The sequence below is a fragment of the Nocardioides albus genome (genome assembly GCF_014648255.1).
GTDB lineage: Bacteria > Actinomycetota > Actinomycetes > Propionibacteriales > Nocardioidaceae > Nocardioides > Nocardioides albus.
Genome location: NZ_BMQT01000004.1, coordinates 343,011 through 400,681, shown reverse-complemented (window position 1 = coordinate 400,681; position 57,671 = coordinate 343,011). Strand labels below are relative to the sequence as shown.

Sequence of the window (57,671 nt, the reverse complement as noted above, 5' to 3'; positions counted from 1 at the left end):
AGCCGGTGGTGATCTCGGTGGGTCCGTCAGGGGTCTCGACGGAGACCGTCCACTGCTTGTCGTCGCTGCTCCAGGCGGCGCCGGTGACCTTGTGGCCGTAGCGGATCAGCTTGTCGACGCCGTAGTCCTTCGCCGTCTGGCGCAGGTAGTCACGGATCTGGTGACCGTCGGCGAGAGCCTGCGCGCTCTCCCACGGCCGCCACTTGAAGGCGAACGTGAACATGTCGGAGTCGGACCGGATGCCCGGGTAGCGGAAGAGATCCCACGTGCCGCCACTGGCATCGCGCTGCTCCAGGATGGCGAGCGTCGTGCCGGGAAGGCGCTCACGGAGCTGCGCAGCCGCTCCGATGCCGGAGACGCCGGCACCGATGATCAGTACGTCGACATGCATGTGGGCCAGGTTACCCGGGAGTACGTGTTTGCGACACCCTGTCTCGCAAACTTTTGCTAGCAGCCCGAGGGATCGTCCGAGGTGCACGTCTCGGTAACACCGACGACACCCCCCTTCCGTATGCGCGAGCGGGGTCACTACGCTGCGGTCGGCAGCCGTGGGGGCGGCACGCGTCCACGGCGACACGAGGTCTTCAACCCGTCGCCTTCGATGGCTGAGGCTGCGCACGGACCGCAGCGAGCGGTCAACGGTCTTCGAAAGGTTTACAAGTGTTGAGTTTCGTACGCACCGGCGCGATCGTCGCGGGTGTCGCCCTCGCCGGGCTCGCAGCAGCTCCGGCCTTCGCCACCGGCGACCACGGCAATTCCGGGAACCCGAAGGGCAACAACGGCACGGTCAAGATCGAGAACCTCGAGCTCGAGGACGACAACACCCCGGAGAACAACCCTCACCAGGAGTGCACGTTCAACGTCGAGTGGTTCGGCTACGACGCGGGCGACGACATCATCTCGAAGGTCACCTTCGAGCTGCACGCTCCCACCAACACGGAGAGCCACGTCCTCTCCGTGTTCGACGGGAACATGACCCCCGTGGTCGGTCACGACGAGGTCAAGCTCGAGAACGACGAGGCCTCCGGTGCCGGCAACGACAAGGACGGCAGCGAGACCTACACCCTGCGCGCGACCGGTGAGCCGAACGCGAACCAGGGTTACCACGTGAAGATCACCGTCGACACCCCGCGCAGCAAGGGCAACACCACCAAGTCCAAGGTCTTCTGGTTCGAGAACTGCGGCACCGAAGAGCCTCCGGCGTCCGAGACGCCGACCCCGTCCACGCCGCCGGTCGGCGAGGAGCCCTCCGAGGAGCCTTCCGAGACGCCGTCGGAGGAGCCGACCGACGAGCCCACCGAGGCCACCCCGGTCTCCGACGAGACCGAGCCCGCCGGCGAGGAGTCCTCCGCGGCCCCGGCCGCCGGCGACGAGGACTCCGAGGTCCCGACCAACATCGACGCCGGCCTCGCCGGTGAGAGCGACGCCGCCGTACCCGCGATGTGGCCGCTGCTGGCCATGCTCGCCGGCGCTGCCGCCGCCGGGACCGCGCTCGTCGTGGTCCTGCGTCGCCGCGCTGCCGCTCTGGTCCGCAACGACTGAGCCCCACCGCGTCACCTGGAACGGCGCGGCGTACGACCCGAAGGTCGTACGCCGCGCCGTTCCTGCGTTCTGATCAACACCCGCGGGGGCGAGGTTCCCTCGACTCAGCCTGCCAGGGTCACGACCAGGAGGAAGATGATCACGATCTCGCTGACCACCCAGGAGTTGGTGGTCATCCAGGCCCGGATGCGCGGCAGCAGCACGTCGGCACGCTTCCCCATGAGAACCAGGATCAACAGCGGAATCGCGGCGAGCAGCACCGTCACGGCGACGAACGGCGCACACTGCCACCACGGCAGGTCGTGTCTGGCCAGGTACGACCCAACCGTCATGGCCGCGAGCACGTCAGTCGGCATGAACAGGAACAGCAGAAGCCCCAGGCGGAACGCGAACCGCGGCGTGGACTCGGCCAGCGACGTCATCCATGCCGGCGGTGTGCTGGAGCCACGACGGAGGAAGACCCGGACCGCCATGGCGACCAGCAGCACCGGCAACAGGTAGTCCAGAAGACTGTTCCCGGAGTCCGGTTCCGCCGCGCGAGCCGGATCATGGACCAGCCCGGCCAGCAGGTAGAACACGCCCACGCTGAGGGCCGTGCCGAGGGCGACCCCAGCGAGGAAGGCGATCGACGCGCGGCGCGGGTCGCGGCTGGCGGCAAGGAACACCGCGCTGACGAACTGGGGCCCTGCGACCATCACGAACGCCAAGGGCAACACCGCCAACAGATTCGCCATCGACCACAGCCCCCTCGTGTGTCGCGTCAGCAGACGCGACATCACCGGCGCCTCTACCCCTCCACATCATCGTCCATCGAACGTGCCGGGGCCATCAGATCGAGGAACGGACCTCAGTCCTGGAACGCGGCACCCTTCTCGATCAGCGCGTCGACGTCGGTGACGCCCCACGCGACGAGCGCCTCCCGGGTGTGCCGGCCGGCGCTGCCGGCCGGTCCCGCCGCCAAGGTGGAGGTGGTGCGGCTGAACCGCGGAGCGGGAGCCGGCTGAGTGACACCGTGGTGGGTGACGTACGTCTGGCGGGCCTTCAGGTGGGGGTGCTCAGCAGCCTCGGAGGGGGTGAGGACGGGGGCGACGCAGGCGTCGGTGCCCTCGAAGATCTCGGCCCACTCGGCCATCGTCTTCGACGCGAAGGCCTTCTCGAAGAGCGAGCGCATCTCGTCGTAGCGCTCCATCTCGTACTGCCCCGGGCAGACCCCGTCGAGGCCGAGTCGGGTGACCATCTCGGCGAAGAACTTGCCCTCGAGCGCACCGACCGCGACCTGACGACCGTCGGAGGTGTCGTAGAGCGAGTAGAACGGCATCGCGCCGTCGAGCAGGTTGCTCATCCGCTGCTCGTGCCAACTGCCGGAGGAGAGCAACCCGGAGATCATCGTGGCGAGGTGGGCGGTGCCGTCCACGATCGCGGCGTCGACTACCTGGCCCTGGCCGGTCGTCTTGGCCTCGACGAGCGCGGCCAGGATGCCCATCACGAGATAGGTCGATCCGCCGCCGAAGTCGCCGAGCAGGTTGAGCGGGAAGTGCGGGCGGGCCCGGTCCTGACCGAGCCCGTTGAGCACACCGGTGGTGGCGATGTAGGTGAGGTCGTGGCCGGCCGACTGGGCCAGCGGCCCGTCCTGACCCCAGCCGGTCATCCGGCCGTAGACGAGGCGCGGGTTGCGCTCCAGGCACGCGTCGGGCCCGAGCCCCAGCCGGTCGGTGACCCCGGGGCGCAGTCCTTCGATGAGCACGTCCGCCGTCTCCACCAGGCGTAGGACGGTCTCGACGGCGTCCGGGTTCTTGAGGTCCAGCGCGACGCTGGGTCGGCCGCGGGTGAGCAGATCACCGGCACCGCCGCCGAGCACGTTGCCGCCCGGTCGGTCGACCCGGATCACGTCCGCGCCCATGTCCGCGAGGAGCGTGCAGGCGTGCGGGCCCGGCCCGATCCCCGCCAGCTCGACGACCTTGACCCCGCGGAGGGGACCGGTGCCCTGGCCCAACGTCACAGTGAATTTCTCCGTCGACTCAGTCATGCCGGCCATACTCGCAGGATCGAGGCTCGCAGAGTCGAGAACCCTCCGCCTGGCACCACGGATCCCGCGCCTGCGTCCGATACGCTCCGAGACACACTCGCCGGTGCACAGGAGCAGAGAAGTTGTCTCGGGAATTTCCCCCATCCCCCCAGTCCCGCCCGATCAGCTCGGTCAGCCCGTTGACCGCGAACGATCCCCGCGAGATGGGCCCGTACACGCTCACCGGCCGCCTCGGACACGGAGGCATGGGCGTCGTCTATCTGGGCGAGGACGCAGAGGGCAGGCAGGCGGCGGTGAAGGCGATCCTCCCCGAGCTCATCTCCGACCCGGGGTTCCGCGCGCGGTTCGAGCGGGAGATCGAGGCCGCGAAGAAGGTGGAGAGCCGGTTCACCGCGCGGGTTCTCGACGCCGACCCCGCCGCCGAGCAGCCCTGGATGGCGAGCGAGTACGTCGCCGACCCGCCGCTCAACAAGCTGATCAGCTCCGGCGAGCGCCTGCCCGAGATCGACGTACGCCAGCTGGTCGCCGGGGTCGCAGAGGCTCTTGCCGCGGTGCACGCAGCCGGGCTGGTCCACCGCGACATCAAGCCGGGCAACATCCTCTACGGCGCCACCGACCCGTGCGTGATCGACATGGGCATCGCCCGTTCCGTCGACGGCACCGCGCTGACCCAGACCGGCAAGGCCGTCGGCACCTACGGCTACCAGGCGCCCGAGCAGGTCCAGACCGGCACCTTCTCCAGCGCCGTCGACGTCTGGGCACTGGGCCTGGTCGCCTTCGTCGCCGCCACCGGACGCTGGCCGTTCAGCGGTGAGATCGGCTCGATGGGGCATCTCCTCACGGGCGAGTCCCCCAATCTGAGCCTCTGCCCTGACTACCTGCGCCCGCTGGTCGCCGCGTGCCTCGCCGAGACGGCGACCGCCAGGCCCTCCGCTGCTGACATCCTCGCCACCAACGGCGACTGGACCCTGCTGCCCGCCCCGATCAGCTCGACGGAGGAGACCTTCGTCGGCACCCCGTCCCCGGGGCTCGCCTCGGCCGGCGGGGCCGCTGGCGCGATCCGGTCGCCGGCCCCGACCGACACGGCCGACCTGCCCACCCAGGCGCCCACCATCGCCGAGCCTCGCCAACCGTCCGGTCGTCGCTGGAAGATCGCGGTCCTGGCCGCTGCGGCGGTGGTCCTGGTCTCAGCGGGCGTGGCCGTCGCCGCCAGCACCGACCTCCTGCCGAGCCGGGAGGACGCGCCGGAGGTCGGCGAGGTGACCCCTTCGGCCGAGCCGACCGCCGGGCAGAGCACCAACGCACCGACATCGCCGGTGGGCGGGTCCGTGGACACCGGGACGGAGCCCGAGGTCGACGAGCAGCCGGCGGAGGAGGGTGCCGAGGGCGATGGTGAGATCGTCCCCAGCGACAGCGTGCCCACCTCCGACACGACGCCTTCCGAGGCCCCGGACGAGAGTGCTCCGGCCATCGACGAGCCGACCAGCGAGCCGACCAGCCCGACGCCGACGGCCGAACCGACCGAGACGACGGCGCCTGAGCCGACCGAGACGCCTACCGCGGAGCCGACAGCGACGACGTCGCCCTGAGGAACTCTGTCGGGTCGTTCAGGGAGCGATCGTTCAGGTCGGCTGGTCATCTCGACAAGCTCGATACAACGCTCGACAAGCTCGACCACCGACTCTGGGTTGGATCGATCAAGGTGGCCCGGGCTCTGGGGATGCCGATAATCGAGCCTGGCTGAGTGTGCCGCGGGCCCGATCGGCCGAGCCTTCCCGAGCAACCGAAAGTTGAGCTGTGAGCAACACCGACGAGACCTTCAACGACTGGCAGCACCGCGAGGAGCTCGCGGAGACGATGATCCCGATCATCGGCAAGCTCTACCGCGAGAAGGATGTCACCATCCTGGTCCACAGCCGGTCGCTGGTGAGCAAGTCCGACATCTCGATCCTCAAGGCGCACCGCTTCGCGCGCCAGATCGAGGGCGAGGAGCTCTCGGTCACCGAGACCTTCCCGCTCCTCCAGGCGATCGCCAAGCTCGACCTGGGCCCGTCGAAGATCGATCTCGGTCTGCTCGCCGTCCAGTACGCCGAGGACGGCCGCGGTCTCTCCGTCGACGACTTCGTCGCCGAGAAGCTCGCAGGCGCCACGGGCGGGAACAAGCTCGAGCGCAACGGCGGCCAGGACGTCGTGCTCTACGGATTCGGCCGTATCGGTCGGCTCGTCGCCCGCCTGCTCGTCGAGAAGGCCGGCTCGCGTCACGGGCTGCGCCTGAAGGCCGTCGTCGTCCGCAAGGGCGGCGAGGACGACCTCGTCAAGCGCGCCTCGCTGCTGCGCCGCGACTCGATCCACGGCCAGTTCGCCGGCACGATCACGGTGGACGAGAAGAACGGCGTGATCATCGCCAACGGCAACCCTATCCAGTTCATCTACTCCGACGACCCGACGACGGTCGACTACACGGCGTACGGCATCAAGGACGCCATCCTCATCGACAACACCGGCAGGTGGCGTGACCAGGCCGGGCTCGAGCAGCACCTGCGCCCGGGCATCAAGAAGGTCCTGCTGACCGCACCGGGCAAGGGCGACGTCCCCAACATCGTCCACGGCGTCAACCACCAGACCCTTACCGGCGACGAGAAGGTCATCTCCTGCGCCTCGTGCACGACCAACGCGATCGTGCCGCCGCTGAAGCTGATGGAGGACCGCTTCGGCATCGTCCGCGGTCACGTCGAGACGGTGCACTCGTTCACCAACGACCAGAACCTGCTGGACAACTACCACAAGGCCGACCGTCGCGGTCGCTCCGCACCGCTCAACCTGGTGCTCACCGAGACCGGTGCGGCCTCTGCCGTCGCCAAGGCCCTTCCGGACCTGAAGGCGAAGATCACCGGCAACTCGATCCGGGTCCCCACCCCGAACGTGTCGATCGCGATCCTGTCGCTCTCGCTCAAGAGCGAGACCTCGAAGGAGGAGGTCGTCGACTATCTCCGCGAGGCGTCGCTCACCGGCGAGCTCCGTCGTCAGGTGGACTTCACCACCGCCCGCGACGCGGTGTCGTCCGACTTCATCGGCTCGCGCGCAGCCTCGATCGTCGACGGCAACGCGACCATCGTCGACGGCGACTCCGCGATCCTCTACGTCTGGTACGACAACGAGTTCGGCTACTCCTGCCAGGTCGTCCGCACCGTGCAGTCGATCTCCGGTGTCGAGTACCCGACCTTCCCTGCGCCTGCCGCCGTCTGAGCGGTCAGGAACGGAACTTCCCCTACTCTGCCCCGTCTCGTCCGGTCTCCGGATGAGACGGGGCAGCTCGGCTCCAGGCCCCGAGGACTGCGTCGACATCGGTCAAGCCCACCTGTGCCACGTCACGCAGGTGCGGAGCAGACCTGAGCCACGCGTCGTACTCGGCCTGCTTCTTCTGCTTGTCGGCATCGACCCTGAGCCAGTCGACCTCACGCAACGCACTGTTGGTCGTCGGCGCACCCCAGATCGTCACCGTCGGTCCGTGCTCGAGGGGCAGCCAGGTCTCCTTGATGGGCGCGAACCAGTCGCCCGGCGGCTCGACCTGGAACGTACGAGGCGGCGTGCTGCGGTTGGCCGCCGGCGACGCGCCTTCGTCGTAGGTGTGACCGGTGCCCTCCGCCCCGAACACCACCCAGCTGGCAATGGTCGCGACCAGGGGGAACCGGCGTCCGTCGAGGCAGCCCCATAGATCCAGCATCGTTCCGAGAAAGAACGGCACGTACCAGTTTCGTCGCGCGACCTCAGCCTGCTCGTCCCAGGTCTGCGAGAGATCGAACCTGCGGTCACGACCGAGCCGGACAATGACCGGGCGGACCGAGTCCAACGTCTGTTCGGTGCAGCGCGGCCTGGCCAGCAGCTCGGCAAGCCTGTGCTCGTCGTAGACGATCGCGCTGCCGACCTTCTGCCCGGGACCGGCGAGCCTGGCGGTCAGGACCCGGTTCGCCTCGACCTTCCCGATCATGTGGAGCTCGCAGATCCGACGTATCGCCTCGCGCGTCGTGATTCGTGAAGTGGCCCTCATACACAGGGACGTTATGGATGGACGTCACCATCGCGCGACCGTAATCAGGACCCTGTGGAAAACGCTGTGGAAATCAACTGAGTGGTCCGCCGCAGAGGCCGAGGCGCGTTCCTTTTACTAGACGATGACACCTTGTGAATCGTTCACAAGGTGTCATCGTCTAGTAAAAGGACGGACGTCGACGTAGCGCTCAGGATCGGACGCGGGCGAGAAAGGCGCGGGTGCGCTCCTCGACGGGATCCCCGAAGAGCTGCTCCGGCGGACCCTGCTCCAGGACGCGCCCACCGTCGAGGAAGCAGACCTTGGTGGCGACCTCTCGCGCGAAGGACATCTCGTGGGTAGCGAGCACCAGGGTCGTCCCAGCCTCCGCCTCGGCCCGGACGATCTCCAGCACCTCACCGACGAGCTCAGGATCCAGGGCGGCGGTGATCTCGTCGAGGAGCAACAGCCGCGGCTGCGTGCACATCGCCCGCACCAGCGCGACCCGCTGCTGCTGACCTCCGGAGAGAGCATCCGGGTGGGCGTCGGCCTTGTCGGCGAGGCCGAACCGGGCCAGCAGCTGACGGGCTCGATCTGCCGCCTCGTCCGGGCGCACACCGTGCACCCGCACCTGCGCCAGCGTGCAGTTGTCGAGCACCGACAGATGCGGGAAGAGGTTGTAGGCCTGGAAGACCATCCCGATCTCGCGACGAACCGAGCGCGGGTCCACGAGCGGGTCGGAGATCTCCCGGCCGTCGAAGGTGATGATCCCGTCGTCGATCGTCTCGAGCAGGTTCAGGCAGCGCAGCAAGGTCGACTTCCCGGACCCCGACGCACCGATCAGGCAGACGACGTCGTGCTCGGCCACGGACAGGTCCAGGTCGTCGAGCACGATCCGGTCCCGATAGGCCTTCCGCAGCCCCTTGGCCTCCAGCAGCCCCGGCCCCGTCATCGCCCCATTCATCGCCCCATTCATCGGCCCATTCATCGGCCCTGCTCCTTCTCGATCTGTCGCCGCATCAGCCAGTCGGTGAGCCGGGTGAGTGGGACCGCGACGATGAGGAAGTACGTGGCGGCGACCAGCAGCGGCGTGCCGTTGAAGTTGTAGCCCTGGTAGTCCTGGGCCGCCCGTAGCGCCTCGAAGACACCCACAGCCGAGATCAGGGCGGTGTCCTTCTGCAACGAGACGAGGTCGTTCATCAGCGGCGGCACGACGCGGCGTACGGCCTGCGGGAGCACGACGAAGCGCATCGTCTGGGTGTGGGTCAGCGCCAGCGCCTCGGCCGAGGCGACCTGGGTCGGATGGATGGACAGGATGCCGGCCCGGAACACCTCGGCGACGTAGGCCCCGTAGCAGAGCACCAACGCGAACGTGGTCAGCCAGAACAGCGAGCTGGTCACCCCGGACAGGCCCAGCGCCGGGATGCCGATGCCGCAGATGACCACGACCAGGATCGACGGCACCCCGCGGAACAGGTCGGTGTAGCCGGTCGCCAGGAGCCGCAGCGGCGCCAGCCACGGCGACGTCGTCTGCCGGGCGATGGCGACGAGGGCGCCGAGGATGAGTACGCACGGTTCGGCGATCAGGAAGATCCGGATGTTGATCCAGAACCCCTCAGCGATCGCCGCGAACGAGTCGCGTGCGTGGGACCAGCTCAGGAAGTAGTCCCGAACCCGGTCCCACCCAGGCGAGGAGACGACCAGCAGCGCCAGCCCGACCGTCACGACGACCGTCACCATCGTGGCGATGACGATCTGCCGCAGCTTCAGCCGACGGCGTACGGCCTGTCTCTCGAGCTCCCGCGCACTCGGTGGTCGAGCCTGTCGAGACCCCTCCACCGAAGGACCCGCCCCCGTCACTTCAGGCTGCGTCATTTCAGGACGGGCACGGAGACGACGTCAGAGAGCCACTCCTGCTCGAGCTCGGCAAGCGTCCCGTCCTTCTCGAGCGCGGTCAGCGCCTCGTCGAGGCACGGAGCCAGGCCGCTGTCCTTCTCGGTCAGCAGGCCGAACTCCTCCGGCATCGAACTGCTCTCGAACTGACCGGTGATCGTGCTGCCCTCGATCTCGGCCGCGGTGATGTAGAACGCGGTCGGGAGGTCGAAGACGAGCGCGTCGACCTGACCGTTGAGCAGCGCCTGCTTGGCCTGGTCGCTGGTGTCGAAGACCAGCGGATCCGTGCTCGGCTGCACGTCCTCGCGGATCGCGGTGAGCGAGGTGGTCGCCGTCTGCGCCCCGAGCTTGAGGTCCTTCAGATCCGCCAGCGAGGTCGCCTTGGCCGCGTCCTTCTCCATCGTCACGACCGCCTGCGAAGCCGTGTAGTAGCCCTGCGAGAGGTCGACGACGTTCGCGCGCTCGGGGGTGATGGAGATCTGGTTGATGTCGAAGTCGAACTTCTTCTCGCCGGGCGTGTAGGAGGTGTTGAAGGCCTGCTTGACCCAGACGACGTCGTCCTTCGCGAACCCGAGCCGGTCGGCGACGGCGTAGGCGACCGCCGACTCGAAGCCCTTGCCGTTGCTGGGATCGTTCTCGGAGAACCACGGCTCGTACGCAGGCGAGTCGGTGCCGATGGTGAGCTTGCCGTCCTGCTTCAGCGGCAGGTCCGCGGTCTCGCACGAGGCCGGCGCGCCACCGTCGGCGCCGGTGTCGCTCTCGCCTCCACATGCGGTCAACCCGGCAGCCAGGGCGAGCGGGACGACGAGGAGGGCGGATAGACGAGTGCGCATGTGCGGATAGTAATGGGACGGGCACTGGCCGGACTTATTACTGACGAGTAGCATGTCTGCCCATGGCGTACGAATCCCTGCTCTCCCCGCTCACCATCGGGTCGCTCACGCTGCGCAACCGGGTGGTGATGGGGTCGATGCACACCGGTCTCGAGGACCACGCGTGGGACATCCCCAAGCTGGCGGCCTACTTCGCCGAGCGCGCACGCGGCGGCACCGGGCTGATCATCACCGGCGGCTACGCCCCCAACAAGCGCGGCTGGCTCAAGCCCTTCGCGAGCGAGATGAGCTCCCGGCTGCACGCCGCCCAGCACCGTCGAGTCACCGCGGCGGTGCACGAGGAAGGCGGCGCGATCGCGATGCAGGTGCTGCACGCGGGCCGTTACGCCTACACCCCGTTCTCGGTCAGCGCCTCGGCCATCCAGGCGCCGATCAACCCGTTCAAGCCTGCCGCCCTCTCCGACAAGGCCGTGGACGCGACCGTGACCGACTACGCCAAGAGCGTGGCGCTGGCGAAGCGGGCCGGCTACGACGCCGTCGAGATCATGGGGTCCGAGGGATACCTGATCAACCAGTTCCTCGCGGAGCGGACCAACCAGCGCGAGGACCGCTGGGGCGGCACCACGACCAACCGGATGAGGTTCCCGGTCGAGATCGTGCGCCGGTCCCGCGAGCTGGTCGGTGACGACTTCCCGATCATCTTCCGGCTCTCGATCCTCGACCTGGTCGAGGACGGCCAGACGTGGGAGGAGACGATCGAGCTCGCCTACGCGCTCCAGGACGCCGGGGTATCGGTCCTCAACACCGGCATCGGCTGGCACGAGGCCCGCGTGCCCACCATCATCACCCAGGTCCCTCGCGGCGCGTGGCTGGACATGACCGCCCGCCTCAAGGCCGAGGTCAGCGTGCCGGTCTGCGCCTCCAACCGGATCAACACCCCCGAGCTCGCCGAGTCGGCGATCGCCGAGGGCAAGGCCGACTTGGTCTCGATGGCCCGCCCGCTGCTGGCCGACCCCGAGTTCGCCAAGAAGACCGCCGAGGGCCGCACCGACGAGATCAACACCTGCATCGCCTGCAACCAGGCCTGCTTAGACCACGCCTTCGCCAACAAGGCCGCGTCCTGCCTGGTCAACCCGCGCGCGGCGCGCGAGACGGTCCTGGTGCTCGCGCCGACCAAGCTCAAGCAGACCGTGGCCGTCGTCGGCGCCGGCCCGGCCGGCCTCGCCGCCGCCACCTCAGCCGCCGAGCGCGGCTTCTCGGTGACCCTGTTCGAGAAGTCCTCGCAGCTCGGAGGCCAGTTCCGCCTCGCCATGGCGGTGCCGGGCAAGGAAGACTTCAAGGACACCCTGCGCTACTTCACCCGCCGACTGGAGGTGCTGGGGGTCGAGGTGCGGCTCGACACCGAGGCCACCACCGCCGACCTCGAGCCCTTCGACCACGTCATCATCTCCACCGGCGTCACCCCGCGGGTCCCGCCGATCGCTGGCTCCGAGGACGACCGAGTCGTGACGTACGCGGACGTGCTCGCCGGCCGGGTCGTCCCGGGCCGTCGCGTCGCCGTCATCGGCGCCGGCGGCATCGGCGTCGACGTCTCCGCCTGGCTGACCCACCGGCCCGAGACCCTGGACGAGTGGAAGGCCCGCTGGGGCGTCGGCGACCCGGCGACCTTCCGCGGCGGGCTGACCAGGCCGGTCCTGGAGGCGCCCGCCCGCCAGGTCACCCTGCTGCAGCGCAAGGCCACGCCGATCGGGATCGGGTTGGGCAAGACGTCCGGCTGGGCCCACCGCGCCCACCTCAAGCAGGACGGCGTCACGCAGGTCCGGGGAGCGACGTACGACAAGATCGAGGCCGGCGAGGACTCCGTCACCCTCCACTACGCCGTCGACGGTGAGCCCCACATGCTCGAGGTCGACCACGTGATCCTCTGCGCGGGTCAGGAATCGGTGCGCGATCTGTGGACCGAGCGGGAGCACTGGCACCTGATCGGCGGCGCCGACGTCGCTGCCGAGCTCGACGCGAAGCGTGCCATCCTGCAGGGCACCGAGGTCGCCGCGGGGCTGTAGCCTTCCGGCATGAGTGACTGCCTGTTCTGCAACATCGTCGCGGGCAACATCCCCTCGACGAAGGTCTACGAGGACGACGAAACGTACGCCTTCATGGACATCGCCCCGGCGGCCGAGGGCCACACGGTGGTGGTGCCGAAGACGCACACCAAGGACGTCCTGGAGTCCGACCCCGCGGTCTACGTTGCGACGGCGAAGGCCGCCCAGGCGGTTGCGAAGCGGGCCGTCGACGTGCTGCAGGCGGACGGTGTCAACGTGCTCAACAACTGCGGGCCGGCCGCGTGGCAGACGGTGTTCCACCTGCACTTCCACGTGATCCCGCGCTACACCGACAAGACCAAGGACTCGCTCACGCTCCCCTGGGTGCCGCATCCGGGAGACACGGATGCGATCAAGGCGATCGGCGAGAAGCTCGCCTTCTGAGCTCCCGTCAGCCCGTCGGGGCGCCCTCGGCGTGGGCGGCGACCAGGTCGGCGTACCACGCAAAAGACCGCTTCGGCGTGCGCACCCCGGCAGCGTCGACGTGCACCAGGCCGTACTTCCCGCCCACGCCGTCCTCCCAGTCCTTGCCGGTGAACGGCGCCTCCCAGCCCTCGCGGTCGAGCAGGGTGTAGGCGTAGAAGCCGCGTACGTCGACGCCGCGCTCGATCGCGGCCGAGACGGCTTCCAGGTGTGCCTCGAGATAGTCGATCCGGGCCTGGTCGTCGACCTCGCCGTCGACCAGCGGAGCGTCGTACGCAGCACCGCACTCGGTCACCACGATCGGCGGCATCGCGGCGCGATAGCGCGAGCGGGTGATGATCAGCCACTCCCGCAGAGCGGTCGGCACCACACCCCAACCGGTGTCGGTGGCGGGGTGACCGACCAGCGGCACCATCCGGAACGGGATCTCGTCGCCCTCCGCTGAGGCGCCGATGCGCTGCGGCGCGAAGAAGTTGACCCCGTAGAAGTCCAGGGGCGAGCGGATCACCGCCATGTCACCGGGCATCACGACGTCGTCAGCGAGGTCGGCGAGGTCGCGTGGGTAGCGCCCCATCAGCATCGCCTCCAGAGGCACCGCGTTCCAGGCCAGGTCGACGAGCTTGGCCGCACCGACGTCGGCAGGATCCTCGGAGAGCGGCCAGATCGGCTCGTGGTGGTTGGCGCACCCGACAGATTCGACCCCGGCCGCGCGCAGCACCTGGACTCCGCGGCCGTGGGCGAGGAGCAGGTGGTGCATCGCCGCGACGACTCCCCAGCCCGCGCGGCGTCCCGGGGCGATCGTGCCGAGCCCGTAGCCGAGGTAGCCGGCGACGTTGGGGTCCTGGACCGGAACCCACTCCGGGACCCGGTCGCCGATCAGGTCGACGACCGTCTGGGCGTACTCACCGAACGCATCGACCGTGGCGCGGTTGAGCCAGCCACCGTCGGCGGCCAGCGCCTCGGGAAGCTCGCCGGCGTAGAGGGTGGCCGACGGGCGCAGCCCGGCCTCCAGCAGCTCGTCGACCAGGCGGTCATAACGAGCGCGGGCATCCGGATCGACGGCACCACGACCACCCGGCTGGAGCTCACGCCAGGAGACCGCAAACCTGTATCCCGGCGCACCGAGACGCGTGAGCAGCGCAACGTCCTGCTCGCCCCCCGGCCGGGTGGCGTCTGCAGTGCCGAACAGGAAGCCAGTCGGGAACTTGGGAAACGCCACGGCACAATCATGACTGTGACTGCCCAGATTCGCCGAGGAACCGCCCGATTCACAGAGCGCCCACCCGGCCTCAGACCAGGAAAAATGACCTGGCACACCTATTCTTTCGGTCCCCACTACGACCCCGAACGCATCGGCTTCGGCCCGATCGTGACGTACGACGAGCACCTGCTGCGCGACGGCGAGGGGTTCGACACCCACCACCATGCCGGCGTCACGATCGTCACCTGGCCGTTGTCCGGCGAGGTGACCCACACCGACTCGACCGGGGCCACCGGGACCGTCTCTCCCGGCCAGGTCGGCGTCTTCACCACCGGTGACGGTGTCGACCACTCCGAGTTCGCCTCGGCGGCCAGCACGCGGTTCATCCAGGCCTGGGTCGCCGGCAGCACCGGCGCACCGGCGTACGCCGTTCACGACGTCGACGTCCGCGAGGGTGAGTGGACCGAAGCCGTGACGCTGCCCGCCGGGAGGCTGTACGTCGCCCGCATCGGCACCGCCGGACCGGCCGAGATCACTCTCCCCGAGGCCCGGCTCCGCCACCTCCACATCGCCTCCGGCGCTCTGCTGCGCAGCGGTATGGCCGAGCCGCTCTCCGCCGGCGACGCGTTCGAGGTGACCGCAGGCGAGGACCTGCCTCCGGAGTTCACGGTCAGTGCGGGCGTACCGACCGAGCTTCTGCTCTGGTGCTTCGACTAGCGCGCGGCTGCGCGCGCTGACGCCCCTCATACCCAGTTTGTGGGATGAGCACGGGGTTCAGAACGCGATTCTTAACTCTGGGGACAGGTTGATCCGCAGGCCGGCTCTCGAAGTACCCGGCCCCCTCGACATTCGAACCCGGGTTCAAAGGAGAATCATGTTCAAGAAGCTCATGGGACAGGTCCCGACCATCGTCATCGCAGCGACCACCGCGGCGATCTTCGGCGGTGGCGGTGCGTACGCAGCTGCGCAGATCACCTCGGCCCAGATCGCCGACCAGACGATCCAGTCGCGCGACATCGGCGCCGCCGGGGTCGCCAGCTCCGAGATCCGCGACCAGTCCATCACCTCCGGTGACGTCGCCGAGAACGGCGTCGGCACCTCGGAGATCCGCAACGGGACGATCACCGGCGCCGACATCAACGACGCCACCGAGAAGGGCCTGCGGGGCGCCAAGGGCGACAAGGGCGACAAGGGCGACACCGGTGCGCCCGGCAAGGACGGCGTCGTCACCGCGAAGTCCGTGAACTCCACGGCGACGCCCATCGCCAACATCGGTGGGTCCTTCGCCACCAGGAAGACCGAGGTGGGCTCGACCCACCTCGAGGCGGGCAAGTACCTGGTCAACGCCTACGGCTTCTTCGACCGGGTCGACAACTCCGCTTCCTCCACCCCCGTGCTGCAGCTGGCAGTTCGCGGCCTGGACGGCACGCAGTGGGGCCTCGACTTCGGCACGGCCTTCACCGGTGAGTTCCCGGCCACCGGCAACCTCGAGCAGACGGCCTCCTCCACCCGCTACGTCACCGTCCCCGCGGGCGGCCTCGACGTCAAGGTGTACGCCTTCGGCTACAACGCCGACACGAGCGCGAACGGCTCGGGCAACTACACGGTCTCCGCGGACGTGACCTTCGTCCCTGTGGCCGGCTGATCCGACCGCTGGAACCAGCGATGCCACCTGGTGAACGTTCACCAGGTGGCATCTCTTTGGCTCTACGGAGATAAAGCGCGGACAGGTTCCCTCCCGGAGGGATAGGGTCCGCCCAAGACTGCTGCTCAGTGTGGAGGATGGCTTGACGACGTTCCTGATCATCGGAGCCGTCGGGCTGGGCCTCCTGCTGGTGTCGCTGGTGATCGGCGATCTGCTCGACGGCTTCCTCGACGGCCTGCTGGACTGGCTTTCCGGCGACTGGTACTCGACCGCGGCGCTGGCCGGGTTCGTGTCGGCCTTCGGGTTCGGCGGTGCGATCGCGTACGGCCCGCTGGGGTTGACCCTGGTGCCGTCCATCGTGACCGGTTCCGTCGTCGGAGCACTCTTCGCCTGGTTCGCGCTGTGGTTGACCCAGCTGCTGAAGGAAGACCAGACCGACACGGCACCTTCGGGAGACGCTGCTGTCGGGCTGGATGCTGCCGTGATCACCACGATCCCAGCCGGCGGGTTCGGCGTGGTGCGGGTCGCCCTCGGGGGCCACACGGTGACCTACAACGCCAAGGCACCCGACAACGACGAGGAGATCGCGCCCGGCACCGCCGTGCACGTGACCGGTGTCCTCTCACCGACGGCAGTCACCGTCGCGCCGACGTGGCGCGAGATCACCTCCTGACCTGAAGGGGTCCCCATGGAACTGCTGGTGCCGATCGCCGGCCTCGTCGTACTTCTCATCCTGATTCTCCTGCTGGTGACCAGCCGCTACAAGGTCGCGGGACCCAACCAGGCCTTCATCGTCACGGGGCGCAAGGGCAAGGCGGTCCTCAACCCCGAGACCGGCCAGCTCACCACCGACCTGTCCGGCCAGAAGGTCGTGCTCGGTGGCGGCGTCTTCGTGGTGCCGTTCGTCCAGAAGCTGGCGACGATGGACCTCTCCTCGCGCCGGATCTCGGTCCAGATCCGCGGTGCGGTCTCCGGGCAGGGCATCAAGCTCAACCTGGAAGGTGTCGCGATCGTGAAGGTGGGCGGCAACGCCGACCAGATCCGGCTCTCCGCACAGCGCTTCCTCTCCCAGCAGGAGGAGATCGAGCCGTTCACGCAGGAGGTGCTCGCCGGCGCGCTGCGGTCCATCGTGGGCGGCCTGACCGTCGAGCAGATCATCCGTGACCGGGCCGCCTTCGCCCAGCGCGTCGCCGACGAGTCGGAGTCGTCGCTCACCGGTCAGGGCCTGATCCTGGACACCTTCCAGATCCAGGACGTCACCGACGACGGCTCCTACCTGGCCAACCTCGGCCGTCCGGAGGCCGCCCGCATCACCCAGGCAGCCTCGATCGCCGAGGCGGAGGCCCGGCGTGCCGCCGAGCAGGCCCGGATCAAGGCCGAGGAGGAGATCGCGGTCGCTCAGCGCGCGCTCGCCCTCAAGCAGGCCGAGATCAAGGCCGAGACCGACGCCGCCAGTGCCACCGCCGCCGCCTCGGGGCCGCTGGCCCAGGCCGACCGCGACCAGGCCATCCTCCTCGAGCAGGAGAAGGTCGCCGTACGCCAGGCGGCGCTGACCGAGCGACAGCTCGAGACGCAGGTCCGCAAGCCCGCAGATGCCGAGCGCTATCGCGTCGAGCAGGAGGCGGAGGCTCGCCGCAGCTCCGAGATCGCCGCCGCGGAGGCCCGCAAGGCGGCCACCATCGCCGCGGCCGAGGCCGACGCCGAGCAGGCCCGGCTCAGCGGTGAGGCGGAGAAGGCCCGCCGTGCCGCTCTGGCCGAGGCCGAGGCCATCGAGGGTGCCCGGCGCGGTGACGCGCAGAAGGCGCTGCGTCTGGCCGGCGCCGAGGCCACCCGTGCCGAGGGCGAGGCGAGCGCTGCCGCCACCCTGGCCGTCGGTCACGCCGAGGCCGAGGCGATGGAGAAGCGGGCTGCGGCGTTCGAGTCCTACAACGAGGCCGCTGTGCTGCAGATGCTCATCGAGGTCCTGCCCCGGGTCGCCAAGGAGGTCGCCGCGCCGATCAGCGCGATCGACAACCTCACCGTGCTCTCCACCGAGGGCGCCGGCGCCATCCCGAAGCAGGTCAACGACAACGTCGTCCAGACCCTCAACATGCTGCAGACGACCACGGGCATCGACCTCGGGGCGATGCTTCGCAAGGCGACGTCCGCGAACGGCGAGAACGGCTCCGCGACGGTTCCCACCGCCGAGCTGCCGAGCTGACCGATCCACACGTTGCCAACGCCCCGGTCACCAATCCTGTTGAAAAGGGGCATAGACGTGACAGCCAGGAACAAGTCTGGTTATGTATCCACGTCGACGTAGGGAGGGAGCACTCCAAGCCTCGACCGGGCCTCGCGGCCGAAAGGCCGCCAGGCTCGCCTCTCTGGTCTCTCTACTGTTCCCCCCGTCGGTAGAGGGACACCGAGAGAATTGAATGTGGCCCGGCCTCACGGCCGGGCCACATCTCATTTCGGCGGTACCGTGCTCGCATGAACGACCGATCGACCACGGCGTCCCCGCACGCGCCGGTCCTGCGAGTCTTCGTCGCCGGCGCCACCGGAGTGATCGGATCACGCCTGGTGACCCTGCTCGCCGGCGCCGGCCACACCGTGGCCGGGATGACCCGCACCGCGGCGAAGATCGACCTGGTCCGAGAGCTCGGTGCCGAGCCCGTGCTGTGCGACGTCTATGACGCCGACACTCTCACCACCGCGGTGGCGGCCTTCCGGCCCGACCTGATCCTCCACCAGCTCACCGACCTGCCCGATACCGCCGAGGAGCTGCCGGAGCGGCGAGCAGACAACGCGCGCATCCGGATCGAAGGGACACGCAACCTCATCGCTGCAGCCACAGCCGCGGGCTGCACACGACTCCTCGCACAGAGCGTGGCCTGGGAACTGCCACCAGGCGAGGGTGCTGACGCGGTCCGGACTCTCGAGGACGCCGTGCTGGGCCACGGCGGCACGGTGCTGCGCTACGGCCAGTTCTACGGCCCCGGGACGTTCTACCCCGACGCCCAGCCCGCCGGCCCTCGCATCCATGTCGACGACGCCGCTGGGCGCACGATGACCGAGCTGGACCGGCCAGGCGGGATCGTCACGATAACCGACGACGCCGTCACCTCGCGGTGAGGTGACCTAGGGCGCGTCCTAACGCTCGTTGGCCATCCGCAGGAACGCCTCGACGAGCGGGCCCGAGGTGGATGCGCCGTTCTCGCCCTCGTCGACGTAGACGGCCACGGCCAGGTCACCTTGCGCTGCGATCATCCAGGTGTGGGTCAGACGCTTGCCGTTGCGGTCGAACTCGGCAGTGCCGGTCTTGGCGATCACCGGCTTGCCCGGCACATCGGCCAGGCCCCTGCCGGTGCCGTCGGTGACCACGCCCCGGAAGATCGTACGCAGTTGGTCGGCCTCTGCCGGGGCCAGCGGCTCCACTCCCGACGGCTTGGCGACCTGACCCTGGACGAGGTTCGGGACCACGGTCTGGCCGGCCTGGATGGAGCCGATGACGGCGGCCATCACCAGCGGTGAGGCGAGCACCTTACCCTGACCGATCAGGTCGGCAGCGTGCTCGGTCTCGCCTGCGGGCTCGGGGATCTGGCCGAAGTAGGAGGTGAAGCCGGCGTCGCGGTCGATCCCGAAGCCCAGCGACGCAGCGGCCGAGGCGATCTCGGCGTGGCCGACCTCGTCCGCCGCACCGACCATCGCGGTGTTGCAGGACTCGGCGACGGCGTGGGCGAGCGTGATCTCGCCCAGGCCGGACTTCGGGTACCACGAGTCGTTCTTGAACGTCTTGCCGTCGACGGTGGCCTTGGCGGGGCAGCTGACCTGGCTCTTGGCGTTGAGGCCCTTACGGAGCAGGGCCAGCGTGGTCGCCGCCTTGAAGGTCGATCCCGGAGCGGACTGGCCGTAGGTCGCCAGGTTCATCTTGTTGTCCGCGCCGTTGGCGGCGACCAGCACGGCGCCGTCGCTGGGCCGGATCGCGACCAGCGCACTCTCCGGCTCGACCCGCTTGAGGATCTTCTCGGCACTCTTCTGCAGCCGCGCATCGAGGGTGACGGTGAGTGACTTCCCGTCGATCGGGTCGGTGCTGTAGAGCTTCTTGAGCACCTCGCCCTCGTCGCCGAGGACCGCGACCTGCAGCCCGGGCTTCCCCCGAAGCTGACCGTCGTAGCGTGCCTGGAGCCCGGAGAGGCCGGCTAGATCACCCGGGAGATAGGTCCCGGGGTTCTTCTTCATCATCTCGGCAGTCACCTCACCGACGATGCCGACGACCGGTGAGGCGAACTCCTTGGTCGGACCGAGCGGAAGGGTCCGGTTGAGCATCGCGGCGCCCTTGATCTTGGCGATCTTGTCAGTCTTGGCCTTCGTCATCATCGGCTTGCGGACCGAGAGCGCCTCGACGAACGCCTTGTCCCCGGCTGCTTTGACGCGCTTCGCGTAGCGCTTCGGGTTGATGCCGACGATCGCGGCGACGTCCCGGGCGGCTGCCGGTGCGGCGATCGGGTCGATCAGGGTCTTGTCGATGCCCACCGTGACGACCGGCCGGTCGGCGACCAGGGTCGCCCCCGACGTGCTCAGGATCTCGCCACGCTGCTGCTGGACGGTCTCGACGTGCAGGCTGCGTCCCTCGGCGAGTGCCGGGGCGACGACCGTCGGCTCCCAGACGAACTGCCACTTCTCACCGGTCTTGCGCAGCTCGACCTCCGACTCGTAGGTCCACCGGCCGCCCGGCAAGCCCCACGCCCAGGTGAGCGTGGACTTCGCGCTGTCGGTGCCATGGCCGGTGAAGGTCGGCTTGGTCGCGGACACGTCTGGCGCCCCGAGCTTTCCGAACAGGTTGCCGGTCAGATCGCTGTAGTCGTCGGCGACATCGGCGGGATCGGTCTTCGCGACGAAGTCGACCTTCGTGAACGTGCCGCTCTCCAGAGCCGTGGTCAGGGTCGACATGCTGGGACCCGGCTCCTCGGCCCCGCCGCAGGCCGCAAGCAGCGGTAAGGCAACAGCAAGGGCCGCTATGCCCCGGGAAACTCGCATGGGACGGTTCTATCAGCCTCGCCCCCAAGATTGGGTTACACGCCTCCAACGCGGAGGTTGTGAAGCCGAGAGTGACCAGTGGGCCGCGCTCGGCTTCACAACCGACCGGTCAGTGCGTCGCCAGCCAGGCGTCCAGGTCCACCCCGCGCTGGTCAGCGAGCTTCTGCAGCCGCTCCCGGGTCGGCGGCTGGAACACCTTCGGCTCGATGTGGCGGTCGAGCGCGGCGTACTTCCTCTGCTTGACGGCCTGCGCGGAGCCGGTCGCCTCGGCGGCGGCCACCACGGCCGGCGTCGCGGTGACAGCGGCACCGGTGAGCGGCGAGCTCACCAGAGGCGTGTAGCCGTCGCGATGACCGGCGGCATTGGCGTGGTAGGACTCCTCGATCGGGTTGGAGAGCCCGTTGATCCACTCGACGTCGTCACAGACGGCGTGCCCGGTGAACCGGCTGATCGGGTTCGTGAAGGTGAACCCGGCAGCGCTCGCCCGCGAGGCCGTGGTGTTGTTGAGAAGAACCGCGGTGTCGTTGAGGATCGCTTCGTCCTGCGGGCTGAACCAGGTCAGGGCGTTGCAGTCCTCACCCATGAACAGCTTCGGGTAGCCCACGACCACCACCTTGGCGTTGGGCGCCGCCGATCGGATCCGGGAGTAGAGCGTCCCGAGACTGCCGGAGAGGGTGTTGCGGATGTAGTTCTGCGCCCCCGCGACCGCTGCCGCGCAGTCGCTCGCCCAGGCGGGGAGAGCACACTCGGTGACCACGTCGGCGAAGCCGGCGTCGTTGCCGCCGACCGAGATCGTCACGTAGCGGGTGGAGGCGGACAGCGCGCTGAGCTGGCTGTTGATGACGTCGGCGACGACCGCGCCCGAGCAGGCGCGGAAGTTGAGGCTGTAGCTCTTCGCCGCGGCGACCAGGCTCGGGTACGCCAGGGTCGACCGTTTGCACTGGCTGCCGTCGGCGATGTAGCTGCGGGTGCCCACCCCGGATGAGTACGAGTCGCCGAGCGCGACGTAAGGCTCCCCGGCTGCTGAAGCCGGGGAGCCTGGGGCGACGGCGAGGCCGGCGCCGAGAAGGGCGATGGAGGTGAGGGAGACCGCGAGGCGGACTTTGGACAGGCGGAAGATCGAACCGTTCATGGCAACTCCCGAAAGCCAGGGGCCACCGGTGGCGGCCCTCCTCTTCGGTTGTACGCGCCCTTACGTCCGCCCGCAGGAAATTTGTTTCACGTCCAAGTAACCGTCCGGAATCCGCTCAGAGATCGCAGCGCAGCGTTCAGTCGACGTGCTGCAGCCGCGGCAGGATCCGGTCGAGCCACCTCGGCAGCCACCAAGCACGGGTCCCGAGCAGCCGCATCACCGCGGGCACGACGAGGCATCGCACCACGACCGCATCCAAGAGCACCGCGACCGCCATCACGAAGCCCATCTCCTGCAGCATCCGGTCCGGGCTGAACCAGAAGGCACCGAAGACCACGACCATGATCGCGCCAGCCGCGGTGATGACGCCACCGGTGTGCGCCAGTCCCTCCCGCACCGCCTCTTGGGCGTCGCCGCTGCGCAGCCACTCCTCGCGCATCCGCGAGATCAGGAAGACCTCGTAGTCCATCGAGAGCCCGAAGACGATCGCGAAGGTCATCACCGGCAGGAACGCCTCGATCGGACCGGGCTCGACCCCGAGCAGCCCCTCCTGGAAGACGTACGTCATCGCGCCCATCGAGGCACCGATCGAGATGAGGTTGAGGATCGCCGCCTTGATCGCCACAGCGACGGAGCGGAAGACGCACATCAGCAGCAGCGCGGAGAGCCCGACGACCAGCCCGATGAAGAGCGGCAGCTTCTTCGCGACCGCGTCCGAGTAGTCGATCAGCGCCGCGGTCGAGCCGCCCACGAGCACGTCGCCGCCGAGATCCTTCCGGAGATCCTTCACCAGCTCGGTGGTCTCAGGGTCCTGCGGACCGGTCTCCGGGAAGGCGATCGACGTGAACACCGCACCGTCGGCAGACGGCCGCGGCGGCGTCACGGCGGCCACACCTGCGTACGTCTGGAGCTCCTCGTACGCCGCGCCCGCCTGCTCCTGCGAGCCCTCGGTCATGATGACGAGCGGGCCGTTGGCGCCGGGGCCGAACTTGTCGCTGACCAGGTCATAGGCCTTTCGGGTGGTCGAGGACGTGTCGTCGTTGCCGGCGTCGGCGAAGCCGAGCTGGAGGCTGAAGACCGGGAAGGCGAGGGCACCGAGAGCAACCAACGAGACGATCAGCGCGGCCCACGGGTGTCGCTGGACGCCGTCGGCCCAGGCACGCCAGCGGCGGCCGGGCTCGCGGCGGGAACGGGCCGCGTGGCGGCGTACGGACTTCTCCAGGCGCTTGCCGAACAGCGTCAGCAGTGACGGGAGCAAGGTGACCGCGGCGAGCATCGTCATCAGGACGGTGAGGGCGACGCCGAGCACGACGCCCTGGATCGAGGTCAGCTGCAGCACGTAGAGGCCGCACAGCGCCAGGATCACGCTGACGCCGGCGAAGAGGACCGAGCGGCCGGCCGTGTCGATCGCGGTCGAGGTGGCGTCCTCACGCGTGGCGCCGCCGAGCAGCTCGCTGCGATAGCGCGAGAAGACCAGCAGGGCGTAGTCGATGCCGACGCCGAGCCCGACGAGCATCAGCATCGGCGCGGTGTAGTCGGGGATCGTGGTCACGTGGGACAGCAGCGTGACCACGCCGAACGTCGTGCCGACCGCGAAGATCGCGGTGATCAGCGGCAGGCTCGCGGCCAGGAACGAGCCGAACATGAAGAGCATGATCACCAGCGCGGCGAGCATCCCGATGCCTTCCGAGCTGCCGCCCTCGCCCTCGTTCACCTCGCGCATCGAGTCGCCCGCCATCTCGACCTGGAGATCGTCGGTGCTCGTCTCGTTCGCGATCTCGAGGAAGGGCTCGTAGGCGCTCGTCGGGAGCTCACCGGCCTCGGCATCCATCACGATCGTGACCAGCGCCGTCGTACCGTCATCGCTCACCGACCCGCGCTGCGGATCCGCCGGCTCCACGGACTCGACGTGCGGGACCTCGGCGAGGTCGGCGAGCAGCTCGTCCACGGCCTGCTGGTCGGTGTTCCAGCCGCGCTCGTCGTGGATGACCGCGCGCACCTCGTCGCCGGTCGACTCGCCGTGCTTCGCCTGGAGATCGGCCATCTCCTGGGACTGGGTCCCCGGGATGTCGAAGGAGTTGCGGTAGTCGTCGCCGATGCCCTGGGCCGCGGCCGTCACGCCGACGAGCACGACCACCCACAGCAGCAGCGCGGTCCAGTGATGGCGTTGGGAGAAGATCGCCAGCCGCCGCAGCGGACTGGGTCTCGACATCGTCGTCTGTGTGGTCATCAAAGTCTCCTGTCGTGTCTCGTCTGGCTATAGGTAGCCAGGCAACATGTATGAAGGCAATGTACGCCGGACTGTGTAGGCTGTCTACATGAAAGCCGACGCACTCCGTGGCCACCTCGACTCGCTGATCCTGGCCGTCGTCGAGAAGCAGCCCCTCCACGGCTACGCGATCATCGAGGCCCTGAGCGCCCGCAGCGGCGGCGAGCTCGACCTCCCCACCGGCACCATCTACCCGGCCCTACGCCGTCTGGAGAAGGCGGGATACCTCGACAGCTCGTGGTCCGAGGTCGGCGGCCGCAAACGCCGCACCTACGAGCTCTCCTCCGCCGGCCGCAGCGCCCTCGCCGCCCACCGCCAGGAGTGGCGGACCTTCTCCCAGGTCGTCTCCGGCGTCCTCGGCGAGGCCTGACCCCTGCCGAGACGTCACTCGCGTCGGCCGAGACGTCACTCGCGTCGGCCGAGACGTCATCCCCGTCGGCCGAGACGGCAGTGATGGTGACCGAGATCGCACGTGCGACGAGCTCGATTCAGGGGGTTCCCTGATGTGGTGGACACCGCACCGCGGCGAAGATGGGACCATGAGCGCCGTCGACGTCTACCTTGCGGACCTGCGCGCCGCCATCCCAGGCCCGAGCTGGACCCGCCGCGACCTGCTGCGTGAGGCCGGCGACCACCTCGAGGATGCGACCGAGGCCTACACCCGGGCGGGCTACACGACCGCCGAGGCCGAAGCCCTCGCGCTCCGTGACTTCGGCGCCGTCGACGTCATCGCTCCCGGCTTCCGCGACACCGTCGCGATCGGGGCCGCCCGACGTACGGCCGCTCTGCTCGTCCTCGTCATGATCCCCCAGGCCTTCCTGTGGGACGGCGGGATCGACCTCGGCGCGACCGCGCACTCGACCGCTCCGGACACCGGCCTGTTCCATGCCCTCGACCTCGTCATCGGGTACGTCGGCACAGCAGGCGCCATCGGCGCCGTCATCGCCTTGGCTGCGACCGCGATCGGTCAGCGCTGGCTGCGGATCGGGCGACGTACGGCCCGGCTGACCGCAGCATGGTCCCTGGCCACGGCGATGGCCGTGCCGTTGATCGGCTTCACGATGCTGGTCCTGACCGGCGGCCTCACCGTGACCTTGGCGCTCAGCGCGATCGCCCTCATGGCAGCACCGTTCGCCCTGGTCGCCCTCTCGGCCCAGCGCACCCTCGCCGCCTGCTAGCCGAAGCGTCACGCCCGTCGCCCGAAGCGTCACGCCCGTCGCCCGAGACGTCACGACGTGACCGGTCGGCCGACGCGCGTGACGCTTCGGCCGACGGCGGTGACGTCTCGGGTCAGTCGAACTTGCGCTTCTGACGAGGCTTGCGCGGACGCTCACCGGAGTCGGAGCTGCTGCCCGGTCGGCCGCCCTTGTCGAAACGACCACCGGAACGACGCACAGGGCCGCCGCCGGAGTCCTCGGTGAGCTCGATGAGCTTGCCGGAGATACGGGTCGACTCGAGCGCCTTCCAGGTCTCGGGCGCCAGGTCCGCGGGGAGCTCGACGAGCGAGAAGTCGTTGCGGATGGAGATGTTGCCGAAGTCAGCACGGCGCAGGCCGCCCTCGTTGGCGATGGCGCCGACGATCTGGCGCGGCTCGACGCGGTGGCGCTTGCCCACCTGGATCTTGTACGTCGCCAGCGGCTGTCCGGTGTGACGCGACGTCCCCGTCTCGCGCCGGGGCCCACGGTCGCTGCCACGCTCGCCACCGCGGTCGTCACGGCGTCCGCGGCGGTCGTCGTAGGCAGGCTTCGCCGGCTCCGGGTCGAGCAGCAGCGGCTCCTCACCGTGGAGCACGGCAGCCAGAGCGGCGGCCACGTCGACCTCGGGGACGTCGTGCTCCTCGACGTAGTGGCGCACCACGTCGCGGAAGAACTCGATGCGCTCGGCTTCCTGGAGCGCGGCCGTGATGCCGTCATCGAAGCGCGAGAGGCGGGTCGCGTTGACCTCGTCGACCGACGGCAGCTGCATCTGCACGGGCTGAGCCTTGGTGTGCTTCTCGATGGCGCGCAGCAGCCACCGCTCACGCGGGGTGACGAACGAGATCGCGTCGCCGGTGCGGCCCGCGCGCCCGGTGCGGCCGATGCGGTGGACGTACGCCTCGACATCCGTCGGCAGGTCGTAGTTGACCACGTGCGAGATCCGCTCGACGTCCAGACCACGGGCCGCGACGTCGGTCGCGACCAGGATGTCCAGCGAGCCGTCCTTGAGCTGGTTGACGGTCTTCTCACGCTGGTTCTGAGCGATGTCACCGTTGATCGCGGTGGCCAGGAAACCTCGCGCGCGGAGCTTCTCGGCCAGCGACTCGGTCTCGGACTTGGTGCGCGTGAAGACGATCATGCCCTCGAAGTTCTCGACCTCGAGGATGCGGGTCAGCGCGTCGACCTTCTGGGGGTAGGACACCATCAGGTAGCGCTGGGTGATGTTCGTGGCGGTCTGGGTCTTCGCCTTGACCGAGATCTCCTTCGCGTCGCGAAGGTACTTCTTCGACAGCCGGCGGATCTGCGCGGGCATCGTCGCGGAGAAGAGCGCGACCTGCTTGTCCTCAGGCGTCTCGGCGAGGATCGTCTCGACGTCCTCGGCGAAGCCCATGTTGAGCATCTCGTCGGCCTCGTCGAGCACCAGGAAGCGCAGCTGGGACAGGTCCAGCGTGCCCTTCTCGAGGTGGTCCATGATCCGGCCGGGGGTGCCGACGACGACATGGACGCCGCGGCGGAGCGCGGTCAGCTGCGGGCCGTAACCCTGGCCGCCGTAGACCGGCAGGATGCGTACGCCGTCGAGGTTGGCCGCGTAGCGCTCGAACGCTTCGCACACCTGCAGGGCCAGCTCACGCGTCGGCGCGAGCACCAGCGCCTGGGGCGCGTTCTGATGGATGTCGAGATTGGAGAGCACCGGCAGCGCGAACGCGGCGGTCTTCCCGGTGCCGGTCTGCGCGAGACCGACGACGTCACGCCCCTCGAGCAGCGAGGGGATCGTCGCGGCCTGGATGGCGCTCGGCGTCTCGTAGCCGAGAGCCTTCACCGCGCCGAGGACGCTGTCGGAGAGACCGAGTGAGTCGAACGTCGGACCCTGCTCAGCCTCCGCGCTCGGCGCGCTCGCCTCTTCGGGCGCGGGAGTAGTGGATACGGCAGATTCAGGGTCGGTGCTCACCCTCCAACGGTAGGCCCATATAGCACGTTCTATGCATTTCTCGGCGCGGTGGGCCCCGTCACTTACGCTCGACAAGAAAGCGATCCGTACGCGGCGCTTCACTGCTCCAAGTCGTCGACCATCCGCGCGGACGTCAAATATCCGCAGATCTGAACCTAAGAACTCCGCAGATCTATCAATAGCATTCAGATCTGCGGATATGCTGGGTTTGTGAATGCCATCCTCCCGCGTCCCGCACTCGACCGGCTCCGAGAGCTGACCGGGACGTTTCGGATCGTTGTCGTCGGCGGACCGCGGCAAGCAGGCAAGACGACGTTGCTCCGCACTCTGCACGCCGAAGGATCCGGGTCCTACGCCACCCTGGACGACCCGACAACATTGAACACCGCCCGCCAGGATCCTGCCGGCTATGCCTCGTTCGGCGCTCGACCTCGGGTCATCGACGAGGTCCAACGAGGCGGAAATGATCTCCTTCTGGCCATCAAGGAGTGCGCCGACAATGACAACTCACCGGGCCAGTTCATCCTGTCCGGGTCGTCCAGGTTCCTGACCGTCCCGACTCTTTCGGAGTCATTGGCAGGCCGTGCTGTCTTCCTCGACCTGTGGCCGTTGAGTGCCGCCGAACGCACCGGCTCAGTCGCCGACACGCCCGCGGCCCTCTTCGACCCCGCGACGTTCGCGTCTCGCGACCTGGTCTCGACCTGGGGCCGGGACGACTACTTCGAACTGATCCGATCAGGTGGCTACCCCGAGGCGATCCGTGTCCCCGAGTCCGTCCGCGATGCCTGGTTCGACTCCTACGTCTCGACGGTGACGCTGCGCGACGTGGCGAGCTTCGCCGACATCCGCAACGCGAGCGCCGTGCCACAGTTGCTGGGCCTGGTCGCAGCACGCTCCGGTGGCCAACTGGTTCAGGGCGACCTGGCGAAGAGCCTGAATCTCGCACAGAACACCGTGCGCGACTACCTCAACTACCTCGAGATCGTGTTCCTCGCGGCCCGGCTTCCAGCATGGTCTACCAATCTCAGCTCTAGGCTGATCAAGACCCCCAAGGCTTACGTGACCGACTCGGGGTTGGCCGCGTCCCTGCTGGGGGTCGACGAGAGCGTCGCCGAGCCCGGACACCCGCAGGCCGGCCAGCTCGTCGAGACCCTCGTCTTCACCGAGCTCACCCGCCAGCTCACCACCAGCACCGCGCGAGCGAACCTCAACTACTTTCGAGATCGGGAGGGCCGCGAGGTCGACTTCGTCCTCACCAAGCGTGACGGCAGCATCGTCGCCATCGAGGTCAAGGCCAGCGCGACCGCCAAAACCGACTCGTTCAAGCATCTGGCCTGGATGCGTGACAAGTACGGCGAGAAGTTCCGCGCCGGCTACGTGCTCTACCTGGGGTCGGAGGTCCGCCCATTCGGCGACCGCCTCGCGGCGGTCCCGGTGTCAGCCCTCTGGGAAGGCCGACCGCTGCCCTGATCCGGCCCCTGCGGACTCAGGAGACGACGACCTCGTCGCCGACGGCGAGTCGACTCAGACCACCATCTCGAGCCGCCGCTCAACCCGCCGAGAGTCGATCTGCGACTTCAGATCAGCAGTCGTACGCCACCCCGACCGCTCATAGAACGCCACCGCCCGCGCGCTGGTCGTGAACCGAGCCCAGACGCGAGCTCACGTTGATGACGAGCGGATCTGTCGCGGCACGCAGGTTGGGCAGGACCGCTCGCGTCGCACGGATGACTCCACCGACGTTGACGTCGCAGACCTCCAACAACGCCTGGATGTCCACGTCGTCGAGCGGCGTACCTGGCGTCCCTGTTCCAGCGTTGTTGATCAACAGGTCCAGCGGATCATCCCGAAGCACCTCGGTCAGTGCAACAACGTCATCGTCAGTCACATCCCAGACTGCCTGCCGTCCGCGAGAGCCAACGACCCCACCTGCACGTGAGACACCGATAACATCCCAATCGGCCGCGGCAAAGACCTCCACAACGGCAGCGCCGAACCCACGATTCGCTCCGGTTACAAGAACTCACCTTGATGTCACGGTGCCGATTGTCGCGGGCCGGCGAAGAGCATCGACCGTCGCACGCCGAAACGAGTCGGCAGAGCGATCAGTAACTGGTCCGCAAATCCATCAACAGGCGGGGCAAATGCCGCCCTGGCCAGCACCAATGCACGCTGACCCAGTTCTGATTCGCACGTCGTCGCATCACGGTCATCTCACGGGAGAGTCGACCTCTCGGCGTCAGGAACTGACTACTCGGGGTGGTGGACTCAGGAGACGATGACCTCGTCACCGACCGCGATCTCGCCGGGATGAGCGACGACGAGATGCACCGCCGCCCAGACCTTGCCGTCCCACTTGCGGTGGGCTGCGAGCGTACGCAGCGGGTCCTTCCCCTTCTCCAGGGTCTCCGGATCGATCGTGGTCATGACACAGCGGGACACCGGCGTGATCATCCGGAGGCGGACCGGCCCGATGGCGACCTCGCTCCAACCATCCTCCGCGAAGGCCTTCTCCGCTCCCTCGACGACCAGGCTCGGCCGGAACCGTTCGACGGTGATCCTCTCCGGGCTCCAACCGTGGATCGCGGCGACCGAGGCATCGGTGATCAGCGAGACCGGCGAATCGTCCTGGAAGGTCGCGTGATCCGTGACGCTGAAACCGTCCTTGGCCTTGAGCACCCGCTGGAACGGGTCGTGGCACCACACCAGCGACACGTCCTCGCGGTCGAGCACGCGACGCAACCACGCGTCGGCCTCGCGCCCGGCCGGGCGGGCGCGCATCTTCACCTGCTTGAACATCGTGATGTCGCGTACGCCCTCGGTCGGGAGCGCCACCTCGATCGCCGGGTGCCCGGGCGCGCTCAGCCGCAGGTCGGCGCTGCCGCCCGTCGCCGGGGTGTCGGCGACGATGCTGAAGAGCTCGCGGATCTCCCGCGCCGAGACCAGCTCCCCGTGACCGTCGACGATCATCCACTCGCGGTCACCGACCAGCCCGGCCCTCCCGACGTACGCCTCCCTGACCGGCCGGATCGCTGTCGACTTCACCGGGTGGATGTTGATGGCACGCAGACGCATGGCCGAACCCTAGGGGGCCACGTCACTCCACCGTCACCGATTTAGCCAGGTTCCGGGGCTTGTCGACGTCGTGACCGAGGGCCTTGGCCGCATGGAAGGCGATCAGCTGGAGCGGGATCGTCATCAGGATCGGGTCGAGCTCGACCTCGTTCTTGGGTACGTCGACGCGCAGCGCGTCGAGCTCGCCGAGGTCGACGTCGGGGTGGGTGACGACGACCAGGGGCCCGCGCCGGGCGCTGATCTCGTGCAGGGCCGCGACGTTGCGGTCGGTCAGCTCGTCCTTCGGCACGATCGCCACGGTCGGCACCGACTCGGAGATCAGCGCGAGCGGACCGTGCTTGAGCTCGGAGGTCTGGTACGCCTCGGCGTGCCGATAGGAGATCTCCTTCAGCTTCTGGGCTCCTTCGCGAGCGACCGGGTAGCCGCGTACACGACCGACGAAGAACATCGACTCAGCCTCGGCCAGGCGCGCGGCGATCTCCTCCAGGTGCGACTCGCTCTTGAGGATCTCCTCGATCTGGGTCGGCAGCGCCTGCAGGCCGGCGATGAGCCGCTTCCCGTCGGCGATCGAGAGGTCGCGTACGCGGCCCAGCTGGAGCGCCAGCAGCGAGAAGGCGACGTACATGTTGGTGAGCGCCTTGGTCGAGGCGACCGCGATCTCGGGACCGGCGTGCAGGTAGATGCCGCCGTCGACCGCCCGCGCGATCGCGGAGCCGACGACGTTGACCACGCCCAGGACTCGACCGCCCTTGCGCTTGATCTCCTGGACGGCGAGCAGGGTGTCGATCGTCTCGCCGGACTGAGAGACGGCGACGTAGAGGGTGTCGGGCTCGATGATCGGGTTGCGGTAGCGGAACTCCGAGGCCGCCTCGGCATCGGCCGGGACCCGGGCCAGCTCCTCGATCAGCCCGGCGCCCATCTGGCCGACGTAGTAGGCAGACCCGCAGCCGAGGATCTTCACCCGGCGGATGGCGCGCAGCTCGCGCGGGTCGAGGTTGAGGCCGCCGAGGTGGGCGGTGCCGAACCGCTCGTCGAGCCGGCCACGCAGCGCCCGCTCGACGCTCGAGGGCTGCTCGTGGATCTCGGTGAACATCCGCGGCTCGCCGTCGAGCTCGCCGTACTCGTACGCCGACGGGTCCACGTCGACCTCGCGAGCCGTCGTGGTGGTCGTCGTCAGGTCCTGGCGGAAGGTCGTGAAACCGGTCGCGGTGACGGTCGCCAGCTCGCCGTCGTCGAGGTGAGCGACAGTGGTGGTGTGGCGTACGACTGCCGCCAGGTCGGAGGCGACGTACATCTCCCCGTCGCCGACACCGACGATCAGCGGCGAGCCGTTGCGGGCCACGACCATGCGGTCGGGGAAGTCGGCGTGCACGACGGCGAGCCCCCAGGTGCCCTCGACCTGGGAGAGAGCGTCGACGACCTTGGCCTCCAGAGTGTCCGCGGTCGACAGGCCGATGAGATGGGCGAAGACCTCGGTGTCGGTGTCGCTGGCCAGCTCGACACCCGCCTCGGTGAGCCGCTCCCGCAGGGAGGCTGCGTTGTCGACGATCCCGTTGTGGACGACGGCCACCCGCCCGTCGGCGGAGACGTGCGGATGCGCGTTGGTGTCGTTGGCCGGACCGTGGGTCGCCCACCGGGTGTGGCCGATGCCGACCTTGCCGGCGAACCGCTTCGGCAGCGCATCGACCAGATCGCGTACGCGGCCGGCCTTCTTCACCACCTGCAGCCTGCTGCCCAGCACCGCGACGCCGGCCGAGTCATAGCCGCGGTGCTCCAGCCGGGCCAGCCCCTCGGTGAGCAGGCCGGCAGCCTGCTGGGGTCCGATGTAGCCGACGATTCCGCACATGTGTCTTTGTCCGTTCTATCCGTAGATGAGCCGTCGCAGCTGCCGTTCGGTCAGCCGCGGAGCGGCGACGACCCGCGACCGAAGCTCCTCCGCGAGCAACGCGAAGATCGCGTCGTTCTTCGCCCCATAGGTCTTCAGCTGCGCATGCCGGCGGCGTACGTAGGCCTCGACCGGTTCGTCGAAGTACGCCACCACGTCCTCGATCACCCTGGCCACCTCCGTGGGTGGAAGCCCCGTCGTGGCGACCAGGTGGTCGATCAGCGCTTGCTCGGCCTTCACGCCCTCCACTGTGGGCCACCCTCGGATCGAGTTCAAATTCCTGCCCGATTTCGGGCAGAAACTGGCTCTTGAAGCTCAAGTGGGGCACTGCGAGCAGGCAGGGCCCTGTTTCGGGTAGCCCAGTGGGGCACGACACCCCTCCCGGCCGACTACTTGGACATTCGGGTGGGGGTGCGGTACCTTAGGCGAACACAAGGTGAACAGGAGGTGTCTGATGAAAGGAAATAACGTGACCGGAAAGCTCGAGCTCCGTTGGCTTCCCGTCGTCGACCGCCGCGGCCGTAAGCACATGGAGGCCCGCTGGGTCGAAGTCAGTGCGCCCGCGTCCACTCGTCACGCTGCCTGACAGCCGCTCAACGTTTACGAGGCCCGCTCCCGAGAGGGAAGCGGGCCTCGGTCGTTTAGGGATAGCGTTGTCACTGCAACCAATTTTCCGCAGTCGTCAGGAAAGCCCACGAGAGCGGGAACATTGGGCGAGATCTCTCCGTTATGATGATTGCAGTTTCAACCAATTCTTCCAGGAGCGCACCCGTCATGGGCATTTTCAGCAAGAAGGACACGGCGACCGCCGAGACCGAGTTCGACACCCCGACCGCCGCCATCGAGGACATCTCAGGTGACTACACCCTCGACGTCGCCCACACCCGTCTGGGCTTCTCGGCGCGCCACGCGATGGTGACCACCGTCCGGGGCTCGTTCAAGGACTTCGAAGGCACCGCGACGATCGACACCGCCGAGCCGGCCAAGTCCAAGGTCTCGCTCACGATCAAGGCTGCCTCCGTCGACACCGGCAACGCCGACCGCGACGGTCACCTGCTCTCGGGCGACTTCTTCGAGAACGAGGCGCACCCCAACATCACCTTCGAGTCGACCGCGGTCGAGTTCGACGGCGAGACCTGGAACGTCACCGGCGACCTGACCATCAAGGGCACCACCAAGTCGGTCACCGTCCCCTTCGAGCAGACCGGTTCCGCCAAGGACCCGTTCGGCAACACCCGCGTCGGCTTCGAGGGCGCCGTCGCGATCAACCGCACCGACTGGGGGCTCTCCTTCAACGCCGCTCTCGAGACCGGCGGCGTGCTCGTCTCCGAGAAGATCAAGCTGGAGTTCGACATCTCCGCGATCAAGAACGACGCTTCCTGACCTCGAGGTCGAGCTGACTGACCCACGTCGGGGCCACCGGGATGATTCCCGGTGGCCCCGACGCGTCTCAGGCGCGCATCGCTCAGCGCGAGCCGGGGATGTTGTAGTGCTTCTCGGCCCCGATGCGACCTGTGCCGACGACGTCCACAGACGAACCGTCGCCAGTCGCTCCCCCTGCGAAACCGACCTGGTCCGCGCCTAGATCGAGACCACGACCGCCACCCAGCGGCGCCCTGGTGTCGTCATGGTGGACGACACCGCGGCTGGCGGCTTCGCCGATCGGAGACTCGAGGTGCGCCCGACCACTGACGACCACCGTCGTCCCATCGGTCGTGACCGTCACCGCCCCGTCGTTCCGGGCGGCCGCTCCCGAGATCGTCACCGGACCCACCGGCCCGCGGTCCGGAGCCTTGATCTGCTCCGACCCGGGCAGCGACGTGACCGGACCGTCAGCATGCTGGACAGAGTGCGAGTCGGCGCAGGCGATCCCCGCACTCGCGACCATGAAGCCACCAGCCACGAGGGTCACCGCCACCGACCGTCGAAGTCCCCCGAGGACCTTCGAGCTCATTGCGTTCTCCTGAGTGAGTGCGCGGCCTGGGCCGCAGGATTCCGAGTCCTTCCGGATGAAGGGACTCGGACGGTGCAGGAAGGCGGGACCCCGTCAGCGTCCACACCCGGCGCCCGAGCGCACCGGGAATCATGGCGGACACGGACGGGGTCCCGCAGGGCGGAGCGAGCGCGTTCCTGGTCACACTCACAGCCCCACCCATCGGACCGGGCGGATCGGCGGTCTTGGACGACTCGCCGGCCTCACGCCCGGTGGTAGATCCATTCGAACGACGCCCCCCGGCGTCCTGCCGCTCGCCTGGATCCGTTGCTCGTCACCATCGCGCTCGGGCGCAGCTGTATGTCCGGCATGGCGAGCCATCACAGCCTCATTGCCCAACATGGACGCTCCCGAGTTCGGTCCGGATCAGACCCTTCAGTACTTGTTACGTACCTCGACGCCGCGACGTTGCAGTTATCTCGAAAACTTTCGAGCTATCCGCCAGAACCGCTGATTGGCACCCGTTGACGAGACTTTGCGCCGAGGCCTGACGCCGCACTCGACGTGCCCCCGTCACTCGACCCGGCGCAAATGTCCCGCCAATTCACGCCGATTCGGCGCAAATGTCCCGGGGAATCTCCAGGGCGACGCAAATGTCTGGCGCCCACGGTCTACGGGACCTGGACAAATCGCCTCCCAACCCGTGCGGCCAGGACTAGCCTGCAAGTGATCCTCACACCCGGCACAGGAGTCCCCCATGAACAGAGAAGTTCCCCGGTTCGACCGACGCCGCCTGCTCGGTGCTGCCGCGGTCGGCGCCGCCGCAGCTCCCTTCCTCACCGGCCCGGCGGGTGCCTCCGTCGAGCCTGCCTCGCCGGTCGGCCCCGGTCGAGTGGTCACCACCGGCGCCGATCGCGCGGCGGCCGATGGCTGGTCGACGCTGGCGGGCGAACGGGTGGGCATCATCACGAACCCCACCGGCGTACTTCGCAACCTGCGCAACATCGTCGACGAGATGCACGAGTCCGGCGCGGTTCAGATCGCCGGGGTCTTCGGTCCGGAGCACGGCTTCCGCGGCACCGCGCAGGCCGGGGGTTCCGAGGGCACATTCGTCGACGAGCGCACCGGGTTGACCGTCTATGACGCGTACGGCGCGAACGTCACGAAGATGAAAGAGCTGTTCACGGCAGCGGACGTGGAGACCGTCGTCTTCGACATCCAGGACGTCGGCGCCCGGTTCTACACCTACATCTGGACGATGTGGACGGCGATGCAGGCGGCCGTGGCGACCGACAAGCGCTTCGTGGTCCTCGACCGGCCCAACCCCGTCGGCGGGACGGCTCGCGGCCCGATGATGACCGCGGCGTACACCTCGGGTGTCGGTGCGCGCGAGATCGTCCAGCAGCACGGGATGTCGGTCGGCGAGCTCGCCCGGTACTTCGACGGCGAGCTCCTCGAGGAGCACGCAGGCGGGCGCCTGGCCCAGCTCGACATCGTGCAGGTCTCCGGCTGGAAGCGGAAGACGTTGTTCGCCGACACCGGGCTGGACTTCGTCCTGCCGAGCCCCAACATGCCCACCTCCGACACGGCGCTGGCCTATCCCGGGACCTGCATGTTCGAAGGCACCAACCTCTCCGAGGGGCGCGGCACCACCAAGCCGTTCGAGCTGATCGGGGCGCCGTTCGTCGACCACCGCTGGGCCGAGGCGCTGGAGGCGGCCGAGCTTCCGGGGGTCACCTTCCGGGAGGCCTACTTCAACCCGTCGGTCAACAAGCACGCCGGCAAGGTGTGCGGCGGCGTGCAGGTCACCATCCAGGACCACGACCGCTTCGACCCGGTCCGCTCCGGTGTCGAGATGCTGGTCACCGCGAAGGCGCTCTACCCCGAGTTCGCCTGGCGCCAGGACTCGTGGGACACGGTTCGCCCGTTCTGGATCGACAAGCTCACCGGATCGACCAGGATGCGTACGCAGATCGACGCCGGCGCCACCGGCGACGAGGTCGAAGCGGCCTGGCGGGAAGAGCTGGCAGCGTTCGACGCGACCCGCCGTCAGTACCTCCTCTACCGCTGACCCGGCGCGTTCTGACCGAGAACCACGCCGAGTCGGCGCGTTCGAACGCGCCGACTCGGCGTGGTTTTTCGGGACAGATGCGCCGACTCGGCGATATCAGCGGAGCGCGGCGGTGGCGGCTGCGAGCGCGGTGACGCGGTCCCAGTCGCCGGAACCGAGCGCGTCGGCGGGGGTGAGCCAGGAGCCGCCGACACAGCCGACGTTGCCGAGGCTGAGGTAGCTGGGGGCGGTGGCGAGCGAGATGCCACCGGTGGGGCAGAAACGTACGTCGGGCAGCACCGATGCCAGCGACCCCAGGAACTTCACACCGCCGGAGGCCTCGGCCGGGAAGAACTTCATCGCGGTGTGGCCGGTCTCGAGCACAGCGATGGCCTCGGAGACGGTGGCCGTGCCCGGCAGGAACGGCAGTCCGGTGTCGCGCATCGCGCCGAGCAGCGTCGGCGTGGCCCCCGGCGAGACCAGGAACTGGGCCCCGGCGGCGGCGGCTTCCTTCGCGAGCGCGGGAGTGGTCACGGTGCCGGCGCCGATCACGACCTCGGGCACCTCTGCTGCGATGGCCCGGATCGCGTCGAGAGCCGCCGGCGTACGCAGGGTCAACTCGACCAGGGGCACACCACCCTCGGCGAGGGCGCGGGCCACGGGGACCGCCTGGTCGACGGTCTCGACGACGACGACCGGGATCACCGGGGAGAGGTCGAGCAGGTCGGTGGAGGTGAGGTCAGACATGGACGGGGGTCTCCTGGGAGGACGGGCTCTGCTGAACGGGAGCGAAGGGGAAGACGGAAGCGCCGGTGTCGGCCGACCCGACGGTAGCCCGGAAGGCCGCGAAGAGCTCGCGGCCGGTGCCTCGCCACTCGGCGTCGAGCGGTGCCCGACCGGTCGTCGGGCGGTGCGCGAACTCGTCCGCGTCGACCGCGATCGTCAGCGTGCCCGCGACGGCGTCGACAGTGATCACATCACCGTCCTGGACCCGGGCGAGCGGTCCGCCGAGCGCGGCCTCGGGAGTGAGGTGGATGGCCGCGGGGACCTTCCCTGATGCCCCGGACATCCGACCGTCGGTGACGATCGCGACCTGCTGGCCGCGGTCCTGCATCACGCCGAGAGCCGGGGTGAGCTTGTGCAGCTCCGGCATCCCGTTGGCCGCTGGACCCTGGTAGCGCAGCACCGCGACGAAGTCTCGGCCGTCGAGTCGCCCCTCGGAGAAGGCGGTGAGGAAGTCGGCCTGGTCGTCGAAGACCATCGCAGGCGCGGAGACCACCCGGTGCTCCGGCGCGACCGCCGAGGTCTTGATGACGGCCGTGCCGAGCTCGCCGGTCAGCATCCGCAGGCCGCCGTCGGGCGAGAACGGGTCGTCGGCCGGGCGCAGCACGTCGAGGTCGCCGGAGACCGGGGCACCCTCGACCAGCTCCACTTCACCGTCGCGGGTGAGTCGCATCTCCTGGGTGTAGGTCGACAGCCCCAGACCGAGGATCGTGGTGACGTCCTCGTGGAGCAGGCCGGCCTCGAGCAGCGTGCGGATCAGGAAGCTGACACCGCCGGCCGCGTGGAAGTGGTTCACGTCGGCGGAGCCGTTGGGGTACATCCGGCTGAGCAGCGGGACCACCGGGGACAGGTCGGAGATGTCGGACCAGGTCAGCTGGATCCCCGCGGCGCGGGCGATGGCGACCAGGTGGAGGGTGTGGTTGGTGGAGCCACCCGAGGCGAGCAGCGCGACACAGGCGTTGATGATCGACTTCTCATCGATCATCTCGCCGATGCCGGGGCCACCGGTGAGCGCCAGCTCGGTGGCACGTGCGGCGGCGGCGCGGTTGAGCGCGGCGCGCAGCAGGGTGTCCGGCGAGGCGAACGACGAGCTCGGCAGGTGCAGGCCGAGCACCTCCATCAGCAGTTGGTTGGAGTTGGCGGTGCCGTAGAAGGTGCAGGTGCCGCGCGAGTGGTAGCTGGCGGCCTCGGCCTCGAGCAGTTCCTCACGGGTCGCCTCGCCCGCTGCGTACCGCTGTCGGACTCGGGCCTTCTCATTGTTGGGGAGGCCCGAGGACATCGGACCGGCCGGCACGAAGACGGTCGGCAGGTGGCCGAACGAGAGGGCGCCGATCAACAGGCCCGGGACGATCTTGTCGCACACGCCGAGCATCAGCGCCGCGTCGAACATGTCGTGCGAGAGGGCGATCCCGGCCGACATCGCGATCACGTCGCGCGAGAAGAGGGAGACCTGCATGCCGTCGCGGCCCTGGGTGATCCCGTCGCACATCGCGGGCACGCCGCCGGCGACCTGCGCCAGCCCGCCGGCCCGCATGACGGCGGCCTTGAGGAGCGGCGGGTAGGTCTCGTACGGCGCGTGTGCGGAGAGCATGTCGTTGTAGGAGGTCACGATCGCGACGTTGGGCTTCGCCGCGGGGCTGACCATCTTGAGCTCGGCCTTCTCCGGTGCGGTGGAGGCCGCGAACCCGTGGGCCAGGTTGCTGCAGGCGAGCCGGCCACGGGCCGGACCTGTCGCCCGGGCGGCCGCTATGCGGGCCAGGTAGTCGGCCCGGGTGGCAGCGGAACGTTCGACGAGTCGAGCGGTGACGTCGGCGACGGTCGGGGAAACGGCAGTCACGGGTCCTCCAAAGGCTGTGTGCTTCCGCACACGATGACACGATCTTTGGATCGATACAAGTAATTCTTTGGTACACAAAAGACATAAGTGGCGTACGCTTCCCCCATGCCCGACTCCACCACCACCGCCGACGTACTCGCCCTGGTGCGCTCCGGCCGCGCCCTGACTCGCAGCGATCTGCAGAAGACGACCGGGCTGTCGCGTACGGCCGTGGTCTCTCGGGTCTCCGCCCTCGTGGACGCCGGACTGATCCTCACCGGCGAGGAGCTCGCCTCGACCGGCGGCCGCCCTCCGGGCTCACTGAGCTTCAACGCCGACGCCGGGGTCGTCCTGGCGGTGGCGATCGGACGCTCCCGAAGCCAGCTCGCCGTCTTCGACCTCGACGGCCGCGAGCTCGCCGGCGACACGCGCGACCACGCGGTCGGCATCGCCGCCGACGACCTCATGCCCGATGTCGCCGACCGGCTCGAGCGGCTGCTGGAGGGCATCGAGCCGCCGGTGCTCGGCGTCGGCATGAGCCTTCCCGGCGTGGTCGATCCCGACCGGCTGGTCTCGGTCGACTCACCGGTCATGCGGGGCTGGGACGGCGTCCCGCTCGCCCCCTACTTCGACCGCCTCACCGACGGGCCGCTGGTGCTCGTCAACGACACCGACGCACTGGCCACGGCCGAGCTGTTCGGGAGCGGGCTGCACCCGCGCGATGCGCTCGTCGTGAAGGCGTCGACCGGCCTCGGCCTGGCGGTCATCGCCGACGGCAGGGTGCTGCGCGGGCACGCCGGTGCCGTCGGCGAGATCGGGCACACCCGCGTCGAGTCGGCCGGCGACCGCCCCTGCCGATGCGGGGCGACCGGCTGCTTGGAGACGGTCGCAGCAGGCTGGGCGCTGACCCAGGGCCTGGTCGACTCCGGCGTCTCGGCCGGTCACATCCGCGACCTGGTCGCCGCGGCGCTCGCCGGCGATGCCATCGCCCGGGGCCTGCTGCGCGAGGCCGGACGCCAGCTCGGCGAGGTGCTGGCGATCGCGATCAACCTGCTCAATCCCGAGGTCGTCGTCATCGGTGGCGACATGGCCGGTGCCTTCGACCTCTACACCGCAGGCGTACGCGAGACCGTCTACTCCCGCTCCACCGCGCTGGCCACCCGCGACCTGACCTTCGTCCCCTCCACCCACGCCGACTCCACGGGCATGGTCGGCTGTGCCGCCGTGGTCATCAACCATCTGCTCTCGGCCGAGAGCCTCGACGCCCACCTCGGCGCGACCACCAAGTAGCCCCATTTCCGACGGACCGCGGTGGCTGCGCGATCCGCCACGTCGGCGCGGATCGCGCTCGTGCCACGAAACGTACGCGGTGAGGATCTATCCTCACCTGGATGACTGCACCCAGCCGCCTGCGCCAGATGAACGGACGCGACCCGCACGAAGCGCATCGGAGCGCGACTCCGTTGGAGCTGCTCTTCGACCTCACCTTCGTCGTGGCCTTCGGGGTGAGCGGCAACGAGCTGGCCCATCAGCTCGCGGAGGGACACGTCGCGGCAGGGATCGCGGCGTTCTGCTTCGCCTCGTTCGCGATCTGCTGGGCGTGGATCAACTACTCCTGGATGGCCTCGGCCTACGACACCGACGACTGGGCGTTCCGCCTGCTCACGATGGTGCAGATGGTGGGCGTGATCATCATGGCGCTCGGTCTGCCGGAGATGTTCGAGAGCGTCCACGAGGGCCACCGTCTCCACAACGAGATCGTGATCGCCGGGTACGTCGTCATGCGGATCGCGCTGTGCGGCCAGTGGCTTCGCGCGTGGCGCCAAGATCCGGCGCGGCGGAGCGCACACCGGGTCTATCTCGCCACCATCCTCATCGCGCAGGTGCTCTGGTGCGTGATCGCAGTGCTGCCGCTGAGCGTGCCGGTCGCGTTCGCGGCGATGGTGGTGCCGCTGGTGATCGAGCTGACGGGGCCATTCCTGGCCGAGCGCCGCTTCGGCGGCACTCCCTGGCACGCCGACCACATCGCCGAGCGCTACGGCCTGCTGACGATCATCACCCTTGGTGAGGGCGTGATCGGCACCGTCGCGGTGATGTCGGCGATCGTCAACGAGCCGGACCTGGGCTGGAGCCTCGGCGCGGTCCTGCTGCTCGCCGCCGGCATCGGCCTGACCTTCGGCCAGTGGTGGACCTACTTCACCATCCCGTGGGCCGACATGCTCGAGCGTCGCCGCGACCGCTCGTTCCTGTGGGGCTACATGCACATCCTGGTCTTCGCCTCGATCGCGGCGACCGGCGCCGGCCTGCACGTGGCCGCCTACATGCTGGAGGGCGAATCCGGGCTGAGCGAGGTGGGCGTGGTCCTGTCCGTGGCCCTTCCCGTCGGGGCGTTCGCATTGGTCCTCTACCTCCTCTACAACCTGTTCATGCGCGTGCTCGACCCGTTCCACCTGCTCCTGCTCGGCCTCACCGCGGCCGTGCTGATCGCGAGCGTCGTGATGGCGATCGCCGGCGTGCCGGTGGCCTGGTGTCTCGTGGTCGTGGCTCTGGCTCCGGTCGTCACCATCGTGGGCTACGAGACCGTCGGCCACCGCCATGTGGTCGACCACCTCGACAGCCTCTGATCGGTCGGCTAGGAGCCGACCGCGAACGCCGCCTCGACCTCGGCGGAAACCGTGATGTCGTCGGGGTCGAAGGCCAGCTCAGGCGCGAGCTCGACCTCCGGGCCGACGGCCATCGAGGCGTACGCGACGTCCCGGTGGAAGCCGACATCGTTGATGCTGCGCACGGAGACCGGGCCCAGATCGAGCGCGTCCGCGTAGTCCTGCGCGCGCACCTTGGCCTGACGGACCGCCTCCTGGCGGACTTCGCGCTCGGCGTTCAGCTGAGTCTCTTTCGCCAGCCGCCAGGAGACGTCGCGCACCTGGACGCCCTCTTCGGTGGCGCTCCGGCCGACCCACACGCCAAGCTCCTCGAAGTCGACGAAGTCGGCCCAGAACCAGACCGTGGCGCGATGCACCACCTTCAGCCAGTCTCGGCCCTTGGGTCCATCCCGGTCGATGGACGTCCGCGCCTGCTGGATGACGACCCGATCGACGGCGCCGTCGCTCTCGAGTTGCTCCAGCCTCTCGCGCACCCTCGCCACGCCGTGCCGTAGCCGGTCCAGCACGACCTCAGGCGATGCCCCGGCGAACCGCACCTCCGCGTGCACCACCCCGACCTCCGGCGGCACCTCGACACTGTGTGATCCGCGCACGTTGATCAGGATCTCGCTCACCCCAGGCACAGTACGCTCCGTGTCCGGTGATGGTGGCCAACTTCGCGACTCCCCACTCCTCCGCACATCTCCCCACGATCGCGTAGGTTCCCCAAGGTCCGGAGCGTGGCGAACCTACTTTGGCGTGGGGAACTGCGCACAACAGTGGGCTTCAGCTCGCGGCGCGAGACATCGCTCGGATGCGCGCGATGATGCGGGCGGGGTCTGCCAGGTCCTCCCAGGTCAGGCGGAGGACGCGATAGCCGGTGAGCTCACGGATCTCGTCCTCACGCTTCTTCTCGGCGAAGAGGGCGTCGGTGCCGGTCTGACCGAACTTGCCGGAGTATTTCACCTTGCCGTCGAACTCCACGATCAGCCGCCACTCGTGCCAGACCCAGTCGACGACGCCTACGACACTGCCGTCCGCGCGCCGAACCTCCCACTGCTGTTCCGGCCGCGGAAGTCCGGCTCGGTCGAAGATCCACGAAGCGCGCGACTCGGCCACTGATCCCGACTGCGCCCCCGCCGTGGCGACCAGTGGTTGCAGTCGGCCCATCCGATGCCGAGCGTGCAATGCGGCGTACGCCGTCTCCAGATCGCTGCGATCGAACTGCTTCGAACGCAGCCCCGACTCCAAGAGGCAGAAGGCGGCCTCGGGGTCGAGGTGAACCGCCGCCTCGAGCACGCACCGCTGCGGCTCGAGCACCCGGATGCCGGCGACGTTGCGGATCTCGAGGTCACCCTTGCCGCGTTCGTGTTGCACGACGTCGCCGATGATTCTTCCCGAGCGGCCATCGAGCCGCGTCACGTGGATCCGCGTCAGGTCCAACTGCCAGTCGTCGATGGCGTGCGCGATCACCCCGCTCGCATGGCTGACGGCAACGCTGGCGCCGAGCGCACCAACCGCCGCTCGCGTACGGAGCCAGTGCCTGGAGACGTGCCCGAGGGGCGCCCATTCGTCGGCGAAGACGTATGCGCCCTTGCGCAGGCGGTGCCACTCCCCGAGGCGCACCGCAGTGCGAATGTCGTTGATGGTGCAGCCGGCGGCAAGGGCTTCGGTGCGCGTGAAGAACCCGGCCTTCTTGGTGATCTGGCGCAGTGACCTCATGGCATCAGCATCAGCGCGAGGCAGCTCCGACAGAAGCCCGAATCGGAGACCTGTGGATAACCCGATCCCGAGCACAAGGTGTGGACGGCAACTGGCCGTCAGTCTCCCCACGGATGAAGACGGTCCCCCACAAATGAGCAGGTTCCCCACGCTCCGGAGCGTGGGGAACCTGCGTCAGCGTGGGGAAGTCCCGCGCGAAGAGGCCTCGACCAGCGAAGGCATCAGGCCTTCGGGTCGGGGCCGGGACCGTCGTCCTCGGTCTCCTCGACCTCGTCGACCTGCTGGGCGGTGACGGTGCCCTCACCAGGAACGGCCTCGTCGTCGCCGGCGGCCAGGAGGCCGTAGAGCTTGCGTCGGGTGTCGGCGAGGATGTCCGCGGCGGCCTGACGCTGGGGGTCGGTGCCGGAGGTGGCGAGCTGCCACACGGCCGGGAGCACCTGGGCGAGCTCGCCGCCGAGGATGCCGAAGCCGGCCAGGTCACCCATGCCCTGCCCGCGGCCGCCGCGGCTCTGCTCGCGGGCGTTGTCGACGGCCTTGTCGAACGGCTTCCACACGGCGGCCAGCTCGTCGCTGTGCTCGACGGCGTAGGCCTTGCCGGCGGCGGTCAACCGGATCGCCCGGCGACCGTGCTCGTCGTCGGACTCGACGAGTCCCTCGTCCTCGAGCTGCTGGATGGTCGGGTAGACCGAGCCGGGGCTCGGTCGCCACTCACCCGAGCTGCGCTCGGAGATCTGCTGGATCACCTGGTAGCCGTTGATCACCTGGGCCTGCTCGGCCGCTTCGGCCATCACATAGATGATCGCGGAGCGTACGTCGCCCCGACGGACCCGGGGACCGGGCCGCTGCGGGGGCTGGTTGTCGAAACCGAGCAGCGCCGCGATCCACGGCGGCGGGCCGGCGGGTCCGCGACCGCGACCGTGCGGCCCGCCGCCCTGCCAGCCCGGGCCGCCCCAGCCGGGACCACCCTGCCAACCGTGGGAGCGGCGCGGGCCGCCCTTGCCGAACTCTCGACCCATCTGGTCGATCCACTCACCCCAAGGGTTGCTGTTGTTGTACGTCATTGGGTTCTCTCTTTCGGAAGATTAGATCGCGTTCCTTCGCGATATATCGTGATCTTACGTGGCTGATCGCCCGCTTTCAAGCAAATAGGAGGGAGCCCCCGGAAATCCGGGGGCTCCCTGAGCCAGACCCTGAGGTCGTCGCTGCGATCAGACGCCAGGCGTCTGGGGCGGCGGCGGGGTCGTCGGCGGGGTCGGGGGCGTCGTCGCGGTGGTCGCAGCACGCGCGCCACCACCCTCGGACTGCATCCGCTCGAGCTGCCGGGCAGCCGCGTCGCGACCCCCCAGGCCGAAGGCGAGCGCCGCGGCTGCGGCACCACCGACGACCACGGCACCGAAGCCGAGGTTGATGATCGAGTCGGCCAGGCCCATGAAGCTCAGCCCGATCGCGACGAACAGCACGATCGTGGCGTACTTCAGGATCTGCGAGACCGATCCCGGGACGATCTTCGCGAGCACCGTGGCGATCAGGACACCGGCGGCGATGATCGCACCACCGAAGACGACCCGGCCACCGAGCTCGAGCACCTCGGAGATGAACCTGGTGATCTGCGGGAACTCCAGCATCTGCGCCGCCATCACGGCGAAGAAGAGCACGATGCCGACCTGGATCACCTTGGTGACGATCGGGGTCGCGCTCTGGCCCTGCGGCAGCACGTCCATGGAGTGGAGCGCCCGGTCGAAGCCGAGGCCGTCGATGAGCTGACCGAGGACGTCGGCAGCGAAGCGGGCGATGACCACGCCGATGCCGAGCAGGATCGCGGCGGCGATGATCTTCGGGATCGCGGCCAGGATCATGGCGAGCATGAGCTCAGCGGGCCGCGAGATCGAGCTGATCCCGAGGATCTGCAGAGCTGCGATGGCCACCACGATCATGATGATCGCGTAGAGCACGAGACCGATGACCTTGACGATCTGTGCGGCAGTGCCCGACTGCGGGGCCGAAGCAGACTGCGGGGTGGTGGCGGCGGTCTCGCCCACTCCCACCGTCGCGTCCATGCGGTCGGAGAGCTTGCTGCCGCTGCCGATCCACTTGTCGAACGGGACCGCACCGAGCGCGGTCTCGACGAGCTGACGGACGACCTTGGCGACGAGCGCACCGATGATGAAGACGAAGATCGCACCGATCACGTTGGGCAGGAAGCCCAGCACGCCGTCGAGCAGGCTCTTGATCGGGTCCAGCACAGGGCTGAGCTCGAACAGGTCGAGCAGGGCGATCAGACCGAAGAGCCACACCAGTAGGGCGGCCACGGAACCGAGGCTCTTGCCGATGGTGTCCCCGTCGCTGCCAGCCTTCTGGAGGAACGGAATCTTCGAGGTCAGCTTCGCGAACGCCCAGGCGACGATCTTCGCGATGATCCAGGTGACGACCAGGATGACGATCGCGGCGACCACTTTGCCACCGAGATTCACCCAGTCGATGTCTTTCACGGCATCCATGTGTCTCTCCCCTCAATAGGGTTTCGGAGAAGGTGCCTGAGATCGACGAGCAGCCCGAGTGATGCACGCAACAGGCACCTCTGCTTCCTGAGACGTTCGTCCAGTTAACGCCAGTACGCAAGTTTGGCGCTCCAGCACACGAAAATAAGGAAATCTCTTATAATACCGCGCCCGGTATGCCAAACGTGTCGAAACTGCCCCTAAGAGATCAACCAGGCCGCGTACGCATCGAACGAGTAGGGCCGCCCGAGGAAGTCCGCGACGAGGTCGGCGGCGTCCTTCTCGCCACCCCGGGCGAGCACCAGGTCGCGGTAGCGACCGGCGACCTCGGGATCGAACAGGTTGTCCTGGTCGAAGGCACTGAACAGGTCCTTCGCGATCACCAGCGACCACATGTAGGTGTAGTAGGCCGAGGAGTAGCCGCCCAGGTGGCCGAAGTTGGCGAAGAAATGGGTGCCCTCGATGTAGGGGTAGGGAGAGTACGCCGCCTGGAGCTCCTCGAGGCGCCTGGTCAGGTCCTCGGGCTGCTCCTTGTGGAACCAGTAGGAGATCGCGGCATAGAACATCTGCTGCCGGGCCTGGTAGCCCTTGCCGAAGTCGTCGGCCGCTCGCATCCGCGCGACCAGGTCGGCGGGGATCGGCGTCCCCGACTCGTCGGTGGCGAAGGTCTGCAGCACGGCGGCGTCCCAGGCCCACTCCTCGAGCATCTGGCTGGGCGCCTCGACGAAGTCCCATTCCGTCGCGACCCCGGAGAACCGCGCCCATTCGCCCTGCCCACCCAGGACATGGTGGATCAGGTGGCCGAACTCGTGGAAGAGGGTCACGACGTGATCGTGCTCCATCAGACCGCGGGAGAAGTTGCAGACCAGCACGCCCTCGGGCAGCTGCCGACCCTTCACACCGGGAGCCAGGTCGAACTGCGCGGCATGCTTGTACTTCCCCTCGCGGGGATGGAGGTCGAGATAGATCCGGCCGAGGGGCGCGCTGGTCTCGGCCTCCTCCGAGGCCTGGTAGACGTCGAAGACGCTGACGTCCTCGTGCCAGGTGACGACGTCGGAGACCGGCTCGTAGCGCAGCCCGAAGAGCCGCCCGGTGACATCCAGCAGGCCCTGATGCACCTTGGCGAAGTCGAAGAAAGTACGCACCACCTGGCTGTCGACGTCGTACTTCTCCTGCCGCACCAGCTCCTCGTAGTAGAGGACATCGGCCGCGGAGACGGCGCTGGCTCCCGGGGCGTCGCGGTCGTAGCGGTCGAGGAGCACCTCGAGGTCGCGCTTCATCCGCCCCTCTGAGGCGCCGGTGATCTTGTCGATGAACTCTGGGATCGCCGGACCGTCGCCGATCATCTTCACCGCGGCGTCGAACGCCGGCCAGTCCTCGAAGCCGACCAGGTTCGCCAGCTCGTGGCGCAGCGCGAACATCTCCTTCAGGACCTTGTCGTTGTGCGGCCAACCGCGCTCGAGGCCGGCCACGGTGACGGCGTGGCGGACGGACGGATCCTTCACGAACATCCGCACCGGGAGCGCGTCCGGGTAGTCGGTGGTGATCTCGACGAGCCCCTTGTCGTCGACCGGGTGCGCCTCCAGCCAGTCGGCGGGCATCCCGTCGAGCTGTTCGGGAGTGGCCGTGGTGATGCGTACGTCGTCCCGGGTCACCCGGGAGAACTCGAGGTTGAGCTCGGTGAGCCGCTCGTTGATCTCGGTGAGCCGGGTGCGGGTGGCGTCGTCACGGTCGACGCCTGCCCGGGTGAAGTCCTGCAGGGTCTTCTCCAGGAGCCGGGCGGCGAGCGGGTCGAGCGCGGCGGTCTGCTCGGCGGACAGGCCCGCGAAGACCTGGTAGAGCGTCTTGTCCTGAGTGAGCTCGGTGCGCAGCCGATCGACCTCGACCTCGGTGTCCTCGCATGCGGTGCGGACCGCCTCCACGGGGTGCACGTTGGCGAGCAGACCGGCCAGCCCGCCGAGCGAGCCCAGCTCGAGGGACAGCTCGTCCCAAGCCTTCAGCACCTCGATCGGCCGGCTCGGGGGCGAGGTCCGCAGCTGCTCGGCCAGCTCTCGCACATGGGTCAGCGTCGTCGACGTACGCTCCCTGACCCAGGCCTCCGCGGCGTCGGTCTCGGGCAGGGCAAGCGGCTCAGGCGTACTCATGCGGGTAGCCTGCCACGCCCTGAAACGCTTTGCTCCCGAGATTCAGCGAAGCGTCGGACTCATCAGGAGCTCACTCGTCGAAGCGCCGCGGCGCCGGGAACCGGTGGACCTCTTGCGGCCAATCGAGTGCGACCGCCATCCGGCCGGCCCAGTGGCGGGCCGCGGCATCGTCGGGGACGTCGATGACACAGAAACCGCCGAGATGCTCCTTGGTCTCGACGTACGGGCCGTCGGTGAAGACCGGCTCGCCGCCGGCAGCCTCGACGCTGAAGATGGCGGTCGAGGCATCGATCCCGCCGTTGCTGTAGACGAAGACCCCAGCGGCCCTCATCTCGTCGAGCAGCGCCAGGGAGGCATCGCGCTTCGCGCGTAGCTGCTCCATCGTGTGCTCGGCCACCCACTCGTCGTTGAACGCGACGATGTATTCGGGCATTGGTCGTCTCCTGTCTCCGGACGAATCCGGCGGTCAGCTTGGTCCGAGCTGGTCCCTGCGCCGGGTCAGCAGCGCGATCTCGGCCGAGTTCTCGGCGAGCTCGATGGCCCGGTCGTACGCCGCGCGGGAGTCGTTGCTGCGGCCCAGCCGGCGCAGCAGGTCGGCCCGAGTGGCATGGAGGGCGTGGTAGTCGTCCAGGCTGGGGCCCAGGTGACGGTCGATCTCGGCGAGCGCCACCTCCGGGCCGTCCATCTCGGCGACGGCGATCGCACGATTGAGACGGACGATCGGCGAGGGGTCGACCCGGATCATCTGGTCATAGAGCGCGACGATCTGGGACCAGTCGGTGTCGCGGGCGTCCCTCACCGAGGTGTGGACGGCGTTGATGGCGGCCAGGATCTGATAGCGGCCGGGTCGCGGACCACCGTTGGCGACCACGGCGAGCCGCTCGCGCACCAGCGCGTGCCCCTCGGCGATCAGTCCGAGATCCCACGCCCCGCGGTCCTGCTCGTCGAGCCGGACCAGCTCCCCGGTGGCCGAGACCCGAGCCGTACGCCGCGCCTCGATCAGCAGCATCAGCGCCAGCAGCCCGGCGACCTCACCGTCCTCCGGGAGGAGGGCGCGGACCAGCCGGGTCAGCCGGATGGCCTCGCCGGTCAGATCACCGCGTACGGCGTTCTCGTGGTCGCCCGAGGAGAGGTAGCCCTCGTTGAAGACCAGGAAGAGGACAGCCAAGACACCGCTCACCCGCTCCGGGAGATCGGTCGCCTCCGGGACCCGGTAGGGGATGTGGGCGGCCTTGATCTTGTTCTTCGCGCGCGTGATCCGCTGGCCCATCGTGGTCTCCTGGACCAGGAACGCACTGGAGATCTCGGGCACGGTCAGACCGCCGACCATGCGCAGCGTCAGCGCGATCCGCGCCTCGGGCGCGAGCGCGGGGTGACAACAGGTGAAGAGCAGCCGGAGCCGATCGTCCTCGATGGCGCTGCACCCATCAAGCGAAGGCTCGTCGGGACCCTGGATCTCAGCCAAGGCGACCGCCTCCTTCTGCTTGTCGTCACGTTTGGACTCGCGGCGGATCCGGTCGATCGCGCGGCGGTTGGCGGTGGTGGTGAGCCACGCGCCGGGGTTGGGTGGTACGCCGTCGAGCGGCCAACGCTCGACAGCGACCATGAACGCCTCGGCCGCGGCATCCTCGGCGATGCTGAGATCGCCGAAGCGCCTGGCGAGGCTGGCGACCACCCGGGCCCACTCCTCTTGGTGGGCCCGGGTGATCGCCTCGTCGATATCCGTCAACAGAGAGTCACGCCTCAGGGCCGGTCTGCATCGGGCGTACCTCGACCTTGCCGAGGCAGGCAGCGGAGGCCTCGGTGGCGAGCTTGAGGGCGACGTCGAGATCAGGGACGTCGATGATCCAGAAGCCCGCCATGTACTCCTTCGCCTCGGCATAGGGGCCGTCGGTGATGACCGGCTTCTCGCCCTGGCCGTCGACGACGGTCGCGTTCTTCGCGGCATCGAGGCCGTCGGCGAAGACGAAGTAGCCCTCCTGCTGCAGCTTGTCGTTGAACTTCCCGGTCGCCTCGAACGAGCGCATCATCTCTTCCTCCGAGGCGTAGCCGTAGTGCTCCTTCTCGTAGTCCGAGTCGGGACCCCAGACGGACATCAGGTACTTGGCCATGGTGCTCACTCCTCTGTGTGCGGGCGGCCTCGGTGGCCGCCTCTCACCCTTGCTACGAACGTCTACACCCCGATCCGACACCCCTCACGCGAATTTCTCCAGGGAAATTCAGGTCTTTACTATTTGTTGGTCTCGACAGGCTCGACCACCGGAGCAGAATGACCATCGCCGCACGGCTCAAGGGTGCTGTCGCCGACACCCGCCCGCTCCAGGAGCCGCACTTCCGGCGCCTGTGGCTCGCCGGGATCGTCACCATGATCGGCGCGCAGCTGACCGTCGTGGCGGTGCCGGCCCAGATCTACGCCGACACCGGCTCCTCGGCGTACGTCGGTCTCACCGGTGTCTTCGGACTCGTCCCGCTGATCGTCTTCGGCCTCTACGGCGGCGCGCTGGCGGACCACTTCGACCGGCGTACGATCCTGATGGTCTCGACCACCGGGCTGATCGTCACCAGCGCGCTCTTCTGGCTCCAGTCCGCGCTCGGCAACACCAACGTCTGGCTGCTGCTGTGCCTGTTCTCGGTTCAGCAGGCGTTCTTCGCGGTGAACCAGCCGACCCGCTCGGCGCTGCTGCCCAAGATCCTGCCCGTCCACCTGCTCCCGGCCGCCAACTCCCTGCAGATGACCGTCTTCCAGGCGGGTGCCATCGCGGGCCCGCTGGTCGCCGGCGTGATGCTGCCGTTCACCGGGTTCACCTGGTTGTACGCCATCGACACCGTCACCCTCTTCGTGACCCTCTACGCGGTCGTGCTGCTGCCGAGGCTCCCCGTCGAGGGCGCCGGGGCCAAGGTCCCCGGGCTGCGTTCGGTGTGGGACGGCTTCGCCTATCTGCGTCACCAGCCGGTGCTGCTGATGAGCTTCGTGGTCGACCTGATCGCGATGGTCTTCGCGATGCCGCGGGCGCTGTTCCCACAGATCGCGCACGAGTCCTTCGGCGGCCCGTCCGAAGGCGGGATCGCCTTCGCGCTGCTCTTCGCCGCCATCCCGGCCGGCGCGGTGATCGGCGGGATCTTCTCCGGCTGGGTCTCCCGGGCCGAGGCCCAGGGGCGCGTGGTCATGTGGTGCATCGCTGTCTGGGCGCTGGGGATCACCCTGTTCGGGCTCACCGTCGCCTTGGCGAACCACGCCGTCGACGGGCGCACCACGGCACTCCTTCTCGGCCTCGGGGTGCTCTTCATGATGATCGCCGGCGCCGCCGACGTGGCCTCTGCGGCGATCCGGATGTCGATGCTCCAAGCAGCAGCCGACGACAACGTACGCGGCCGGCTGCAGGGGGTCTTCACGGTCGTCGTCGCGGGCGGCCCACGGGTGGCCGACGTCCTGCACGGCGGCGCGGCAGCCGTGGTCGGCACCGCTATCGCGACCACCGGAGGTGGTCTGCTGAACCTGATCGGGATCGCGCTGTGCGCGCTGCTGGTCCCGAGCTTCGTCGCCTACCGGGTCAACCGGAGCGACGCCCCCGCCGCTGCGTCAGCCGACGAAGGCGCGAAGTAGGCCCGCGAGCTGTTCGGGCTGGTCGATCGGCACCAGCGTCGAGGAGTCCTTGACGATCTCCAGCCGCGCGTCGGGGTAGTGCGCCGCCAACCGGGGACCGTGCTCGGCGGGCATCATCGTGTCCTGGCCGGCCCAGACGACGAGCACCGGCTTGGTGAACTTCTGCTGCCCCTCGGCCAGCTCGAGCAGCTCGTCGCGCCCAGGCGCGCCGCCGGCGAACTTCATGAAGTCGCGGCGGATCGCCTTGTCGGTCAGTGCCGGCGCGAACCAGCCGTGCACGAGGTCGTCGTAGAGGTGGTAGTCCTTGTCGACCGACATCCCGCCGTAGCCCGAGCTCGCCTGCCGGAACCCCTGCACGCGGAACAGCTGCAGCGCTGCGGTGAACAGCGGCGGCACCTTCGAGAGCACGGCCAGCGGCCTGGCCGCCTTGGGCGGGTAGTTGTCGAAGGCCTCGCACGCCACCAGCGCCAGTCGCGCGATGCGGTCGGTGCGGTCGGCGTTGATGAGGAACTGCCCGCCGCCCCAGTCGTTGAGGACCAGGGTGACGTCGTGGAGCTCGAGCTCATCGAGGAAGTCGCCGAGGATGTTCGCCACCCCTTGCTGACTGAGGTCCGCGTCCGGTCGCATCGGCTTCCGGTGGCCGCCGAGCGGCAGCGTCGGCCGGATCACCCGGAACCCGCCGAGGTGAGGCATCGCACGACGCCACAGACGGCCGTCCATCGGCACTCCGTGGAGGAGCACGAGGACAGGGCCGTCACCGCCGGTATCTTCGTAGTCGATCGGACCGGCCGACAGCTGGACGCTGGGCATTCAGGGGGCTCCTCGAAGCAATGGCGTGGGGTGCCCACACCTTGCCCCTCCGGCAACAGCCGTGCAACGGGAATCGCCCAATTCCCTACGCATCCGGGCCCATCGCAGGTCTTTGGTCCCTGAGACCCAGGACTTTCCGATACGACCAGGGGTTTCGGGTTGGTTTCGGGTTGGTTTCAGGTTGGGTATCGGTCGGTGGCGGGCGGACTGGTCCGCCCGCCACCTGGTCAGGCCGGTCCGCGCACGAGCAGTGCAGCCGAGGTCACCGACTTGGTGACGTACCCGGTCCGCGACCCGACGACCGTGACCGTCACCTTCTTGCCCTTCGCCGATGCCGGAAGCCTCAGCCTCGTGGAGGTCGTGGTCTTGTACGTCCGGCCGTTGAGCTTCCAGACGTACTTGACCGCGGCCGGGGCTGGTGTCCAGGTGCCCCGGCTGGCGGTGATCGTGCGACCGACCCGGAAGACGCCCGTCAGCTTCGGTCGCGGAGCGGCGAAGACCCCCGTGACGACGGTCCGCGTCGCCGCGCTCGTCACCGTCTTCGTGGTGTAACCGCTCCGCGATCCGGACACGCTCACGGTGATCCGCTTTCCCTTCGCGGAGGCGGGCACGGTCAACCAGTTCGCAGTGCCGGACTTCAGCACGGTGGAGCCGACCTTCCAGACGTACGTCACCGTGGACGGTGACGGCGTCCAGGTGCCTCGTGAGGCGGTGAGCTTCCGACCGACCTGGGCCGTTCCCGAGATCGTGGGCGCGGGAGCCGTGAACAGACCGACGACCTTGACCGAACGGGTCGTCGACCACCGCGGCGCCCCGGGGAATGCCTGGTAGGTGTAGGTGAGCGTGTGCGTGCCCACCGGCAGCTTCTTGGCAGGCACGGTGATCGTCTTCGTACGCACGTCGAAGGTCGCCGAGCCGAGGACGGTCGAGCCGGCCGAGACCGTCACCGTGCCGTAAGGCGTGATCGCGTCCGGGCTCACGGTGACGCTCGAGGGGTACGTGCTGCCGTAGCTGTAGGAGCTGCCCCCGCTTACCGCAATCGCCGGCGGGGTGAGGTCTCCGGAGGCGCTCGAGGCGACGTCGAACTCGTAGGTCGCCGCGCTCCGGTTGCCGGCACGGTCGTAGACGCAGGCCATCACCTGACCGCCGATCATGGAGTCGTAGCTGCCCGGCAGATATTCGAAGGTCGTGTACGGGTGCGCGGGAACCTCGGCGCCCCAGGCGCAGATCGGGTTGTTTCCGCTCGCGAAGTTGACCAGCACGGCGTCGGCGCTGCGAACCCAGAACTTTCCAGGTGTGCTCGGGCCACCGCGCGGACCGCCGCCGGCGAGGTAGACCGTGTCCGCCCCCACGACCGGGACGATCTCGGGCACCGCGGGTGCGGTGATGTCGTAACCGACCCGGCACTTCGAGGCCGTGCCCTCGAGGCCGTACCCGTCGATGCCGGAGACCCAGACGTCGTACTCGCCGCCGTCGGTCAGGACGTCGGCCGGGATGTACGTCGTCTGACGCCAGCCCGCGAGGGTGCCGCTGGTGGTCGCCTCGTAGAGCGGCGTCCCGTCCACGGTGCCCGCCGGGTAGACCCGGAAGTGCGCTCGGACGCGGTCGGTTCGCGAGTTCTCCAGCGTGTCGGGATCGGTGATGAACGCACTCATCTGGATAGCGCGGTTGAGCCAGGTCGTCTCGCCGGTGCAGGCGTCGCCGGGCAGGTCTGTGCCGGCCAGGAGGCTGGTAGGAGCATCCGGAGCGCGGTTGAAGTAGACGGAGAGACCGGCGTCCTCGACCAGGTTCCAGCCACAGGCCATGCAGGTCTCGTCGGCGGCCTTCAGCCCGACCGAGAGCGTCCCGTCGGTGACCGCCTGCTTGGCGAGCGAGGTGGCCACGAAGTCGAAGTAGCCGGTCCACATGCGGTCCTGCGGGCATGCGGCAGCGTAGTAGGTCATCGCGGACGCGGGCTGGTTGCTCCAGTCGCCACCGGCGTACAGCTCGAGCGTGCTCGGCGGGCAGGTGTCGGGATCGACCCAGGCGAGGTCGGCGCGCACGATGAACTCGGCGGCGTCGATGTCCTCGGCACGTACGCCGTCGAGCGCGCTCAGGTCGTCGAACTCCCAGGTGATGCGCTGGCTGGAGGGCGCCTCGCCGCAGGCTTCGAGGATCCGCTCGGCGTAGGGGTCGTCGCCGACCTCCGCCGGGTCGCAGTGACCCACCCATGCCGGCCCGGTCTCCGGGTCGAGGTCGGAGGTGCCGGTCACCGAGTTCTCCACGTCAGCGCTGGTCGCATCCACTCCGCGCGGTGGGTAGCTGGGCAGCGTGGTCGGCTCGTCGGCCGCGAGCCGGGGAGCAAGATCGAGTCGCATCCGACCATCGGGGAGTGCGGTGAGATCGGCGTCCTCCCCGGACACCTCGACCTCGTCACCGCAGGCGCGAGCGACCGCCTGAGCTCCGTCGATGGTCGGCGCGGTCGTGGCGCAGGTGACGTCCGGGGTCGGCGGAGCCTCGGCGGCGATCACCGGTGCCACGCTCAGCGCGAGGGCGCTGACGGTCAGTCCGGCGATCAGCGCGAGGGCGCGCTGCGGTGAATGCATGAGGGATGGCCAGCTTCTACGAGGTGCGGCGTACGGCCGCAGACGACGGTCCCGAGAGGAAGACGCCGAGGCGCTCGCGACGGATCGGATACCCAGGCGGGTAGACGCTAGTGGCCAGGGCCATCGAACGAGTGCTGCTATACCGAGTTGACGGTCAACTGACTCTCAACTGTGGGGATCCTGCCCCCTCAGAGACCGACCGGCAGGTCCTCGGCGGCGGCGAACGCCTCGATCGTCTTGGCCGGGCCGCGCTCGTCGATCATCTCGATGAGGTCGGCGAGGTCGTCGCGGCGGTCTCGCGAGACCAGCCAGGCCATCAGGCGCTGACCACGCGGGACGGTGGTCTCCTCGAAGGGGACGCCGGCGTCGTACCAGAGCTCGAGGACGGCCTCGCGAAGCAGCGACCAGTAGCGGTCGGGGTCCTCGGTGGAGGGATCGACCGCCGCGCGGAAGTGCTCCCACATGTCGATCGGGAGGATCTCGGTGCGCAGCGTCCGCATCAGCTCCTCGGAGCCCGTGGCGGCCACCATCTCGACGGTCTGGCGCTTGGTGGTGATCCGCTCGACCAGGTTGGCGATCTGAGCGCGCTTCTGGGTGGCGGAGGACAGGTCGGACCGGACCCGCCAGTCGTAGACGACGTCGGTGAGGACGTCGAAGCTCCGGGCGGCCAGGAATGCCTGGGTCAGGGCCACCTGGTCCTGGTAGCGAGTTCGCTCGGGGAAGGTGATGTCGTTGTCGGTCCAGAAGGAGCGCCGGAAGATCTTGTTCCAGACGAACACGTCCGCGAGCATCAGCGGCGCGTCCTCGATCCGGCACCTGAGGCGCGTCCGGGAGTGGTTGCGGCGCATCAGCGGGGTGACGTACCTGCGCTCCTCGCCGTTGACGACGCTCACGCGCTCGGCGGCGCCGACCGCGAAGTCGGAGCCGGTACGCCGCAGCGACCGCAGCATCGGGGTCCAGGCGTCGCGGGGCAGGATGTCATCGGGATCGACGAAGGTGAGCAGGTCACCGGTGGCGGCCGCGATCCCGGCGCGACGGGCGATGGAGACACCGGAGTTGGGCTGGGTGATCAGCGTGACCCGGGGGTCCTTCGCGGCGACGCCCTTGACGATCTCGGCAGAGCCGTCGGTGGACCCGTCGTCGACCACGACGACCTCGATGGCGCAGACCTCACGCAGGGGCTGGCGCAGGATGCTGGCGAGGCTGTCGGCGACGTAGTCGGCCACGTTGTAGACCGGCACGACGACGCTCAGCAGCCTCGGCTTGTCCCTCCTCCTGAATGCCCCCACGCATATGGAGTCTAAGGGGGTGTTCACCAGCGCACACTCGCCATCGCGAGCGTGTCGACTCTGGTCGGGCCAATGTGGGGGCTATCGGTCACGGGAGGATCAACGCACAACCAGACGAGATGTTAGGCCGACCGTGGTGTCTCCGGGGTGAACGAGCGGTGAGCGTTCGTCACCCTGCGGCTATCGCTCAGCGTGCCGCAGGGCGTGCGACGCGGCCATCTGGGCCCCGAAGGCGGCGTTGTCACGCACCAGCGCGATGTTGGTCGCCAGCGAGTCGCCGCCGGTCAGCTCGACGATCCTGGCCAGCAGGAACGGGGTGATGTCCTTGCCGCGGACCTCGCGGGCCTCGGCATCTGCGAGCGCCTGATCGATGTGATGCCCGATCACCTCGGCGGGGATCTCGTCGGCGACGGGGACCGGGTTGGCGACGACCATTCCGCTCGGGAGACCGAGGTCCCAGGCGGCCTTCATCACCGCCGCGGCCTCGTCGGGCCCGTCGACCCGAAGCGGCGCCGGAAACCCCGAGCTGCGGGAGTAGAAGGCCGGGAACTCGTCGCTGCCGTTGACCAGGACCGGCACTCCGTACGTCTCCAGCGTCTCCAGCGTGAGACCGATGTCGAGGATCGACTTCACGCCGGCGCTCACCACCGCGACCTGGGTGCGGGCGAGCTCAGTCAGGTCGGCGGAGATGTCGAAAGAAGTGGCGGCTCCCCGGTGTACGCCGCCGAGCCCACCGGTCACGAACGTCCTGATCCCGGCCATCGCTGCCAGGCGCATGGTCGCCGCGACCGTCGTCGCGCCGTGGAGACCGCGGGCGACGACGTAGGGAAGGTCGCGGACACTGACCTTGGTCACCGCGGGGTCGGACGCGAGGAGCTCCAGGTCGTCCGGAGCCAGGCCGGCTCGCGGGATGCCGTCGAGGAGCGCGATCGTCGCTGGGACGGCCCCGTTGTCACGGACGATCTGCTCGACCTCCGTGGCCATCTTGACGTTGTCTGGGTAGGGCATGCCGTGGCTGATGATCGTCGACTCCAGCGCGACGACCGGGCGCCCCTCGGCGAGCGCGGCCCGGACCTCTTCGGTGAGCCGGATCTTCACGCCATCTCCTCAGAGGTTGCGCGGACCGGGCCGCCTGCTGCGCAATCTCTGACGAGGCTCTCGCTGAGGTCCATCCGGACGGTGTCGTGAGTGCCGCAGGTCAGCGCCGCCGCGGCGTGCCCGAATCGGGCCGCCGCGACCAGATCGACGTCTCGGAGGAGCTCGTGGGCGAACGCCGCGAGCATCGCGTCGCCCGCGCCGGTGACGTCGACGACGTCGGTCGGCACGGCGGGAAGCTCTTGGTAGACGTCATTGTAGCTGATCACCGAGCCGCGGGCGCCGAGGCGCACCCAGACGACCCCGACGCCGCGGTCGTGCAGCGAGTGGACGGCCTTCTCGATCTCCGCGTCGCTGTCGGCAGGCAGGTCGGTCAGCGCGGTCAGCTCGGCCTGGTTGGGCGTCACCAGGTAGAGCTCGCGATCGGCGCGGATCAGGTCGCGCGCCCGCTTGGCCTTCGGTACCGAGACCGGGTCGAATACGACGG

The 57,671-nt window shown here is 68.7% G+C and carries 49 protein-coding genes and 1 pseudogene (2 of these 50 cut by a window edge); 18 read left to right on the top strand and 32 right to left on the bottom strand.

Annotated elements, in window-relative coordinates:
* Nucleotides 1-391, bottom strand: partial view of a flavin-containing monooxygenase gene (locus tag IEY84_RS10750; protein WP_229788581.1) — the 5' portion only. 1,124 nt of this gene lie to the left of the window's left edge; 391 of the gene's 1,515 nt are visible here — the first part of the coding sequence; it begins with the start codon at nt 389-391; its stop codon lies beyond the left edge, outside the window.
* Between the two features lie 272 nt (nt 392-663).
* Between IEY84_RS10750 and IEY84_RS10745 the strand changes: the two genes are divergently transcribed.
* Complete coding sequence (locus IEY84_RS10745) at nt 664-1,542, top strand: hypothetical protein (RefSeq protein WP_183542901.1); 879 nt, start codon at nt 664-666, stop codon at nt 1,540-1,542.
* Between the two features lie 104 nt (nt 1,543-1,646).
* Here IEY84_RS10745 and IEY84_RS10740 read toward each other — a convergent pair whose 3' ends face one another.
* Both IEY84_RS10740 and IEY84_RS10735 read right to left on the bottom strand, forming a co-directional pair.
* Nucleotides 1,647-2,318, bottom strand: coding sequence for a GAP family protein (locus IEY84_RS10740; protein ID WP_183542899.1), 672 nt, complete (start codon nt 2,316-2,318; stop codon nt 1,647-1,649).
* Between the two features lie 71 nt (nt 2,319-2,389).
* A complete protein-coding gene (locus tag IEY84_RS10735) occupies nt 2,390-3,568 on the bottom strand; it encodes a CaiB/BaiF CoA transferase family protein (RefSeq protein WP_183542897.1) in 1,179 nt (392 codons plus the stop codon).
* Between the two features lie 179 nt (nt 3,569-3,747).
* Here IEY84_RS10735 and IEY84_RS10730 point away from each other — a divergent pair, with 179 nt between their 5' ends.
* Complete coding sequence (locus IEY84_RS10730) at nt 3,748-5,157, top strand: serine/threonine-protein kinase (protein ID WP_183542895.1); 1,410 nt, start codon at nt 3,748-3,750, stop codon at nt 5,155-5,157.
* Between the two features lie 208 nt (nt 5,158-5,365).
* Complete coding sequence (locus tag IEY84_RS10725; RefSeq protein WP_183542893.1) at nt 5,366-6,814, top strand: glyceraldehyde-3-phosphate dehydrogenase; 1,449 nt, start codon at nt 5,366-5,368, stop codon at nt 6,812-6,814.
* A 22-nt stretch (nt 6,815-6,836) separates the two neighbouring features.
* On the opposite strand, the gene IEY84_RS10720 is transcribed toward IEY84_RS10725, so the two are convergent.
* From IEY84_RS10720 to IEY84_RS10705, 4 genes are all read right to left on the bottom strand, one after another.
* A complete protein-coding gene (locus tag IEY84_RS10720; RefSeq protein ID WP_183542891.1) occupies nt 6,837-7,556 on the bottom strand; it encodes a hypothetical protein in 720 nt (239 codons plus the stop codon).
* A 250-nt stretch (nt 7,557-7,806) separates the two neighbouring features.
* Nucleotides 7,807-8,583, bottom strand: a complete 777-nt coding sequence (locus IEY84_RS10715) for an amino acid ABC transporter ATP-binding protein (RefSeq protein WP_229788580.1) — start codon at nt 8,581-8,583, stop codon at nt 7,807-7,809.
* Complete coding sequence (locus IEY84_RS10710) at nt 8,580-9,470, bottom strand: amino acid ABC transporter permease (RefSeq protein WP_221208547.1); 891 nt, start codon at nt 9,468-9,470, stop codon at nt 8,580-8,582. The genes IEY84_RS10715 and IEY84_RS10710 overlap by 4 nt, the downstream gene beginning before the upstream one ends.
* Nucleotides 9,467-10,321 (bottom strand): ABC transporter substrate-binding protein, encoded by an 855-nt coding sequence (locus IEY84_RS10705; RefSeq protein WP_183542887.1) that lies wholly within the window; start codon nt 10,319-10,321, stop codon nt 9,467-9,469. Before IEY84_RS10705 ends, IEY84_RS10710 begins: the two co-directional genes overlap by 4 nt.
* Nucleotides 10,322-10,383: 62 nt before the next feature.
* Here IEY84_RS10705 and IEY84_RS10700 point away from each other — a divergent pair, with 62 nt between their 5' ends.
* A complete protein-coding gene (locus IEY84_RS10700) occupies nt 10,384-12,384 on the top strand; it encodes an NADPH-dependent 2,4-dienoyl-CoA reductase (RefSeq protein ID WP_183542885.1) in 2,001 nt (666 codons plus the stop codon).
* A 9-nt stretch (nt 12,385-12,393) separates the two neighbouring features.
* Nucleotides 12,394-12,807: an HIT family protein gene (locus IEY84_RS10695; protein WP_183542883.1), complete on the top strand. Its 414-nt coding sequence runs from the start codon at nt 12,394-12,396 to the stop codon at nt 12,805-12,807.
* Between the two features lie 7 nt (nt 12,808-12,814).
* Here IEY84_RS10695 and IEY84_RS10690 read toward each other — a convergent pair whose 3' ends face one another.
* On the bottom strand, nt 12,815-14,065 hold the full coding sequence (locus tag IEY84_RS10690) for a glycoside hydrolase family 1 protein (RefSeq protein WP_229788579.1): 1,251 nt from the start codon (nt 14,063-14,065) through the stop codon (nt 12,815-12,817).
* An 84-nt stretch (nt 14,066-14,149) separates the two neighbouring features.
* On the opposite strand from IEY84_RS10690, the gene IEY84_RS10685 reads away from it, so the two are divergent.
* The 5 genes from IEY84_RS10685 (at nt 14,150) to IEY84_RS10665 (ending at nt 18,803) form a co-directional block, all read left to right on the top strand.
* Nucleotides 14,150-14,764, top strand: a complete 615-nt coding sequence (locus tag IEY84_RS10685; RefSeq protein WP_183542879.1) for a pirin family protein — start codon at nt 14,150-14,152, stop codon at nt 14,762-14,764.
* Nucleotides 14,765-14,921: 157 nt separating this feature from the next.
* Nucleotides 14,922-15,692: a hypothetical protein gene (locus IEY84_RS10680; RefSeq protein WP_183542877.1), complete on the top strand. Its 771-nt coding sequence runs from the start codon at nt 14,922-14,924 to the stop codon at nt 15,690-15,692.
* Nucleotides 15,693-15,834: 142 nt separating this feature from the next.
* Nucleotides 15,835-16,365, top strand: coding sequence for an NfeD C-terminal domain-containing protein (locus IEY84_RS10675; RefSeq protein WP_183542875.1), 531 nt, complete (start codon nt 15,835-15,837; stop codon nt 16,363-16,365).
* A 15-nt stretch (nt 16,366-16,380) separates the two neighbouring features.
* Entirely contained in the window at nt 16,381-17,892 is a 1,512-nt protein-coding gene (locus IEY84_RS10670) for a flotillin family protein (protein WP_183542873.1), read from the top strand.
* Between the two features lie 269 nt (nt 17,893-18,161).
* Nucleotides 18,162-18,803, top strand: coding sequence for an NAD-dependent epimerase/dehydratase family protein (locus tag IEY84_RS10665; protein WP_183542871.1), 642 nt, complete (start codon nt 18,162-18,164; stop codon nt 18,801-18,803).
* 18 nt (nt 18,804-18,821) lie between these two features.
* On the opposite strand, the gene IEY84_RS10660 is transcribed toward IEY84_RS10665, so the two are convergent.
* The 3 genes from IEY84_RS10660 to IEY84_RS10650 form a co-directional block, all read right to left on the bottom strand.
* Nucleotides 18,822-20,621: a penicillin-binding transpeptidase domain-containing protein gene (locus IEY84_RS10660; RefSeq protein WP_183542869.1), complete on the bottom strand. Its 1,800-nt coding sequence runs from the start codon at nt 20,619-20,621 to the stop codon at nt 18,822-18,824.
* A gap of 196 nt (nt 20,622-20,817) precedes the next feature.
* The gene (locus IEY84_RS10655) at nt 20,818-21,840 is read right to left on the bottom strand and encodes an SGNH/GDSL hydrolase family protein (RefSeq protein WP_183542867.1); all 1,023 of its coding nucleotides are present in this window, start codon (nt 21,838-21,840) and stop codon (nt 20,818-20,820) included.
* A gap of 136 nt (nt 21,841-21,976) precedes the next feature.
* Nucleotides 21,977-24,070: an MMPL family transporter gene (locus IEY84_RS10650; RefSeq protein WP_183542865.1), complete on the bottom strand. Its 2,094-nt coding sequence runs from the start codon at nt 24,068-24,070 to the stop codon at nt 21,977-21,979.
* 88 nt (nt 24,071-24,158) lie between these two features.
* Here IEY84_RS10650 and IEY84_RS10645 point away from each other — a divergent pair, with 88 nt between their 5' ends.
* Nucleotides 24,159-24,479 (top strand): PadR family transcriptional regulator, encoded by a 321-nt coding sequence (locus tag IEY84_RS10645; protein ID WP_183542863.1) that lies wholly within the window; start codon nt 24,159-24,161, stop codon nt 24,477-24,479.
* Between the two features lie 169 nt (nt 24,480-24,648).
* Nucleotides 24,649-25,287 (top strand): permease prefix domain 1-containing protein, encoded by a 639-nt coding sequence (locus IEY84_RS10640; RefSeq protein WP_183542861.1) that lies wholly within the window; start codon nt 24,649-24,651, stop codon nt 25,285-25,287.
* A gap of 112 nt (nt 25,288-25,399) precedes the next feature.
* Here IEY84_RS10640 and IEY84_RS10635 read toward each other — a convergent pair whose 3' ends face one another.
* Nucleotides 25,400-27,253 (bottom strand): DEAD/DEAH box helicase, encoded by a 1,854-nt coding sequence (locus IEY84_RS10635; protein WP_183542859.1) that lies wholly within the window; start codon nt 27,251-27,253, stop codon nt 25,400-25,402.
* 210 nt (nt 27,254-27,463) lie between these two features.
* On the opposite strand from IEY84_RS10635, the gene IEY84_RS10630 reads away from it, so the two are divergent.
* On the top strand, nt 27,464-28,723 hold the full coding sequence (locus IEY84_RS10630; RefSeq protein ID WP_183542857.1) for an ATP-binding protein: 1,260 nt from the start codon (nt 27,464-27,466) through the stop codon (nt 28,721-28,723).
* Nucleotides 28,724-28,862: 139 nt separating this feature from the next.
* Here the strand turns inward: IEY84_RS10630 and IEY84_RS10625 are convergent.
* From IEY84_RS10625 to IEY84_RS10610, 4 genes and pseudogenes are all read right to left on the bottom strand, one after another.
* Nucleotides 28,863-29,264, bottom strand: a pseudogene (locus IEY84_RS10625) (SDR family NAD(P)-dependent oxidoreductase); the annotation flags it as partial.
* 257 nt (nt 29,265-29,521) lie between these two features.
* Entirely contained in the window at nt 29,522-30,328 is an 807-nt protein-coding gene (locus tag IEY84_RS10620; protein WP_183542853.1) for an MOSC domain-containing protein, read from the bottom strand.
* A 22-nt stretch (nt 30,329-30,350) separates the two neighbouring features.
* A complete protein-coding gene (glmS, locus tag IEY84_RS10615) occupies nt 30,351-32,174 on the bottom strand; it encodes a glutamine--fructose-6-phosphate transaminase (isomerizing) (RefSeq protein WP_183542850.1) in 1,824 nt (607 codons plus the stop codon).
* A 15-nt stretch (nt 32,175-32,189) separates the two neighbouring features.
* Nucleotides 32,190-32,453: a hypothetical protein gene (locus IEY84_RS10610; RefSeq protein ID WP_183542848.1), complete on the bottom strand. Its 264-nt coding sequence runs from the start codon at nt 32,451-32,453 to the stop codon at nt 32,190-32,192.
* 534 nt (nt 32,454-32,987) lie between these two features.
* Here IEY84_RS10610 and IEY84_RS10605 point away from each other — a divergent pair.
* Entirely contained in the window at nt 32,988-33,596 is a 609-nt protein-coding gene (locus IEY84_RS10605) for a YceI family protein (protein WP_183542845.1), read from the top strand.
* Nucleotides 33,597-33,678: 82 nt separating this feature from the next.
* On the opposite strand, the gene IEY84_RS10600 is transcribed toward IEY84_RS10605, so the two are convergent.
* Complete coding sequence (locus IEY84_RS10600; RefSeq protein ID WP_183542843.1) at nt 33,679-34,167, bottom strand: hypothetical protein; 489 nt, start codon at nt 34,165-34,167, stop codon at nt 33,679-33,681.
* A gap of 736 nt (nt 34,168-34,903) precedes the next feature.
* Between IEY84_RS10600 and IEY84_RS10595 the strand changes: the two genes are divergently transcribed.
* Nucleotides 34,904-36,217 (top strand): exo-beta-N-acetylmuramidase NamZ family protein, encoded by a 1,314-nt coding sequence (locus tag IEY84_RS10595; protein ID WP_183542841.1) that lies wholly within the window; start codon nt 34,904-34,906, stop codon nt 36,215-36,217.
* A gap of 96 nt (nt 36,218-36,313) precedes the next feature.
* On the opposite strand, the gene eda is transcribed toward IEY84_RS10595, so the two are convergent.
* Nucleotides 36,314-36,943, bottom strand: a complete 630-nt coding sequence (gene eda, locus IEY84_RS10590) for a bifunctional 4-hydroxy-2-oxoglutarate aldolase/2-dehydro-3-deoxy-phosphogluconate aldolase (protein WP_183542839.1) — start codon at nt 36,941-36,943, stop codon at nt 36,314-36,316.
* A complete protein-coding gene (gene edd, locus IEY84_RS10585; RefSeq protein WP_183542837.1) occupies nt 36,936-38,816 on the bottom strand; it encodes a phosphogluconate dehydratase in 1,881 nt (626 codons plus the stop codon). Before edd ends, eda begins: the two co-directional genes overlap by 8 nt.
* Before the next feature lie 105 nt (nt 38,817-38,921).
* Between edd and IEY84_RS10580 the strand changes: the two genes are divergently transcribed.
* Both IEY84_RS10580 and IEY84_RS10575 read left to right on the top strand, forming a co-directional pair.
* Nucleotides 38,922-40,085 carry an ROK family transcriptional regulator gene (locus IEY84_RS10580; protein ID WP_183542835.1) on the top strand — a complete coding sequence of 388 codons (1,164 nt, stop codon included), beginning with the start codon at nt 38,922-38,924 and terminating at the stop codon, nt 40,083-40,085.
* Between the two features lie 101 nt (nt 40,086-40,186).
* The gene (locus tag IEY84_RS10575; RefSeq protein ID WP_183542833.1) at nt 40,187-41,419 is read left to right on the top strand and encodes a low temperature requirement protein A; all 1,233 of its coding nucleotides are present in this window, start codon (nt 40,187-40,189) and stop codon (nt 41,417-41,419) included.
* Nucleotides 41,420-41,427: 8 nt separating this feature from the next.
* Here IEY84_RS10575 and IEY84_RS10570 read toward each other — a convergent pair whose 3' ends face one another.
* From IEY84_RS10570 to IEY84_RS10535, 8 genes are all read right to left on the bottom strand, one after another.
* Nucleotides 41,428-42,072, bottom strand: coding sequence for an SIMPL domain-containing protein (locus IEY84_RS10570; RefSeq protein ID WP_183542831.1), 645 nt, complete (start codon nt 42,070-42,072; stop codon nt 41,428-41,430).
* A gap of 151 nt (nt 42,073-42,223) precedes the next feature.
* Nucleotides 42,224-43,159: a type IV toxin-antitoxin system AbiEi family antitoxin domain-containing protein gene (locus IEY84_RS10565; RefSeq protein WP_183542829.1), complete on the bottom strand. Its 936-nt coding sequence runs from the start codon at nt 43,157-43,159 to the stop codon at nt 42,224-42,226.
* A gap of 221 nt (nt 43,160-43,380) precedes the next feature.
* A complete protein-coding gene (locus tag IEY84_RS10560; RefSeq protein ID WP_221208545.1) occupies nt 43,381-44,220 on the bottom strand; it encodes a PadR family transcriptional regulator in 840 nt (279 codons plus the stop codon).
* 147 nt (nt 44,221-44,367) lie between these two features.
* Nucleotides 44,368-45,657, bottom strand: a complete 1,290-nt coding sequence (locus IEY84_RS10555) for a mechanosensitive ion channel (RefSeq protein WP_183542827.1) — start codon at nt 45,655-45,657, stop codon at nt 44,368-44,370.
* A gap of 200 nt (nt 45,658-45,857) precedes the next feature.
* On the bottom strand, nt 45,858-47,801 hold the full coding sequence (locus IEY84_RS10550; RefSeq protein WP_183542825.1) for a M3 family metallopeptidase: 1,944 nt from the start codon (nt 47,799-47,801) through the stop codon (nt 45,858-45,860).
* Between the two features lie 70 nt (nt 47,802-47,871).
* Nucleotides 47,872-48,234 (bottom strand): YciI family protein, encoded by a 363-nt coding sequence (locus tag IEY84_RS10545; RefSeq protein ID WP_183542823.1) that lies wholly within the window; start codon nt 48,232-48,234, stop codon nt 47,872-47,874.
* A 33-nt stretch (nt 48,235-48,267) separates the two neighbouring features.
* Nucleotides 48,268-49,530, bottom strand: coding sequence for an RNA polymerase sigma factor (locus IEY84_RS10540; RefSeq protein WP_183542821.1), 1,263 nt, complete (start codon nt 49,528-49,530; stop codon nt 48,268-48,270).
* A 7-nt stretch (nt 49,531-49,537) separates the two neighbouring features.
* The gene (locus IEY84_RS10535) at nt 49,538-49,912 is read right to left on the bottom strand and encodes a YciI family protein (protein WP_183542819.1); all 375 of its coding nucleotides are present in this window, start codon (nt 49,910-49,912) and stop codon (nt 49,538-49,540) included.
* Nucleotides 49,913-50,070: 158 nt separating this feature from the next.
* On the opposite strand from IEY84_RS10535, the gene IEY84_RS10530 reads away from it, so the two are divergent.
* A complete protein-coding gene (locus IEY84_RS10530; protein WP_183542816.1) occupies nt 50,071-51,405 on the top strand; it encodes an MFS transporter in 1,335 nt (444 codons plus the stop codon).
* Here the strand turns inward: IEY84_RS10530 and IEY84_RS10525 are convergent.
* From IEY84_RS10525 to IEY84_RS10505, 5 genes are all read right to left on the bottom strand, one after another.
* The gene (locus IEY84_RS10525) at nt 51,382-52,215 is read right to left on the bottom strand and encodes an alpha/beta fold hydrolase (protein WP_183542814.1); all 834 of its coding nucleotides are present in this window, start codon (nt 52,213-52,215) and stop codon (nt 51,382-51,384) included. The two genes, IEY84_RS10530 and IEY84_RS10525, sit on opposite strands and share 24 nt — an antisense overlap.
* A 227-nt stretch (nt 52,216-52,442) precedes the next feature.
* The gene (locus tag IEY84_RS10520; protein ID WP_183542812.1) at nt 52,443-54,800 is read right to left on the bottom strand and encodes an Ig-like domain-containing protein; all 2,358 of its coding nucleotides are present in this window, start codon (nt 54,798-54,800) and stop codon (nt 52,443-52,445) included.
* 188 nt (nt 54,801-54,988) lie between these two features.
* Nucleotides 54,989-56,089, bottom strand: coding sequence for a glycosyltransferase family 2 protein (locus IEY84_RS10515; RefSeq protein WP_229788578.1), 1,101 nt, complete (start codon nt 56,087-56,089; stop codon nt 54,989-54,991).
* Nucleotides 56,090-56,269: 180 nt separating this feature from the next.
* Complete coding sequence (locus IEY84_RS10510) at nt 56,270-57,187, bottom strand: pseudouridine-5'-phosphate glycosidase (protein WP_183542808.1); 918 nt, start codon at nt 57,185-57,187, stop codon at nt 56,270-56,272.
* Nucleotides 57,184-57,671: the 3' portion of a carbohydrate kinase family protein gene (locus IEY84_RS10505; RefSeq protein ID WP_229788577.1), read on the bottom strand. 490 nt of this gene lie beyond the right edge of the window; the window shows 488 of its 978 coding nt (coding positions 491-978); its start codon lies beyond the right edge, outside the window; its stop codon occupies nt 57,184-57,186. The genes IEY84_RS10510 and IEY84_RS10505 overlap by 4 nt, the downstream gene beginning before the upstream one ends.

Excerpts from the sequence above, each read along its gene's own strand:
- IEY84_RS10740 (WP_183542899.1), bottom strand. The coding sequence starts at position 2,318 with ATGTCGCGTCTGCTGACGCGACACACGAGGGGGCTGTGGTCGATGGCG.
- IEY84_RS10735 (WP_183542897.1), bottom strand. The coding sequence starts at position 3,568 with ATGACTGAGTCGACGGAGAAATTCACTGTGACGTTGGGCCAGGGCACC.
- IEY84_RS10720 (WP_183542891.1), bottom strand. The coding sequence starts at position 7,556 with ATGATCGGGAAGGTCGAGGCGAACCGGGTCCTGACCGCCAGGCTCGCC.
- IEY84_RS10715 (WP_229788580.1), bottom strand. The coding sequence starts at position 8,583 with ATGAATGGGCCGATGAATGGGGCGATGAATGGGGCGATGACGGGGCCG.
- IEY84_RS10710 (WP_221208547.1), bottom strand. The coding sequence starts at position 9,470 with ATGACGCAGCCTGAAGTGACGGGGGCGGGTCCTTCGGTGGAGGGGTCT.
- IEY84_RS10705 (WP_183542887.1), bottom strand. The coding sequence starts at position 10,321 with ATGCGCACTCGTCTATCCGCCCTCCTCGTCGTCCCGCTCGCCCTGGCT.
- IEY84_RS10700 (WP_183542885.1), top strand. The coding sequence starts at position 10,384 with ATGGCGTACGAATCCCTGCTCTCCCCGCTCACCATCGGGTCGCTCACG.
- IEY84_RS10695 (WP_183542883.1), top strand. The coding sequence starts at position 12,394 with ATGAGTGACTGCCTGTTCTGCAACATCGTCGCGGGCAACATCCCCTCG.
- IEY84_RS10685 (WP_183542879.1), top strand. The coding sequence starts at position 14,150 with ATGACCTGGCACACCTATTCTTTCGGTCCCCACTACGACCCCGAACGC.
- IEY84_RS10680 (WP_183542877.1), top strand. The coding sequence starts at position 14,922 with ATGTTCAAGAAGCTCATGGGACAGGTCCCGACCATCGTCATCGCAGCG.
- IEY84_RS10670 (WP_183542873.1), top strand. The coding sequence starts at position 16,381 with ATGGAACTGCTGGTGCCGATCGCCGGCCTCGTCGTACTTCTCATCCTG.
- IEY84_RS10665 (WP_183542871.1), top strand. The coding sequence starts at position 18,162 with ATGAACGACCGATCGACCACGGCGTCCCCGCACGCGCCGGTCCTGCGA.
- IEY84_RS10660 (WP_183542869.1), bottom strand. The coding sequence starts at position 20,621 with ATGTCGACCCTGACCACGGCTCTGGAGAGCGGCACGTTCACGAAGGTC.
- IEY84_RS10655 (WP_183542867.1), bottom strand. The coding sequence starts at position 21,840 with ATGAACGGTTCGATCTTCCGCCTGTCCAAAGTCCGCCTCGCGGTCTCC.
- IEY84_RS10650 (WP_183542865.1), bottom strand. The coding sequence starts at position 24,070 with ATGACCACACAGACGACGATGTCGAGACCCAGTCCGCTGCGGCGGCTG.
- IEY84_RS10645 (WP_183542863.1), top strand. The coding sequence starts at position 24,159 with ATGAAAGCCGACGCACTCCGTGGCCACCTCGACTCGCTGATCCTGGCC.
- IEY84_RS10640 (WP_183542861.1), top strand. The coding sequence starts at position 24,649 with ATGAGCGCCGTCGACGTCTACCTTGCGGACCTGCGCGCCGCCATCCCA.
- IEY84_RS10620 (WP_183542853.1), bottom strand. The coding sequence starts at position 30,328 with ATGCGTCTGCGTGCCATCAACATCCACCCGGTGAAGTCGACAGCGATC.
- glmS (WP_183542850.1), bottom strand. The coding sequence starts at position 32,174 with ATGTGCGGAATCGTCGGCTACATCGGACCCCAGCAGGCTGCCGGCCTG.
- IEY84_RS10605 (WP_183542845.1), top strand. The coding sequence starts at position 32,988 with ATGGGCATTTTCAGCAAGAAGGACACGGCGACCGCCGAGACCGAGTTC.
- IEY84_RS10600 (WP_183542843.1), bottom strand. The coding sequence starts at position 34,167 with ATGAGCTCGAAGGTCCTCGGGGGACTTCGACGGTCGGTGGCGGTGACC.
- IEY84_RS10595 (WP_183542841.1), top strand. The coding sequence starts at position 34,904 with ATGAACAGAGAAGTTCCCCGGTTCGACCGACGCCGCCTGCTCGGTGCT.
- eda (WP_183542839.1), bottom strand. The coding sequence starts at position 36,943 with ATGTCTGACCTCACCTCCACCGACCTGCTCGACCTCTCCCCGGTGATC.
- IEY84_RS10580 (WP_183542835.1), top strand. The coding sequence starts at position 38,922 with ATGCCCGACTCCACCACCACCGCCGACGTACTCGCCCTGGTGCGCTCC.
- IEY84_RS10575 (WP_183542833.1), top strand. The coding sequence starts at position 40,187 with ATGACTGCACCCAGCCGCCTGCGCCAGATGAACGGACGCGACCCGCAC.
- IEY84_RS10565 (WP_183542829.1), bottom strand. The coding sequence starts at position 43,159 with ATGAGGTCACTGCGCCAGATCACCAAGAAGGCCGGGTTCTTCACGCGC.
- IEY84_RS10560 (WP_221208545.1), bottom strand. The coding sequence starts at position 44,220 with ATGACGTACAACAACAGCAACCCTTGGGGTGAGTGGATCGACCAGATG.
- IEY84_RS10555 (WP_183542827.1), bottom strand. The coding sequence starts at position 45,657 with ATGGATGCCGTGAAAGACATCGACTGGGTGAATCTCGGTGGCAAAGTG.
- IEY84_RS10550 (WP_183542825.1), bottom strand. The coding sequence starts at position 47,801 with ATGAGTACGCCTGAGCCGCTTGCCCTGCCCGAGACCGACGCCGCGGAG.
- IEY84_RS10545 (WP_183542823.1), bottom strand. The coding sequence starts at position 48,234 with ATGCCCGAATACATCGTCGCGTTCAACGACGAGTGGGTGGCCGAGCAC.
- IEY84_RS10535 (WP_183542819.1), bottom strand. The coding sequence starts at position 49,912 with ATGGCCAAGTACCTGATGTCCGTCTGGGGTCCCGACTCGGACTACGAG.
- IEY84_RS10530 (WP_183542816.1), top strand. The coding sequence starts at position 50,071 with ATGACCATCGCCGCACGGCTCAAGGGTGCTGTCGCCGACACCCGCCCG.
- IEY84_RS10525 (WP_183542814.1), bottom strand. The coding sequence starts at position 52,215 with ATGCCCAGCGTCCAGCTGTCGGCCGGTCCGATCGACTACGAAGATACC.
- IEY84_RS10520 (WP_183542812.1), bottom strand. The coding sequence starts at position 54,800 with ATGCATTCACCGCAGCGCGCCCTCGCGCTGATCGCCGGACTGACCGTC.